This window comes from Pseudomonas monteilii NBRC 103158 = DSM 14164 (genome assembly GCF_000730605.1).
Lineage (GTDB): Bacteria > Pseudomonadota > Gammaproteobacteria > Pseudomonadales > Pseudomonadaceae > Aquipseudomonas > Aquipseudomonas monteilii.
Window position 1 is genome coordinate 53584 of sequence record NZ_BBIS01000023.1, and the last position, 47373, is coordinate 100956.

At 59.3% G+C, this 47373-nt stretch carries 45 protein-coding genes and 1 riboswitch (1 of these 46 only partly in view); of the genes, 16 read left to right on the forward strand and 29 right to left on the reverse strand.

The features are described from left to right. The 4 genes from PM2_RS13465 to PM2_RS13480 form a co-directional block, all read left to right on the forward strand. Window positions 1-660: the 3' portion of a substrate-binding periplasmic protein gene (locus PM2_RS13465; protein ID WP_028699122.1), read on the forward strand. The gene continues 84 nt to the left of window position 1, outside the view; the window shows 660 of its 744 coding nt (coding positions 85-744); the start codon falls outside the window, past its left edge; the stop codon is at window positions 658-660. 143 nt (window positions 661-803) lie between these two features. Then, the gene (gene ribA, locus PM2_RS13470; RefSeq protein ID WP_028699123.1) at window positions 804-1421 is read left to right on the forward strand and encodes a GTP cyclohydrolase II; all 618 of its coding nucleotides are present in this window, start codon (window positions 804-806) and stop codon (window positions 1419-1421) included. Next, on the forward strand, window positions 1418-1837 hold the full coding sequence (locus PM2_RS13475; protein WP_016715358.1) for a hypothetical protein: 420 nt from the start codon (window positions 1418-1420) through the stop codon (window positions 1835-1837). The genes ribA and PM2_RS13475 overlap by 4 nt, the downstream gene beginning before the upstream one ends. Beyond that, the gene (locus tag PM2_RS13480; protein ID WP_028699124.1) at window positions 1837-2649 is read left to right on the forward strand and encodes a cobalamin-binding protein; all 813 of its coding nucleotides are present in this window, start codon (window positions 1837-1839) and stop codon (window positions 2647-2649) included. The genes PM2_RS13475 and PM2_RS13480 overlap by 1 nt, the downstream gene beginning before the upstream one ends. Here the strand turns inward: PM2_RS13480 and PM2_RS13485 are convergent. From PM2_RS13485 to ribB, 5 genes are all read right to left on the reverse strand, one after another. Beyond that, window positions 2627-4498, reverse strand: a complete 1872-nt coding sequence (locus PM2_RS13485) for a TonB-dependent receptor domain-containing protein (RefSeq protein WP_028699125.1) — start codon at window positions 4496-4498, stop codon at window positions 2627-2629. The genes PM2_RS13480 and PM2_RS13485 overlap by 23 nt on opposite strands. A 104-nt stretch (window positions 4499-4602) precedes the next feature. After that, window positions 4603-6498, reverse strand: coding sequence for a 1-deoxy-D-xylulose-5-phosphate synthase (gene dxs / locus PM2_RS13490; RefSeq protein WP_016715361.1), 1896 nt, complete (start codon window positions 6496-6498; stop codon window positions 4603-4605). A 105-nt stretch (window positions 6499-6603) separates the two neighbouring features. Continuing rightward, on the reverse strand, window positions 6604-7491 hold the full coding sequence (gene ispA, locus PM2_RS13495; protein ID WP_016715362.1) for a (2E,6E)-farnesyl diphosphate synthase: 888 nt from the start codon (window positions 7489-7491) through the stop codon (window positions 6604-6606). After that, a complete protein-coding gene (locus PM2_RS13500) occupies window positions 7488-7730 on the reverse strand; it encodes an exodeoxyribonuclease VII small subunit (protein ID WP_003255380.1) in 243 nt (80 codons plus the stop codon). Before PM2_RS13500 ends, ispA begins: the two co-directional genes overlap by 4 nt. 135 nt (window positions 7731-7865) lie before the next feature. Further along, window positions 7866-8516 carry a 3,4-dihydroxy-2-butanone-4-phosphate synthase gene (gene ribB / locus PM2_RS13505; protein ID WP_016715363.1) on the reverse strand — a complete coding sequence of 217 codons (651 nt, stop codon included), beginning with the start codon at window positions 8514-8516 and terminating at the stop codon, window positions 7866-7868. Between the two features lie 80 nt (window positions 8517-8596). After that, window positions 8597-8738: riboswitch (FMN riboswitch) on the reverse strand. Between the two features lie 158 nt (window positions 8739-8896). On the opposite strand from ribB, the gene PM2_RS13510 reads away from it, so the two are divergent. Next, on the forward strand, window positions 8897-9883 hold the full coding sequence (locus PM2_RS13510) for a zeta toxin family protein (protein WP_016715364.1): 987 nt from the start codon (window positions 8897-8899) through the stop codon (window positions 9881-9883). 38 nt (window positions 9884-9921) lie between these two features. Here PM2_RS13510 and PM2_RS13515 read toward each other — a convergent pair whose 3' ends face one another. From PM2_RS13515 to PM2_RS13525, 3 genes are all read right to left on the reverse strand, one after another. After that, entirely contained in the window at window positions 9922-10812 is an 891-nt protein-coding gene (locus PM2_RS13515) for an alpha/beta hydrolase (RefSeq protein ID WP_028699126.1), read from the reverse strand. Between the two features lie 82 nt (window positions 10813-10894). Then, on the reverse strand, window positions 10895-12241 hold the full coding sequence (locus PM2_RS13520; RefSeq protein ID WP_016715366.1) for a HAMP domain-containing sensor histidine kinase: 1347 nt from the start codon (window positions 12239-12241) through the stop codon (window positions 10895-10897). Continuing rightward, window positions 12241-12933 carry a response regulator transcription factor gene (locus tag PM2_RS13525; RefSeq protein WP_016715367.1) on the reverse strand — a complete coding sequence of 231 codons (693 nt, stop codon included), beginning with the start codon at window positions 12931-12933 and terminating at the stop codon, window positions 12241-12243. The genes PM2_RS13520 and PM2_RS13525 overlap by 1 nt, the downstream gene beginning before the upstream one ends. Before the next feature lie 182 nt (window positions 12934-13115). On the opposite strand from PM2_RS13525, the gene PM2_RS13530 reads away from it, so the two are divergent. Continuing rightward, entirely contained in the window at window positions 13116-15293 is a 2178-nt protein-coding gene (locus PM2_RS13530; RefSeq protein ID WP_028699127.1) for a TonB-dependent siderophore receptor, read from the forward strand. A gap of 145 nt (window positions 15294-15438) precedes the next feature. Here the strand turns inward: PM2_RS13530 and PM2_RS13535 are convergent, their stop codons facing one another. Genes PM2_RS13535 through PM2_RS13550 form a run of 4 tightly spaced genes read right to left on the reverse strand, consistent with a single transcriptional unit; the run spans window position 15439 to window position 19083 of the window. Continuing rightward, window positions 15439-16089, reverse strand: coding sequence for a c-type cytochrome (locus tag PM2_RS13535; RefSeq protein ID WP_016715369.1), 651 nt, complete (start codon window positions 16087-16089; stop codon window positions 15439-15441). Window positions 16090-16098: 9 nt separating this feature from the next. Then, window positions 16099-17040 carry a copper resistance protein B gene (locus PM2_RS13540; protein WP_016715370.1) on the reverse strand — a complete coding sequence of 314 codons (942 nt, stop codon included), beginning with the start codon at window positions 17038-17040 and terminating at the stop codon, window positions 16099-16101. Further along, window positions 17030-17341: a hypothetical protein gene (locus PM2_RS13545; RefSeq protein WP_033693656.1), complete on the reverse strand. Its 312-nt coding sequence runs from the start codon at window positions 17339-17341 to the stop codon at window positions 17030-17032. Before PM2_RS13545 ends, PM2_RS13540 begins: the two co-directional genes overlap by 11 nt. Continuing rightward, a complete protein-coding gene (locus tag PM2_RS13550; RefSeq protein ID WP_016715372.1) occupies window positions 17338-19083 on the reverse strand; it encodes a copper resistance system multicopper oxidase in 1746 nt (581 codons plus the stop codon). Before PM2_RS13550 ends, PM2_RS13545 begins: the two co-directional genes overlap by 4 nt. Before the next feature lie 458 nt (window positions 19084-19541). On the opposite strand from PM2_RS13550, the gene PM2_RS30005 reads away from it, so the two are divergent. Continuing rightward, window positions 19542-19937 carry a very short patch repair endonuclease gene (locus PM2_RS30005; protein ID WP_230965606.1) on the forward strand — a complete coding sequence of 132 codons (396 nt, stop codon included), beginning with the start codon at window positions 19542-19544 and terminating at the stop codon, window positions 19935-19937. A gap of 60 nt (window positions 19938-19997) precedes the next feature. Continuing rightward, complete coding sequence (locus PM2_RS30010) at window positions 19998-21299, forward strand: DNA cytosine methyltransferase (RefSeq protein ID WP_023093309.1); 1302 nt, start codon at window positions 19998-20000, stop codon at window positions 21297-21299. Here the strand turns inward: PM2_RS30010 and PM2_RS13560 are convergent, their stop codons facing one another. After that, on the reverse strand, window positions 21300-22154 hold the full coding sequence (locus PM2_RS13560; protein ID WP_023093310.1) for a hypothetical protein: 855 nt from the start codon (window positions 22152-22154) through the stop codon (window positions 21300-21302). Between the two features lie 362 nt (window positions 22155-22516). Between PM2_RS13560 and PM2_RS13565 the strand changes: the two genes are divergently transcribed. Next, window positions 22517-24310 carry an ATP-dependent nuclease gene (locus PM2_RS13565; protein WP_023093311.1) on the forward strand — a complete coding sequence of 598 codons (1794 nt, stop codon included), beginning with the start codon at window positions 22517-22519 and terminating at the stop codon, window positions 24308-24310. Window positions 24311-24383: 73 nt separating this feature from the next. Here the strand turns inward: PM2_RS13565 and PM2_RS30740 are convergent, their stop codons facing one another. Next, window positions 24384-25217 (reverse strand): hypothetical protein, encoded by an 834-nt coding sequence (locus PM2_RS30740; protein WP_023093312.1) that lies wholly within the window; start codon window positions 25215-25217, stop codon window positions 24384-24386. 2 nt (window positions 25218-25219) lie between these two features. Here PM2_RS30740 and PM2_RS13570 point away from each other — a divergent pair, with 2 nt between their 5' ends. After that, window positions 25220-25465: a helix-turn-helix domain-containing protein gene (locus PM2_RS13570; protein ID WP_028699128.1), complete on the forward strand. Its 246-nt coding sequence runs from the start codon at window positions 25220-25222 to the stop codon at window positions 25463-25465. Between the two features lie 47 nt (window positions 25466-25512). Here the strand turns inward: PM2_RS13570 and PM2_RS13575 are convergent, their stop codons facing one another. After that, complete coding sequence (locus PM2_RS13575; RefSeq protein WP_023093313.1) at window positions 25513-26481, reverse strand: DUF932 domain-containing protein; 969 nt, start codon at window positions 26479-26481, stop codon at window positions 25513-25515. A 69-nt stretch (window positions 26482-26550) separates the two neighbouring features. Then, window positions 26551-26880: a hypothetical protein gene (locus PM2_RS30015; protein WP_079390412.1), complete on the reverse strand. Its 330-nt coding sequence runs from the start codon at window positions 26878-26880 to the stop codon at window positions 26551-26553. Between the two features lie 377 nt (window positions 26881-27257). Between PM2_RS30015 and PM2_RS30020 the strand changes: the two genes are divergently transcribed. After that, entirely contained in the window at window positions 27258-27467 is a 210-nt protein-coding gene (locus tag PM2_RS30020; protein ID WP_228379511.1) for a helix-turn-helix transcriptional regulator, read from the forward strand. Between the two features lie 329 nt (window positions 27468-27796). Next, window positions 27797-28900 (forward strand): YagK/YfjJ domain-containing protein, encoded by a 1104-nt coding sequence (locus PM2_RS30025; RefSeq protein WP_023093315.1) that lies wholly within the window; start codon window positions 27797-27799, stop codon window positions 28898-28900. Here PM2_RS30025 and PM2_RS13580 read toward each other — a convergent pair. The 11 genes from PM2_RS13580 to exaC all read right to left on the reverse strand — a co-directional run bounded on the left by PM2_RS13580 (window position 28890) and on the right by exaC (window position 40257). Further along, window positions 28890-29552, reverse strand: coding sequence for a hypothetical protein (locus tag PM2_RS13580; protein ID WP_023093316.1), 663 nt, complete (start codon window positions 29550-29552; stop codon window positions 28890-28892). The genes PM2_RS30025 and PM2_RS13580 overlap by 11 nt on opposite strands. After that, window positions 29542-30777, reverse strand: a complete 1236-nt coding sequence (locus PM2_RS13585; protein ID WP_042131985.1) for a tyrosine-type recombinase/integrase — start codon at window positions 30775-30777, stop codon at window positions 29542-29544. The genes PM2_RS13580 and PM2_RS13585 overlap by 11 nt, the downstream gene beginning before the upstream one ends. Before the next feature lie 393 nt (window positions 30778-31170). Next, window positions 31171-31872 (reverse strand): LexA family transcriptional regulator, encoded by a 702-nt coding sequence (locus tag PM2_RS13590; RefSeq protein ID WP_016715373.1) that lies wholly within the window; start codon window positions 31870-31872, stop codon window positions 31171-31173. Window positions 31873-32059: 187 nt separating this feature from the next. Further along, window positions 32060-32587, reverse strand: coding sequence for an inorganic diphosphatase (ppa, locus tag PM2_RS13595; protein WP_003255365.1), 528 nt, complete (start codon window positions 32585-32587; stop codon window positions 32060-32062). 93 nt (window positions 32588-32680) lie between these two features. Next, a complete protein-coding gene (locus tag PM2_RS13600) occupies window positions 32681-33496 on the reverse strand; it encodes a M90 family metallopeptidase (RefSeq protein WP_028699129.1) in 816 nt (271 codons plus the stop codon). Window positions 33497-33505: 9 nt separating this feature from the next. Continuing rightward, entirely contained in the window at window positions 33506-34153 is a 648-nt protein-coding gene (locus PM2_RS13605; protein ID WP_016715375.1) for a DedA family protein, read from the reverse strand. A gap of 185 nt (window positions 34154-34338) precedes the next feature. Next, the gene (locus tag PM2_RS13610) at window positions 34339-34797 is read right to left on the reverse strand and encodes a GNAT family N-acetyltransferase (protein ID WP_016715376.1); all 459 of its coding nucleotides are present in this window, start codon (window positions 34795-34797) and stop codon (window positions 34339-34341) included. Between the two features lie 108 nt (window positions 34798-34905). Further along, complete coding sequence (gene eutC / locus PM2_RS13615; RefSeq protein ID WP_020371285.1) at window positions 34906-35724, reverse strand: ethanolamine ammonia-lyase subunit EutC; 819 nt, start codon at window positions 35722-35724, stop codon at window positions 34906-34908. An 8-nt stretch (window positions 35725-35732) separates the two neighbouring features. Beyond that, window positions 35733-37127: an ethanolamine ammonia-lyase subunit EutB gene (locus PM2_RS13620; RefSeq protein ID WP_016715378.1), complete on the reverse strand. Its 1395-nt coding sequence runs from the start codon at window positions 37125-37127 to the stop codon at window positions 35733-35735. A gap of 46 nt (window positions 37128-37173) precedes the next feature. Continuing rightward, a complete protein-coding gene (gene eat, locus PM2_RS13625; RefSeq protein WP_016715379.1) occupies window positions 37174-38622 on the reverse strand; it encodes an ethanolamine permease in 1449 nt (482 codons plus the stop codon). Window positions 38623-38736: 114 nt separating this feature from the next. Next, window positions 38737-40257, reverse strand: coding sequence for an acetaldehyde dehydrogenase ExaC (gene exaC / locus PM2_RS13630; protein WP_016715380.1), 1521 nt, complete (start codon window positions 40255-40257; stop codon window positions 38737-38739). 256 nt (window positions 40258-40513) lie between these two features. Here exaC and PM2_RS13635 point away from each other — a divergent pair, with 256 nt between their 5' ends. The 4 genes from PM2_RS13635 (at window position 40514) to PM2_RS13650 (ending at window position 44813) form a co-directional block, all read left to right on the forward strand. Further along, window positions 40514-42487, forward strand: a complete 1974-nt coding sequence (locus tag PM2_RS13635) for a sigma-54-dependent Fis family transcriptional regulator (protein WP_028699130.1) — start codon at window positions 40514-40516, stop codon at window positions 42485-42487. A gap of 66 nt (window positions 42488-42553) precedes the next feature. Next, window positions 42554-43903, forward strand: a complete 1350-nt coding sequence (mpl, locus tag PM2_RS13640) for a UDP-N-acetylmuramate:L-alanyl-gamma-D-glutamyl-meso-diaminopimelate ligase (protein WP_019097905.1) — start codon at window positions 42554-42556, stop codon at window positions 43901-43903. Beyond that, window positions 43900-44529: a flavin prenyltransferase UbiX gene (gene ubiX, locus PM2_RS13645; protein ID WP_016715383.1), complete on the forward strand. Its 630-nt coding sequence runs from the start codon at window positions 43900-43902 to the stop codon at window positions 44527-44529. Before mpl ends, ubiX begins: the two co-directional genes overlap by 4 nt. Continuing rightward, entirely contained in the window at window positions 44526-44813 is a 288-nt protein-coding gene (locus tag PM2_RS13650; protein WP_016715384.1) for a YceK/YidQ family lipoprotein, read from the forward strand. The genes ubiX and PM2_RS13650 overlap by 4 nt, the downstream gene beginning before the upstream one ends. A 46-nt stretch (window positions 44814-44859) precedes the next feature. Here the strand turns inward: PM2_RS13650 and PM2_RS13655 are convergent, their stop codons facing one another. Both PM2_RS13655 and PM2_RS13660 read right to left on the reverse strand, forming a co-directional pair. Continuing rightward, the gene (locus PM2_RS13655; RefSeq protein WP_016715385.1) at window positions 44860-45504 is read right to left on the reverse strand and encodes an oxidoreductase; all 645 of its coding nucleotides are present in this window, start codon (window positions 45502-45504) and stop codon (window positions 44860-44862) included. A gap of 27 nt (window positions 45505-45531) precedes the next feature. Beyond that, complete coding sequence (locus tag PM2_RS13660) at window positions 45532-47265, reverse strand: C13 family peptidase (protein ID WP_028699131.1); 1734 nt, start codon at window positions 47263-47265, stop codon at window positions 45532-45534. Window positions 47266-47373: the final 108 nt, after the last annotated feature.

The window sequence follows — 47373 nt, forward strand, 5'->3', positions numbered from 1 at the left end:
CACCTGGTCAGCGAGGAGTGGCTTGATTACACCAACGCCGACGGTAGCGGGATCGCCTGGGACGTGCTGCGCAAGGTGTTCGAGCCGGCCGGGGTCAAGGTGGTGACCCAGAGCGCGCCCTACAGCCGGGCGGTCGGGCTGGTCAAACGCGGCGAAGCCGATGCCTGGGTCGGCTCGTACAAGGACGAGAACGACGACAACCTGTACCCGCGCTGGCACTTCGACATGGACCATATCTACGCCCTGGGGCTGGCCAGCAAGCCTGTTCCGACTCCAGAGAACGTTGGCAAATACCGCCTGGCCTGGGTACGAGGCTATGACTACGGCAGCTACCTGCCGGATGTGCATGAGTTTCGTGAGATTCAGCGCCGCGAAGGCATCTTGCCGATGCTCGAGCATGACCGTGTGGACTTCTACATCGATGCACAGACCGAAGTCGATTATGTGCTGAGCCAGTCTTCGCAGCCCGAGCGCTTCCGTCGTACCCATGTGGCCGAACTTCCGCTGTACCTGGCTTTTGCCCGAAGCGACCAGGCCAAGGCCCTGCGCAACCTGTTCGACAAGCGCATGGCCGAATTGGTGCGCAGTGGCGAGCTGAAGCCGATTTTCGAACATTGGAAGCAGCCCTATCCGTTCACTGCGGACAGTCGCCCCCATTGAGAGAGGGGCGCTTTTGGCCCCATCATCGCTGCTAAGCATCGAACTTTTCGATCTTAACCCACCGTATTCAGCCCGCCCACAGCCTGCAACTGGCTGATACAATCGGCCCACGAGAAATTTTCAACTTATTCCAGGAGCACAACGTGCCCGTCGTCTTTGTTGCCGCCTCTAAACTCCCGACTCCCTTCGCGACCTTCACCATGCATGGCTTTCTCGACGAAGCCACTGGCCGTGAGCACGTGGTGCTCAGCCTGGGTGACATCGCGGACGGCCAGCCGGTGCTGGGGCGCCTGCACTCCGAGTGCCTGACCGGCGATGCCCTGTTCAGCCAGCGTTGCGACTGTGGTTCGCAGCTGGAAGCCGCACTGCAGGCCATCGCCCGTGAAGGCCGTGGCGTGCTGCTGTACCTGCGCCAGGAAGGCCGTGGCATTGGCTTGCTGAACAAGATCCGCGCCTACGAGCTGCAAGATGGCGGCGCCGACACCGTCGAAGCCAACGAGCGCCTGGGCTTTGCCGCCGATCAGCGTGACTACGCCATGTGCCTGCCGATGCTGGAACACCTGGGCGTGAAGTCGCTGCGCCTGATGACCAATAACCCGCGCAAGGTCAAAGCCCTGACCGACATGAACATCGTGGTTGCCGAGCGTGTGCCGCTGCACACCGGCCACAACCCACACAACCGCTACTACCTGGCGACCAAGGCCGGCAAACTGGGCCACATGCTGGGCAACGAACACAAGGGCGAGGCGCCCCAGGCGTGACCCGCGCCGAGGTCAAGCAGCGCCTGGCGCTGGCCTGGTGGCAGTACCTGGCAGTGGGCCTGGTGCCGCTGCCGGTGATGGCCTGGGCCTTTGGTGGCGGTGACGCACTGATCCCGGTGCTGGCCATGCCACTGTTCATTGCCGGCGCGGCGACCATGTTCCTCAGCCTGCCGCGTTTCGGGGCTTACAAGCGTGCGCTGATCGCCACTTCCAAGGTACTTGGCACGGGCGAAGAGCCCGCCGCCTGGATCGAACTGGCGCGGGTTCGGCGCATGGCCATGCTGTACGCCTGCTTTCCGGCCTGGGTTGCCGCGCTGTCGGTGCTGGTCGGCCTCGAAGCGGTGCCGCAGATCCTGCTGGCGCTGTCCACCGTGGTGGTGCTGTACCTCTATCGCATTCCGCGTCAGCTCGGTTAATGCGTCTGCTGGCTGGCCTTCTGGTGCTGGTAGCCTGCACCGCACTGGCCGCTGAACCCATGCGGGTCGTCAGTCTGGCACCGTCGATGACCGAAATCATGCTCGAGCTGCAGGCCGACGACCTGCTGGTGGGTGTGCTCGACGGTGGCGAACGGCCGGCGGCGCTGCGCGACCTACCCTCGGTCGGGCGCCAAGGGCAACTGGACATGGAGCGCCTGCTCAGCCTGCGCCCCGACCTGTTGCTGCTGTGGCCTGGCAGCGTGCCGCCCGCCCAGCGCGACCAGCTCAAGCGCCTGGGCATTGCCACTTTCAGTGCCGAACCCCATGACATCGAGCAACTGATTGAACAGATCGAGGCCATTGCCGGGCGCATCGGGCGTGCCGAGCAAGGCCATGCGTACGCTCAAACCCTGCGCAATCGGCTGCAGCAGTTGCGCCAGCAGTACCGGCGAGACGAGCCCTTGCAGGTGTTCTATCAAGTGTGGGATCGGCCGTTGTACACCTTGGGTGGCCGGCAGGTGGTCAGCGACGCCTTGGCCGTGTGCGGGGCGCGCAATGTGTTCGCCGACCTCAGTCAGCCAGCGCCGCAGGTGAACGTGGAGTCTGTACTGCTGCGTAATCCGCAGGTCATCCTGGCGGGCGATCAAGTACAGCTGGAGAGCTGGAAGGCCTGGCCGCAACTGCGTGCGGTTGCCGATGGCCGCCTGCTGGTGGTGCCCGACAAGGGGCTAGAGCGGCCCAGCGGGCAGATGATCGAAGCCACCGCCCGCCTGTGCGCGTTGCTCGCGTCTAAAGCACCGGCGTCCAGGTAACGCTGAACAGCAGCGTGCGGCCTTCTTCGCGGTACGGGTGGGAGGTGCCTTCATAGCTGTAAAGGGCACGGTTGTAGGCGCGGTCCAGCAGGTTATCCAGCTTTGCTTCCAGTTTCACTTCATCCGTGGCTGCCCAGCTACCGCGCAAACCGAGCAGGCCATAGCCGCCGATGCGGTTTCGGTTGGCTTCATCGTCATAGCTGCTGCTGACCGCTTGCCAGCTTGCCCCCACGCTGAAACGGCCCAGTTCACGGTCCAGGTCCAGGCTCAGTGTGCGGCGGGCACGGCGGGCGAGGGTGTGGCCACTGTCGCGGTCACGTGGGTCGATCAGTGCCAGGCCCAGCTGGCTGCGCCACGCCCCCCATTGTTGCGCCAAGGCCATTTCGAAGCCGTTGATGCGCGCCGAGGCGACGTTGCGCGGTATCGAGTCCTGGCCGAACACGATCGCATCGCGCAAATCAGTGCGGTACAGCGAGGCTTCCAGGCGGCTGTCTGTTGTCAGCTGGCTGCGCCATTGCAGCTCGTAGCTTCTGGAATGTTCGGGGTCCAGGTCCGGGTTGCTGAACTGAGGGTAATACAGGTCATTGAAGGTTGGCGCCCGAAAGCCTTCGCTGTAGGACAGCAGCACGTCGTTCTGCGCATTCAACGGTACGGTCAGGCTGCCGCTCCAGGTGGTCTGGCCGCCGAACTGCTGGTTACGGTCATGGCGCACGCCCACTTCGGTGGAAAACTGCTCGCCCCGGTAACGGTGCTGTAGGAAGACGGCACGGTTCCAGCGGCTGTCCTCGGTGAAATCGGTGCTGGCGTGCACGCGGTCTTCGTACCAGTCGCCGCCGAGCAGCAGGCTGTGTTGCTCGCCCAGCGCAAGGTCGTTCTGCCAGGTGACCTGGTCCCGGTAGGTGTTGAACACAAAGCGTTCGGCGCTGAGCTTGTCGCGCTTGTCGTCACGGTTTTCGCTGTGGGCCAGTTCCAGCCGCGAATGCCAGGTTTCGGTAAGCTGGGCATCGAAGTAACTGCCCAGGCTGCTGACGCTGAAATCGGTGTAGGGCTTTTGCCCGAAGCTTTCAAAGGTGACCGGGTCGAAACCGCCGAACGGGTTGTCGTACTCGCTACGGCCGCGGCTATCGAGCAGGTTCAGGCCGGCCTCGAAACGCTCGTCAAAAGTGTGGCTCAGGCTCAGGTTCAGCGACTTGTTGCGGTAGGCATCGTGGTCACCATCGCTGGTGAAAGACGGCCCGGTCGAGTCGATGCCGGCAGTTTCATCCAGGCTGGCGCCCAGGTTGAAGCGGGTCGCATCGTTGCCGCCAGAAAGCCCCAGGCTGCGTTGGAATGTCTGGTTGCTGCCAGCGGCCAGGCGCAGGCGCGGCTGCAGGCCGGGGCCATTACTACGGCGGGTAAAGATCTGGATCACCCCGCCAATGGCATCGCTGCCATACACCGCCGAGCGCGAGCCGCGCAGCACTTCGATACGTTCGATCTGATCCACATCGAGAAATTGCAGGCCGCTGTCGCCGGAGGTGGCGTTGGCGATGCGCATACCATCGACCAGCACCAGGCTTTGGGCGGCCTTGGTGCCGCGGATGAAGATGCCCGGCAGGCTGCCGCGTCCACCGGTCGGGGCCACTTGTACGCCGGGCGCGCGGGCGAGCAGGTCGGTGACGCTGGTGGGTTGCAGGCGGTCGATGTCGGTGCGGGTGAAGACGGTGTTGGCGGCGCTGGTGGCTGTGCGTGATTCGACTTGGCGGCTGGCGCTAATGAGTACGTCGGGGAGCTTGAGGGCGTCGTCGCGTTCGGCGGCCAGCAGCGTGAGAGGGAGGCAAAGCAGGGTGGCAAAGGTTGGGTTTCTCATTTTCTGCACCATAGCATTCGCGGGCACGCCCGCTCCCACAGGTAATCCACTGCTCTTAAGGGCGGTGATATACCTGTGGGAGCGGGCGTGCCCGCGAATAGGCCCTAGAGGCCGAGCTTGGCCATGCGGGCTTTCACTGAAGCCTCGATCCCGGCTGCATCCAGCCCACACTCAGCCAGCATTTGCGCAGGCTTGGCATGCTCGACATAGATGTCCGGCAGCCCAAGGTGCAGTAACGGCTTGACCACCCCTTCGTTGGCAAGGAACTCACCCACCGCAGCGCCCGCGCCACCCATGATGGCGTTTTCTTCGATGGTCACCAGCAATTCATGGCTGCCAGCCAGTTCCAGCACCAAGGCTTCGTCCAGCGGCTTGACGAAACGCATGTCGACCACAGTCGCGTTGATCTGCCCGGCAACTTGCATGGCCTCGGCCAGCTGAACGCCGAACACCAGCAGAGCGACGTTCTCACCTTGGCGACGAACCACGCCCTTGCCGATCTCCAGCGGTTCGAGGTCGCCGCTGATCGGCGCATTCGGGCCGGTGCCACGCGGGTAGCGAACAGCCGCCGGGCCGTTGTACAGGTGGCCGGTGCTGAGCATCTTGCGCAGCTCGTTCTCGTCGCTCGGGGTCATCACCAGCATGCCCGGGATGCAGCGCAGGTACGACAAGTCGTAGCTGCCCGCGTGAGTCGGGCCGTCTTCGCCAACCAGGCCGGCGCGGTCGATGGCGAACAGTACGTCGAGGTTTTGCACCGCCACGTCGTGGATCAGCTGGTCGTAGGCGCGCTGCAAGAAGGTGGAGTAGATCGCCACCACCGGCTTGCTGCCCTCGCAGGCCATCCCGGCTGCCAAGGTGACGGCGTGCTGCTCGGCAATCGCTACGTCGAAGTAACGTTCCGGGTAGCGCTCGCTGAAGGCTACAAGATCCGAGCCTTCCTTCATCGCCGGGGTAATACCCACCAGGCGGTTGTCGGCGGCGGCCATGTCGCATAGCCACTGGCCGAACACGGCGGAATATTTCGGTCCGCTGGCTTTTTTCGGCGCGGCAGGCTTGTCGGCTGGCTCCAGCTTGGTGATGGCGTGGTAGCCGATCGGGTCGACCTCGGCCGGGGCGAAGCCTTTACCCTTCTTGGTCACCACATGCAGGAACTGCGGGCCTTTCAGGTCTCGCATGTTGCGCAGGGTGGCGATCATGGTCGGCAGGTCGTGGCCGTCGATCGGGCCGATGTAGTTCCAGCCCAGCTCTTCGAACAGGGTGCCGGGGGCCAGCATGCCCTTGGCATATTCCTCGGTGCGACGGGCGATTTCCCAAGCGCCGGGCAGGCGCGACAGCACTTTCTTGCTGCCTTCGCGCATGCTCGAGTAGGTGCGGCTGGAGAGAATCTTGGCCAGGTAGTTGGACAGGCCACCGACATTGCGCGAAATCGACATGTCGTTGTCGTTGAGGATCACCAGCATGTCGGCGTTGACTTCCTGGGCGTGGTTCAACGCCTCGAAGGCCATACCGGCGGTCAGCGCGCCATCACCGATCACCGCAATCGACTTGCGTGCGCTGTTTTGCAGGCGGGCGGCAATGGCCATGCCCAGTGCGGCGCTGATCGAGGTGCTGGAGTGGCCGACGCCAAAGGTGTCGTACTCGCTTTCGCTGCGGCGCGGGAAGGCGGCGATACCGTCTTTCTGGCGCAGGCTGAGCATGCGGTTACGGCGCCCGGTAAGGATCTTGTGCGGGTAGGCCTGGTGGCCCACGTCCCACACCAGTCGGTCGTCCGGGGTGTCGAATACGTAGTGCAGGGCGATGGTCAGCTCGATCACGCCCAGACCGGCACCAAAATGCCCACCGGTCTGACCCACGGTGTAGAGCAGTTCCTGGCGCAGTTCGTCGGCCAGGGTCTCCAGGTCGGCTTCGGCCAGCCGGCGCAGGCCGGCAGGCGTGTCAGCGCGGTCGAGCAACGGCGTGACCGGGCGTTCGCGGGGGATCTCTTGAAACGTCGTGGGCATCAGGCGAGTCGTTATAGGTGTGTGAAGACGCGGCAGTTTACCCCATTGTAGGAAAAGCTGCCCATTCAGACGGGTGTCGCATGGGCCGCACAGCGGCCCCGAAAATCAGTTGCGGCGTTCGACGATGTACCGCGCCAACGCCCGCAGTGGCTCGGCCTTTTCGCCGAACCCATCCAGTGCGACCAGCGCCTGGTCGCGCAGTTCGATCGCATAGGCCTTGGCCGCTTCCAGCCCCAGCAGTGCCGGGTAGGTCGGTTTGTCACGGGCTATGTCAGCGCCCTGGCGTTTGCCCAGGGTGGCGGTGTCGCTTTCCACGTCGAGGATGTCATCCTGTACCTGGAACGCCAGGCCGATGGCCTGTGCATAAGTCTGCAGGGCCTCTAGCTGAGCCTGTTCGGCACGGGCACTGGCCAATGCGCCAAGGCGCACGCTGGCTTCGATCAGTGCGCCGGTCTTGTGCCGGTGCATGAACTCCAGCGCTTGCTGGTCCAGCTTCAGGCCCACCGAACCGAGGTCGATGGCCTGGCCGCCGACCATGCCGGCTGGCCCGGCGGCCTTGGCCAGGGCCTGCACCATGGCCAGGCGAATGCTGTCGGCCTGCGGGCTCAGGCCTGGGTCGAGCAGGGCGCTGAACGCCAGGCTCTGCAAGCCGTCGCCAGCCAGGATGGCGCAGGCTTCATCGAAGGCTTTGTGAGTGGTTGGCTGGCCGCGACGCAGGTCGTCGTCGTCCATGGCCGGCAGGTCGTCATGCACCAGCGAATAAGCGTGAATCAGTTCGACCGCGCAGGCTGCGCCGTTGGCTTGCTCGGCCGGGGCGCCCAGGGCTTCGCAGGCTGCATAGGCCAGCAATGGGCGTACACGCTTGCCGCCGTTCATCACGCTGTAGCGCATGGCGGCATAAAGGCGTTCCAGCTCTTTGGTCGGGGCGACGAACAGGGGTTCGAGGGCTGCGTCGACGCGTGCCTGGCAATTGGCCTGGTAGGTGCCGATCATGCTTCTGGCTCCGCGTCGAAGGGCTGGGCAGCCAGCTCGCCATCGCGCTCCAGCAGAATTTGCACCTTCTGTTCGGCCTGGGCCAGGGCACCCTGGCAATCACGGGTCAGGGCGATGCCTTGCTCGAAGGCGGCCAGCGACTCTTCCAGCGACAACTCGCCGTTCTCCAGGCGCTCGACCAGTGCTTGCAGGTCTGCGAGGGATTGCTCGAAATCGAGGGAGGCTTTTTTGCGGGCCATGGCGACTGTCTCGGTGGCATATCAGAACGGCGCGACACTAGCAGAGCGGGGCGGGGGGAGCAAACTTCCGGGGCAATGAGGCAAGTTCAAGGGCCCTTTCGCGGGCGTGCCCGCGAATGGCCCCAAGGTGGCCTATCAGGCAGGCTCGGCTTCCCGCTCCAGCATCGCCTCCCGGTACCGCGCCAGCTCCTCGATGGTCAGCACCGGCAAGTTGTACTGCCGCGCGTACACCGCCACCTGCTCGCCGCGGGCCATGCTGCCATCTGGGTTCATCAGCTCGCACAGCACGGCTGCCGGGCGCAGGCCGGCCAGGCGTGCCAGGTCCACTGAGCCTTCGGTGTGCCCACGGCGGGTCAACACCCCGCCATTGCGGGCGCGCAGCGGGAACACATGCCCTGGGCTGACGATGTGGCGTTGTTCGGCGCTGGAACGCAACGCCGCGCCAATGGTGGTGATGCGGTCCTGGGCAGAAACCCCGGTGGTGATGCCTTCTGCCGCTTCGATGGTGACGGTGAAACCGGTGCCGTGGCGGGCCTGGTTGTTCTGCACCATCGGCGCCAGTTGCAGTTCGTCAACGGTGGCTTCGTCCAGGCACAGGCAGACGATGCCGCTGCAGTCGCGGATCATCATGGCCATGGTTTGCAGCGTGATGTTTTCGGCAGCCGCAATGATGTCCGCTTCGTCTTCGCGGTCGTCATCATCAAGCAGCAATACCGGGCGCCCGGCCTGGAAGGCTGCGATGGCGGCGGAGACATTGGGGAATTGCGGGTGGTGAAGGGTGGACATGAAACGCTCCTCGTGAATGATCGATGAACGTCTCGGGGCGAACAAAATGCGCGCGCAAGGGCGCCCGGATGGCCCCTGCCTGACGCCTTCTTTCATCCGGACTATGACCGTCGGCTCTGGAGTCGCACCAGATCTGCTGACCCCCGGCATGGCCGGGGCGCTCGCGGGCTCATCTTTCGATTTACCGCCGGTGGGGACTTTCACCCCGCCCTGAAGACTGGCCAAGCATAACGCACATGGCCACCCTACTGGCAACCCACGCGTCTACGACCTTCGGCGGGCTGGCCAGAGATGCCATAGCCATCTACCACACGGTACGCCATCGCAACTTCTAGAGTGCCGGGCAGCCCGCTTGGGGCAGATACTTGAGGATTGCAGATATGGCCACGCTTTACCCGTTCACTGCCAACGACGTGACTGATGCCTTTGCCCTGCTCGACAACACGCTGTTCGACAAGGCACGCGAGGCGGACGGGCCTGAAAGTGACCCCACCCCGAACATGCTAATCGTTGCGGGGGCGCAAGGGTCGGGCAAGACTTACTTGCTGGAGAAGCAGTTGCTGCCCAGCGAGCGCTACGAGAACCATGTGCGGCTTTATTTGCCTGAGTTCCGCAAACTGCACCCGCACTACGCACAGATGAGCGAGCACGGTGTGTTGCATGTTTACGAACACACCGAAGCCTTTGTCAGAGAGCTGAGCGGCAAGGTTTTCGAGTATGCCTTCGCCAACCGCTACAACATCATCATGGAATCGGCACTGGACGACGAAGCGTTCGCCGGTTTCCCGCCTGCTGCCGTAGAGGCAGGTTACCGCTTCGAGATTCACATGATTGCCTGCAAAGAGGAATTCAGCCACTGGGCAACCCTCGACCGGGGCGTAAAAAGCGTCGCCAAGGGCGAAATCGAGCGGTTCGTGGCGTTGTCGCAGATCCAGGCTTCCCAGGCGAATGCCCGGAAGATCCTGAACGCATTCGAAAGTGCCTGCCTACAGGCCCCCGGGTCGCAAGTGACGCTTCATGAACGAGGCTTCGAGACGGATCAGCAGAGCAAAGTGCTGTGTCACAGCCGGTGTGATGCCCAGGGTGTGCTGACCCCACAGCCGGACTACGAGGGTCAGCCGTTCTTCCGGGCGCCTTACCACGACACACCTGTTGAAATCCGGCGCAGCCCTGATGGCAGTGGTTCTGGCGTTTACCTTCAGTTCTTCCAGGTTGTGCATGCCAGCATGCTCGATGAGCCGGTGCGCCAGCAGATGGTCGCGGCATGCTGCAAGACACTTGGCCGGACACCAGACCTTGTAGCCCGGATTTCCGGGGATGCCTTCCGTGAACTGAGCCAGTACGTGCTCAAGTACACCTATCCTTGACGATGCGACGGAGCAGCAGGCCGGAACGGGATTACCTGTTATCTGGCCAGCTGCTCGATCACCGTGTTCAAGGAAGCCCCCAGCATTTGCCCATGATCCAGCCCATCGAACCGTTCAAAGCGCACCTGAAGGCCTTTTACCTTGGCCAGGTCCGCCGCCAGCTCGCGCGCGGGCTTCTCGACATCGCCCTTAAGCTGTGCCCGGGGGGTCGAGGGTTCTGCGCTGCCGCGCATCAGTAGCAGCCGCGCAGAATTGTTGCCCAAGCGCTGCTCAAGCCCCTGCGCCTCCTGCACGATCGCCCCGTCATGCCACCACAACGAAGGGCTGGCCGCCGCATAGTCACTGAACGCCCGGGGCCGGGTGAACAGCGTATGCAGCACGGCCAGGCCGCCATAGGAATGGCCCCACAACGTCTGCTGTTGCGCGTCGATCGGGGCCAGCCCGGCCACCATCGGCCGCATGCGTTCGGTCAGCAGATCAAGAAACGCATCCACACCGCCACTGGGCTCGCCGGTCAGCGGGTCACGCTGCTCAGCCTGGCCAGGCAGCGCCGGGGTGTAGTCATACGTACGCCCGGTCCGCTCGATACGTTGTTCGGTCTGGTAACCCACGGCCACCAGCAAAGGCGCCTGGCCGGCGGCGAGCTTGTCCAGTTGCTGGCTTTGCAGCGCCCCGATCGCGGCATTGCCATCGAGCATCCACAGCACCGGGTACCCCGAGGCGGGCGCCGGGCGGTTTGGTTTGCCGACCCACAAGCGGTAATGGCGTTGGCCATCGGCCGAGTCCAGGTCGAGCTGGGTAAAGCGATAGGCCAGGTCCTGGCGCTGCAGCAGCGAGGTGTCCATCTTCTGGTTACGCTCGGGCTGTGCCAGGGCAACAGGCGCCGCAAGGGCCAGTGCCAAAGCCAGTGTCAGGGTCATCTTGCTCATCAGGCGTCTCGTCAGGGCCTGGCGAGGAACGCGAGGCTGGAGCGCCCAGATGATAATCAGTCCTGATTGAGCGTAAAGCGCATTAACTTTCTAAACAGTCGCTGGCGGCCGGCAAGGTCAAATGCAGGCACAGGCCCGGGTGGCCATTGCTGGCCCACAATCGGCCGCCTTGCAGCTCGATGGCGCGTCGGGCAATGGCCAGGCCCAGGCCGAACCCGGCACCGCTGTCGGCAAGGCGTTGGTAAGGTTTGAAGATGCGTTCGAGCTCCGCGTGCGGCACGCCGGGGCCCTGATCGCTCAGGCGCAGGTGCCAAACCTCGCCTTCGCGCCAGCCATCCAGGCTGACCCGGCCTTCGGGTGGCGAATGGCGAATGGCATTGCGCAGCAGGTTTTCCAAGGCTTGTGCAAGGCTGTCCAGGTGGGCTTGTACCTGGCAGTCGATACCAAGCGAACATGGCAGGCGCGCAGGGGCCCAGCCGCTTTCGAAGCAGACGTCCTGGCACAGGGCTTCCCACACTGAAACCATCAATACCGGTTCGGTCGGCAAGCTGGGTTGCTCGGTGTCCATCCAGGCCAGGTCCAGGGTGTCTTCCAGCAACTTCTGCATGTCGGCGACTTCGCGGTCCAGACGCTCGCGCAACTGATGTGACGGCAAGCCGCTGTCATGGGCGATACGCAGTCGTGCCAGCGGCGTGCGCAGTTCGTGCGACAGCGTGCGCAACAGCAGGCGCTGCTGCTCCAGGCTCTGGCGCAAGCGCCCGGCCATGTGCTCGAAGGCCTGTGCCAGTTCACCCAACTCATCCCGACGCTCTTGCAGGGGGAGTGCGGGGCTGTCCAGGTCATCGGCACGCAGGGCGTCGGCGCGGTCGCGCAGGCGGTTCAGCGGCACTACCAAATGCCGGTACAACGCCAGGCCCAGCAGCAGGGCGAGCAGTGCGGGGGCTACGCCGTGGGTGACCACGTGGGTCCACGGCGTAAGGCCGGTGGGTAGCAGTCGCTCAGGCAGTTGCAGCACCAAGCGGCCGTGCTCGGGGTGTCGCGGAAATTCGATGCTGACGTAGGGCAGTTCATCTTGCAGGCGACGGCTCATCGGCCAATCGAGTTTGCGCATGAAGGTCAGGTGGCTGGCCTGCTCGGCACTTAGCGGGGTGGTACCGAGGCTTTGCAGGTGCGGGCCGATCACTGCCACCCAGGTGTTCTCGGCGTGTTCCAGTTGCCTGCGCCAGGTCTCGATGCCCACCGCACCGCCTTGGTTCCAGGCGTCTTCGGCTTGTTGCGCATAGCGCGCCAGGTAGTCCTGGTCGGCCGGGGACAGGAAATAGGTGCTGCGCTCCACCGACAGGCCCCAGGTCCAGATCAGCCAGACCAGCAACAGGCAGAAGCCGACTTGCAGCACGGCCAGTTTCCACAGCAACGGGTGGCGGCGCATCAGGGCTGTTCCGTGTCGACCAGGATGTAACCCTGGCCGCGCACGGCCTGGATCTGCAGGTGCTGGGCGTTGATGTCGGCCAGTTTGCGGCGCAGGTTACACACATGCACATCCAGGCCCCGGTCCAGGCGGGTATAGGCCCGGTGAAGCACGGTCTGGTACAGGAACGGCTTGCTCAAGGCTTCGCCGGGATGGGCACGCAGCGTCACCAGCAAGCGGAATTCGGAAGCCGTGAGGCCTGCGGCGTTACCGTTGTGGATAACGTCCTGGCGGTCGTGGTCCAGCATTACCTCGCCCACGTCGGCCCGCAGCGCCGTGCCGCGATCGAACGCCACGCGCCGCAACAGGGCATCGACCCGTGCGTCCAGCTCCGCCAGGCTGAAGGGCTTGGGCAGGTAGTCGTCCGCACCTCGGGTGAAGCCACTGATGCGGTCCTGTTCCGCCCCCAGCGCCGACATCAGCATGACCGGCACCGCCTGCTGGCGGCGCAATGCGTCGAGCAGGCTGAGGCCGTCGATGCCCGGCAGCATGATGTCCAGCAACACCAGTTCGAACTGCGCGCGTGCTATGGCATTCAGGGCCTGAGTGCCGCTGGCGCAGGCATGCACCTGGAAACCACGGTTGAGGAAATGGCGTTCCAGGTCCTGACGCAGGCGTGGATCGTCTTCGACGAGGAGAAGAGAGGTGGGCACGTTGAGCCTTGAATGAGAACTTCTATCAGTTACGAATCATCCCATTGCTGGCAGGGGGAGGGCAACGCCCGGTTGTGTTAAGAAGGTTAATCCTGCTGCAGCCCTGTTTTCGCTCCGGTATCGTTCGCAAAAAGCAACTTGTTTCGTTTGCGAATTAATGTCATTTGGGTGAAGGGTGTGTCATGAACGGTTTCAAACGTGTGGGGAACTCGCGACAGGTGCGGGGCTTGTTGGTGCTGGGCTTGCTGGCACCGTTTTCGTTGTCGGCACTGGCTGAGACCGTCGCGACCCAGGCGGCAGTAGAGGACAACGCGCTTGACCTGCCGGCACTGACCATCGAAGGTAACCGCCTGTACGACATGCTGCCCTCGGAAGCAACCGGCGGCTACAGCGTCGATGCCGCGACCGTGGGCACCAAGACCCCTGCCGCGCTCAAGGACATCCCGCAATCGATCACCGTTTACACCCAGGATTACGTCAAGGACCGCCAATTCGTACACCTGGATGACCTGGCCAAGTACACCGCCGGCCTGCGCACCCTGACCAACGACAGCGGCCGGTCTTCGATCTACGCCCGTGGTTACGAATACAGCGAGTTCAACATCGACGGCCTGCCGGCCCCCATGGCCAGCATCTTCGGCACCGTGCCGTCGCTGGCGGCGTTCGACCGTGTCGAAATCATGCGTGGCCCGGCCGGGCTGTTCAGCAGCACCAGCGAGCTGGGCGGCATCGTCAACATGGTGCGCAAGCGCCCGACCGCCGAATTCCAGGGCCATATTGAAGGCAGCTACGGCACCTGGGACACCAACCACGAAGAAATCGACCTGAGCGGGCCGCTGGATGATGCCGGCCGCGTGCGCGGGCGTTTCATTGCATCCCGTGACGATACCAATGGCGAAGTCGATTACAACGCCAACACCAGCAACAGTTACTACGGCGCGCTGGATGTCGACCTGGACGATGCCACCACGCTGTCGTTCGGCCTGATGCACGAAGTGAAGAACATCACCCCGCACAACGGCTACCCGGCAACCTTGTCTGGCGACGTGCCGGACTTCAGCCACTCCCGTTTCCTGGGTGCCGACTGGAACTACTTCGACGGCAAGACCACCGACCTGGTCGCCGAGCTGACCCACCGCTTCGACAACGGCGGCTATGGCCGTGTCGCCGCCCGTGGCTCGCACCGCGACACCAATTACCTGTACGCCTTCACCGCGACCAACGCCACCACCGGTGCCAACTCCGAGCGCGCCAGCGCCCGTGACTTCACTCAGGACACCTACTCGCTGGACGCCAGCTACAGCCAGCCGTTCGAAACCCTCGGCCAGGTCAGCGAATTCGTGGTCGGTACCGACTACAAGAACTACGACACCGAATACCTCAACGGCACCACCAACCTGGGCGCCATCAACGTCAACACCTACTCGCCGAAGCAGTTCGCCAAACCGTCGGCCAACTACAGCACTGAGACCGGCATGCAGGAAGAGGAATACGGCCTGTACTCCAAGGTCACCTTCCGCCCGATCGAGCGCCTGGCGTTGATCGCCGGTGGCCGCTTCAGCTGGTATCGCGGTGATTTCTACACCACCACCCTGAGCACCGGTGCCACCACCAACGACAGCAAGCGCGTGGATGCCCACTTCACCCCGTATGGCGGCCTGGTCTATGACCTGACCGAAAACCACGCCCTGTACGCCAGCTACTCGCAGGTGTTCAAGCCGCAGTCCGACACCGACAGCAACGGCCGGGTGCTGAAACCGCGTGAAGGCGAGCAATACGAATTCGGCCTCAAGAGCAGCTACTTCGGCGGCGACCTGAACACCCGCTTCTCAGTGTTCCGCCTGACCGACAAGAACCGCGCCACTACCGAATACGACGAAGATGGCGTAGACACCAACTTCTCGGTTGCCTCCGGCAAAACCCGCGTCAAAGGTGCCGAAGTGGAAGTAAGCGGCAAGCTGACGCCAAACTGGGAGCTGCTGGCCGGCTACACCTGGATGGAAACCGAAACCCTCAAGGGTGATGCAGAAACCACCTTCTTCATCATGCCGCGCAACCAGGCTTCGCTGTGGAGCAAGTACACCATCAGCCAAGGCCCGCTGAACGGCCTGGCCATTGGTGGCGGCATTTCGGCGATGAGCAACTTCTATTCCGAGAATGGCGGCGTGCGCATCGATGCACCGGGCTATGCCACGGTGGATGCGATGCTGTCGTACCCGCTGACCTCGAAGCTGACCGCCACCTTCAACGTCAACAACCTGTTCGACCGGGATTACCTGTCGCGGGTGGGGTCGACCTCCACGTTCAACTTCTACGGGCCGTCGCGCAGCATGATGGTTGGGGCGCGGTATGACTTCTGATTGGTGTTGTGGCGTGTAGGTCTACGTCGACGATTTTGCATCGTTTATGAAATCGAGCGCCGCCCGCGCGGCCCTCGATCTACCAGGCGCTGCAACCCTGTCGGCATGCACCTGTCTGCCCAGTGCAGCATTCAAGGTGAACATTTCAAGGGCCGATTTTTCCTGACCCATCACGATGAGCATGCGTCTTCGACGCCGGCTTCGAGTGGTGATCACTGCCGGCTTGGTCTTGCCCATGCTGGCCTTCATGGTTGTGCATGTCACTCTCACCGCCCCCATGCTGGTGGCCGCCACTGCTTGCGACCATCGCCTGGTACTGCTGAGCATTCATCTGCGGTAGTTGGTCGAGAAAAGCCACTATGCCCCAGATATACGAATCATCCATGCTCTTGCCCCAAGCTGGCATTCCCGTAGCCTTGATGCCGTGCTTGATGGTCCAGAACGCAACAGCGGGATCACCGCTGGCGCCGAGCTTGCTCAGATCAGGAGGCGACGGGTACAGCGCTTGGCTCAGCTCGGTCTTTTCGACGCCAGGGGCCAGATGGCAACCAATGCACATGGCGTTGTAGTTACCGGCGCCGATGCGAATCAGGTTTTCATTCTTGAGGTCCGGTACCTCGATATCCCTGGCCCGTACCTCGATAGACCGATCCCGGGCCATGGCCAGAAAGGCATGCACGGCCGGGAAATGGGGATCATCAGCCCCGACGTTCACCAGGCCAAAGTAAGCTGCGCCCAATACGCCCGCACCGGCGACGGCGCCTGCTGCAACAAGCGTTGTAATTGTTTTTTTCATGTCGGGCTCTCAAAACCACATGCGAATGCCGGCAACGAAACGCGCTTCATCCACATCACCACCCTCGTCGCGGACGAAATCTGCCGTTTTGCCGTAGGAGCGGCTCCAGGTGATGCCTATGTAAGGTGCGAACTGGCGAACGATTTCATACCGTAGCCGCAGCCCGACCTCGGTATTCGCCAGGCCAGAACCCACGCCTCGCTCAGGGTCGTTCTTACCATAGAAATTGGCTTCGGCGGTGGGCTGAAGGATCAGGCGATTGGTCAGCAGAATGTCGTAGTCGCCTTCCAGGCGCGCGGCGGTTTGACCGTTCTCCCCCATGAACGCGGTGGCTTCGGCCTCAAAGCCGTAAAGCGCCATGCCCTGGATACCGAACGCCGCCCAGGTTTGCGGTGATTGCGGTTTGAAATCCTGGCGCACCCCGGCAACTACATCCCACCAGGGGCTGATAGCGCGGCCATAGAGCAGCTGCAACTCGGCATCTTCGGTGACGCCGTTGGTGCGTTCGCCTTCGGAGCGAATCCACAACCGGTTGGTATCGCCGCCGACCCACCCGGTAGCATCCCAGGCCAGGGTGCTGCCTTCGTCTGCATCCTGATACTCAAGCTGGTCCAGCAAGAAGAAGCTATTGAGCGCGCTGTCGTGTACCTGATGCCCGCCCAATGGGGGGAATGCCGCCTGCCGGTCGGCATCCGTCAGTTCGGGAATCGGGGTTCGGCTGGTCGTCGCAGGGCTGGCAGCACCATGGTTCATCTTCGAGTGATCCATGCCCCCATGATCCATGCCCTGCATGCTGCCATGATCCATCTGGCTAGGGTCCATGCCCGACATGGAGCCGTGCCCCATCGCCGAATGGTCCATTTCGCCAGCGGCGAAGCTGGGTGCAGCACCCAGCATGCCGAGTGAAACGGCCAGGGCCAGCAGCGAGGGTCGCGCCGGGCTATTGGCCATCTTTCCCTGCCTTGGCGTTGTCGCTGCCCTGCGATTCCATCATCTTGCTGTGATCCATACCTTCCATCGAGCCATGGTCCATGCCCTTCATGGCGCTGTGATCCATGCCCTTCATGGAACCGTGGTCCATGCCTTGAGCGCCCTTGGCTTTTGCTGCATCTGCGGCCTTCTGGGTGTGTTGCTCATGGTTGTCACCGGCCCACGACGACGGGGCATAAACAGCCAGCAGGCCAGCCATCGCAGCAGAGAGGAAAAACGCGCTTCGTTTCATAGGTTTGTTCATCTCGGATCTCCAGTTCATTCGTCCACGCGGACTTCTCGGAACATGCCCATTTCCATGTGGAACAGCAGGTGGCAGTGATAGGCCCAGCGCCCCAAAGCATCCGCAGTCACGCGGTAACTTCGTTTCGAGCCAGGCGGCATGTCGATGGTGTGCTTGCGCACCATGAAGTTGCCGTTCTCATCCTCCAGGTCGCTCCACATGCCATGCAGGTGGATGGGGTGAGTCATCATGGTGTCGTTGACCAAGGTGATACGAAGGCGCTCCCCGTATTTGAGGCGCAGCGGCTCGGCATCGGAAAACTTGACCCCGTCGAACGACCAGGCGAACTTTTCCATGTGGCCTGTGAGGTGCAACTCGATGGTGCGGCCAGGTTCTCGGCCGTCGGGATCAATGAAGGTACTGCGCAGGTCGGCATAGGTCAGCACACGGCGGCCGTTGTTACGCAGCCCGATGCCTGGGTCGCTCAGTTTTGGCGTGGGGCTCATCGTCTGCATGTCGACCAAGGGGTTGTTGGTCTCTGAGTCAGGATGGCGCTGCATGGCTCCACTCATGCCGGCCATGCTGCCGTGATCCATGCCGGCCATCTGGCTGTGGTCCATGCCAGCCATGCTGCCATGGTCCATCCCCGACATGCCGCTGTGATCCATACCCATGTCACTCATGGAAATCAGCGGGCGTGGATCAACAGCTGGAACAGCCGCTTGCAGGCCTTCGCGGATGGCCAAGGTGCCCCTGGCATAACCGGTGCGGTCCATGGATTGAGCAAAGACGGTGTATGCCTGCTCATCTTCGGGCTCGACGATCACATCGTAGGTTTCCGCAACCGCGATACGGAACTCGTCTACTGAAACCGGCTTCACATACTGCCCATCCGCCGCAACCACCGTCATCTTCAGGCCGGGAATACGCACGTCGAAATACGTCATGGCGGAGCCGTTGATGAAGCGCAGGCGGATTTTTTCGCCAGGCTTGAATACCCCCGTCCAGTTGGCGCCCGGTGCCTGGCCATTCATGAGGTAGGTGTAGGTGTATCCGCTAACGTCCGCGAGATCGGTAGGGCTCATGTTCATTTCGGCCCACATCGTGCGATCCGCCACCGCAGCGGACCAGCCCATTTCGCCCACGTCGTTGACGAAATCACCCACCGTCCGTTTGTGGAAGTTGTAGTAGTCAGACTGTTTCTTGAGCTTGGACAGCACCCGGGCAGGGTCTTCATCCGTCCAGTCGCTGAGCATCACTACGTAATCCCGGTCATAGGTGAACGGCTCGGGTTCTTTCGCATCGATGACCAGCGCGCCGTACACCCCAACCTGTTCCTGGAAGCCTGAGTGGCTGTGGTACCAGTACGTGCCGTTCTGATGGACTTTGAACCTGTACTCATACAGGCCATCTGGGGCGATGCCATGGAAGCTCAGGCCAGGCACACCATCCATGTTGGCCGGCAGGATGATGCCGTGCCAGTGGATGGAGGTGTCCTGCTTCAAACGGTTGCGCACGCGAAGCGTAACGGTATCGCCTTCGCGCCAGCGAAGCGTTGGGCCAGGTATGGAGCCGTTGATGGCCATCGCTGTGCGCCTCGTGCCGGTGATATTGACCGGCAGTTCACCGATGTACAGGTCGAAGTCGCTGCCTGTCAGCACGTTTGGCTGGCCCGGGCTGGTCAAGGCCCACACCGGCGTGCGCCACATGCCCAACCCGCCGAGCAGTCCGGTAGCGGCCAGGCCTTTGACGAAGGTGCGTCTTGTGGTTTTGCTTTGCATGCCGTTGCGTCCAGTCGTGTGGGGTGCGGATATCCCGGCTGCTGGGTGTCGCAGCCCACGACCAAAATAGCGAGTTGCCGCTGTCAGAAAACTGAGTCCGACATTACTTTTTCGTCAGCTTCTTAAAGGAGGGAGGTAGGCCGCAGAGGGCTTGGGATGGCTTTCGGCGAGGCATTAAAAAGCCGGCTTGTGGCCGGCGTTGTTTTATGATTTTAGACTGATTTTACGGGGTATTTGAGTCTTTTCAAGACTCTGTCCCCACATTTATCCCCCCACATTCGAAGCGCGTGTGAGGTGGTGGGTCTGGGAGCACCCTTATCGGCTACTCTGTTCTAGCTACCCTATCCTGTGCCCAGATAGCGGTAAAGCTCCCGTAGTTAGACCTTGCCCGCGTATGCCGAGACCCAGAAGGCGGACTAATGGTAGATGTACGTTCTCCTGAGCAACGCCGTGCGATCATGCAGTCTGTCGGAACGGCTCATACAGGCCCGGAAATGACCGTACGTCGGATTCTTCATGGCTTGGGGTATCGGTACAGATTGCATCGTAAGGATTTGCCGGGGAGACCGGATGTTGTCTTTACCAAAAAGCGTAAGGTCATTTTCGTGCATGGGTGTTTCTGGCACGGTCATGGGTGCTCTAAAGGGAGGCTGCCCAAGAGTAGGCTTGACTACTGGGAGCCAAAAATTGCTCGTAACCACCAGCGTGATCAAGACGTCGAAAATGCCCTTCGCTCGCTCGGGTGGCAGGTCTTGACGATCTGGCAGTGTGAGCTCAAGGACCTTCAGGGCGTAGAGGCACGCCTGTCGGCGTTTCTAGGGCCTAGAGAAAAAACCGATCGACATAGGAGGTGAAATCGCGTAAATTCCCCCCTCGTTAAAGGCGATGATGTGCTCGCCGTGGGAGGAATACAGATGACACGACCGATTGGAATTGATCTTTTCGCTGGGGCTGGTGGGATGTCCCTAGGCTTTGAGCAGGCTGGTTTCGACGTGGTGGCGGCCGTAGAGATCGATCCAATCCATGCCGCTGTTCACTCTTACAATTTTCCCAATTGTACGGTAATCCCCCAGTCCGTATCTTCGCTAACAGCCGATGATATTCGTGAGGCTGCCAATATAGGCACTCGAAATGTTGATATTGTCTTTGGCGGCGCCCCTTGCCAAGGGTTTAGCCTAATTGGTCAACGTGCCCTCGATGACCCGCGTAACTCATTGGTAAAAGATTTTGTCCGGATTGTGGTAGGGTTGGACTCTTCGTACTTCGTTTTTGAGAACGTCAAAGGTATTACGGTTGGCAAGCATAAACAATTTCTAGCCGAGTTGATCGAGGAGTTTCAGGGTAAAGGGTATAATGTTTTACCCTGGAAGGTTCTTAATGCTGCGAATTATGGGGTGCCACAAGAGCGCGAAAGGCTTATATTGATTGGAGGAAAGCGTGGTCTAACGCTTCCGGAATATCCTGCTCCTGTTACCCGATCCCCTCGATCTAATCTGTTGATGGATTCGGAATTGCCGAATGGACCGACCTGCCAAGATGCTCTGGGCGACATCCCGGATGCAGAAGCTTATGAAGAGCTTATGGAGGCGGATTCTGCTGTGGTTCAATGGGGCAAGCCTAGCTCCTACGCGAAAGTTCTTCGAGATTTAGTCTCCGGATCAAATTTTTACGGATATAAAAGAAGTTGGGATAAAAATCTTTTAACGTGCAGCTTGCGCACAAATCACTCAGAGCTTTCTCGAACACGCTTCGCTTCAACTGAGATGGGGCAGATAGAACCGACCTCTCGATTCTTTAAGCTTCACGCTAATGGAGTATCCAATACCTTGCGCGCGGGTACCGATTCTGCGCGCGGTGCTTTCACAAGTCCACGACCTATCCATTACAAGTACCCACGTTGTATAACGGTTCGAGAAATGCTTCGATTACATGGGTTTCCTGATTGGTTTCGGACGCATGTAACGAAATGGCACGGGGCAAGGCAGGTAGGTAACGCTGTTCCACCACCGCTTGCCCGGGCTGTAGCGGCAAGCGTGATTGAGGCGATTGGTTGGGAACCTGCTAGTCCCGACGATACTCTTCTGTTAGGGGATGAAAAGCTGCTTTCTATGGATATGGGGCAAGCGTCTCGCTACTTTGAAATCAATGTGCCCATTAAGCAGCGAGACCGCAAAGGATCACCAAAGCCTAAACAGGCTATGCTTAATTTGGCATAATTAGATACCTTTGACTTTTGGTTGAAGTATAAACATAGCGTCTCGGTGGAATTGCGGGGCGCTAAATTTATCTAGTTCTTGTCTATGCACTGCGGTGAATTCAACAACGTAAATACCTTTGTTTTTTACAGCCGCAATAGCTACTGGAATTACAAGTTCGGTTTCAGTAGACTCGAAAGCTGCTATGACTTGGCGGCCAATTTGCTCGGTCAGAATTCGTTGATTTCCCTGTTTGGCCTCCACGGTGATTAAAGCATCTGAAGGGCCGCCATCGGGTGTGGTATGTAGTGCGCGAAACAGTGCATCAATCTGGACTTTTCTTAGTTTTATGTCCATCTGAAGATGTGTAAGCTCTAACGCTTCAATTTGGCTGTGCTTAGAGTTGGCGAAGTGGCTTTCTATTACTCGCAGGTTTACTGCTACCTGAAGAAGCCATGACTCATCCGTACGCCCTAATGCCTTAGATGCTAGCGGTAGGCTAAGGCTTTGCACAGGAAAGTTGGGGGTCGACTCAGAAGGGCGAAAATCTTCGTCAAGGCTGTCGAGAGCTCCCTCTATGCCATGAACGAATTCAAAAATGGCACCATCTCCTGTCCTTTGGACACCTCCAATCCCAAGATCTTTCAACCGTTGCGGCCAAATTCTAGATGCGCTTTTTCCTCTTACGATATCTTTCATGAAGTTGTAAGGATTACCGTCTAGCTTCATCTTGGTTCCATGATGCTCTGCGCAGTAGCGTTTTGCTTCTTGGACGTCCTCAGATGTCACCAGGGTGCGGGAAAACTCCTTAGTGGTCTCGTCATATAGCGTCTCGAAAATTCTCTCAATGATTATCGTTTTCTCGCTAGCAGCCATCCATCCAGTCTCCGGCCTGAGTTTTCCAAGGCCGAATGGTAACAAGAAAAGACAAGCACAGGTGGCTCGCTGGGTGCGAGGACGCTGAAAGGGCAGGACAGGGCGCACTGATGGGCGGATAGAGCCGAAGCGGGTAGGAAGGACACCCGTGCTAAGCGCTCACTCGAAAGAGATCTGCGACCCCTAGCTTTGTTTTTGAGAAGAACGAAAGCGGATTGAAATTTGATCGTTAATCTATTCTGTGGGTAGGAACCTTCCTGATTTAAAGTCGTTGGCAGATGGCTGGACGCCACTACGGTGTTCGGCTATGGTTGGGTATGCAGGTGCTAAAGACTTTTATTCTAGATTTTAGGAACTGGTAGATGCGACTTCACAGACTTTGTATTAGCGGTTTCAAACGCCTTCATGATGTTCAAGTAGAATTCGGAAACGCCACCTTTTTAATCGGTGCTAATAATGCGGGAAAAAGCTCTGTCCTAAAGGCTATAGAGTGGCTGCTTTCGAACAATAAAAGAATGGAACCCGGGTACTATTGTTCAGAGGTAGATGAAGACACGGGCGAAAACAAAATAGTTTGTAAAACAATTGTCTTGGAAGCGGAGTTTAGGAACGTACCTGAAAAAGCTTCTGAATGGCGCGGTTTTAAGGGTCGGATATTCAGTTACGATGCAGGCGACTCTGGAGAAAGTGGAAAGTCAATATTCTATCGGAAGACTTATCCGTTGGGTGAGGACGTAAAGATTGAGTTGAAGAGTCTCACTAGGTCAATGAAGGCAGAGTTTGTCGGTTTGCAAAAGCCCGAGGAGTTCATTGCCGCGGGGGCTGAGTCCGCTGTGATAGAAGAAATATTCTCGGTACTGGATAAAAAGATTTCTGCCGGTGAGAAAGAAAAACTAGAACTTGTTGATGATATTTGGGAGTTGTCTGATGAGCAGCAATGGATAACAAACCCAGGCGGTATCGGAACCGTTGTGTTGTCGAAGTTGCCATCGGTCCTTATCATTCCAGCTGAAGCAGCCGCTCATGAAATTGATCAAAAAAATGGAGTGTTGCACAAAATACTTAATGAATTGTTTAAGGAGGTTCGTGAAAGTTCGAAGAACTATAAAGATGCTCAGGTCTGTCTTGATTTGTTAGCAAAGGAGTTAGATCCAGGTGATGCTGGGTCTGAGTTTGGAAAAATGATGTCTGAACTTAATACGGTTCTAGGCGGAGTTTTTCCAGAGTCACGAATATACGCATCCGCAGACTTGTCCAGTCCTGAATCGCTAACTCCGACTTTCGCGATCGAGATGTCTAGTAATGTGAGAACGAGCATCGCCCATCAAGGAACGGGGATGGTCAGAGCGGCAGTTTTTGGCCTATTACGCTTCCGCCAACAATGGTTAAAAAAACGTGCCGGAAACGATGATCGCGGTCTGATAATTGGTTTTGAGGAGCCGGAAATCTATTTGCACCCTAGTGCGGCAAATCAGATGCGCGATTTAATCTACGAGCTTTCAGATAGTGCTTCGCAAATTGTAGCAACTACACATTCTCCATATTTGATCGACTTGTCAAGAAAGCCGAGGCAAGTGTTGAATCGTTTTCACTATGGTAATAATCATACTACGATCCTACCGTTTTCTGTTTCTGAAGAGTTTAAGAAGCTGCAAGGGGATGATAAAGATCAAGTTAAAATGCTTATTAAGCTAGATGATCATGTGTCGCGAATTTTCTTCACAAAAAAAGTTCTTGTGGTTGAAGGTGATACAGAAGAAATTCTTATTAAAGAAGCTATTAGGCGGATGCCGTCTGATATGCGGGTTAGGGTTTTATCTAATACTGAGTTGGTGAAGGCGAGAGGGAAGGCGTCAATTATTGGCTTGGTTAAGTATCTGTCGGCGCTGAAAGTTAATTTCTTTGTTGTGCATGATCGTGATAAAGGCGTGGCAGGCGCTGAAAAGTTTAATGATCCTATCCTTAAGGTTGTTGGAGATAAAGAAAAGGTAATAATGCTAGAGGAGTGTGTTGAGGACTTTCTCGGATATCCGCCGCCAACCTCAGAAAAGCCTTTCAATGCTTACAAGCATTCGATTGGTTGGGGTGAGGATTGGGGTGGAGTGCCAGATAAGTTAAAAGAATTGCTGAAAAAAGCTTATCATCCTTTGATGTGAGTCTGAGTTTTTCATACGTCATAATCCGCCGCCGCGTAACGGGTGGCGGATTATGAGTTGTAGATAGATACTATTATTTTTTCCAAAGGTGGTAGTCGGGATTTAGGCCTATCACATCCTGGCTTGAGTTGTAGCAGAACTCTAATGTGCAGTTATTGGTGTCTGAGGCCATTGGGACATATACGGGAAGCCGTTCGCGGCTGACCATGTCGTCACCTCCATCGATAGTTATTTCACATGAGTCGCCTTGTGGGTCGCACCATACGTCGTATGTGCCCGTTGCTGTCGGTGTTGCAGTCAAACGTGCCGCAGGCTGTGCTGCTACGCTTGCAGCCGCCGCACCGCCAAATAGAGGCCCTGTTCCGGTCTTATAGGCATAGTCTTTACCATCATTCCCTGGGTACACATAGAAATCTTTAAAGATTGCGTAGTATGTGTCTCTTGGAGCGGAAAACTTTCCCCTGTAATTGCCATCTCGGTCGGTACATTTGTCCTGCGCTTTAGAGCAGCGTATGTATTCAAATGTTTCCTCTTCTTTCATAGTGATTTCACCAGTCTCACGATTCTGGTAACGCACTACGTGTTTTCCAGGGCGACTTTCTTCTAAGCAAAGAGTAAGCGGGAACCCATACATCACCCGTCCGGTGCTTTCGCAGAGGATTACGTCGGACGTTTTGTATTGATCGAACTCTGGATGACCATTTGCGTAGGCATGTGTTGCAAGAAAAATTGTTGCAGCGAGTGCAGTCTTGACGAGGGTTTCCACAATTATTCCTTTATTGGTGGTTGATGGGCTGGATTGGATTAAAGGGGGGGCCGCAGATTTTAGATGCCAAAGGCAGGATTTTTTATAGAAATGGGTCGTAAATGCCGTGGTCGTAAACACATCATAGCGTGACGATTCCATGCATGGGAAGAGTCTCCGTTAGTCATGATAAAAATCGCGATTTGGTCCGTCTGGGGGCTGTAGTGCGCGCTCACCGCGTCGCTCTTGGCCTGTCGCAGGAGGCGTTGGCCGATGCAGCTGAAATCGATCGTTCCCACATGGGGAAAATCGAACGCGGCGAGCGAAACGTCACCTTTCTTAACATCCTTCGAATTGCGAACGCCCTTGATCGGAAGCCTTCAGTGCTTCTGGCCGAAGCCGGGCTCTGAGGTGATCGCTCGGGTAATTGACTGGCTGGATAGCCAGAGGCCTGATATCAAGCAGCGAGTCTTAGCGCCGCGTCCAACGCCCTTTGCTTAATCTGCGCACCATTTCCGAACCAGGCGGAATCCATGCGGTACTCAATGCTGCGCGCTCGACGTTCGTGATCGACATACTCTGTCACAGCGTTGAGCAAGCCCCATGCAGTCCCCTGGGCGGACTTTAGTAAAGCTCCCCGACCTCCGCCTTCGTACAGCCCCTGGACTCTGCGCAATGCCCGCTCGTTTGGAAGGGCTTCGGGCAGTTTGTCATCAGGAGCTACATCACACAGCACGTTCATGAAAAAGCCCATTGCTTCATGCCACTGCACCTTGCGTTCAGTCAGTGCTCGCATGCGGTACATGAACTCGTCCCATTGCGAGACGGCAATGCCTAACTGCTTTTTCACTGCCTGCGAATCGAAGCGGGTGTTATGTGGAACCTTGATCGCACGATTGCTCCCATCCAAGGCGATGGCCAGCGTGTTATTGCAGACTACACGTACGGTAGTTGGAGTGGCGGTAGTAGCTAAGGTGCCGTCGCAGGAAGTAGCTAGCAGAAGGTAGCTATCCACTTGATCGTTGTCCTTCAGCACCGTGCTTTGCCCGGTACGGGCCAAAGCCCAGAACTTGCGACCCCCCTTCAGCACCCCGGCTGTTTCCAGTTCATACCCCGAGACTTCAGTGAGGTCCCGGTAGAACTCCAGTACTTCACGGGGCTGCACCACCTGATACCGGCTGGAGACTACTGACAATGGAGTCTTGGTGTCGGATCGGTAAAGTACCTTCTGTTCAGGGAAGGTATAAATTGATCCCAGAGCACCGATGCTGTTGGACTTGAAATGTACCGGGCTGTCTTGGATCTTCCAGTCCATGCCAGCTTCACGCTGCCATACTTCGATTGGTTGTTTCGGGGAAAGGCGTCTTCCCAGGCCATGCCACGGGGTTACGCCAATGTAAGCCATTTGTTCAATGAAATGAGCCATGTGAGATGTCCCTGACGAATGAGCGGAAATAAGGCCGTTTCACCAAAAGCGACGGCTGCTCCCAAAAACTTAACTCTTGATGCTGAAGCTGTAACCACAATGCAGGCATTGATAGTTATTGAGAATCTTTTCATCAACCTGTTCGCCAATCGTGGCACCAGTTATGCCGCCAGCTACTCCGCCAAGCAGTCCACCGATAAGAGCGCCAGCAATACTGCCAATGGCTATCCCTACTGGGCCACCGACCACGCCTAGCACCGCACCGACTTCCGCGCCGGACATAGCGCCAGCGGCACCACTAGCAGCACCGCCCGCTGCACCAATTAATCCCCCTGTTTGTTTTCCGAGATTCTTTGTTGTTACACGACTGGAGTTGCAATTCGGGCATAGGTTGTACATGTGGTTTCCCTAATTTGTTTAAGTGTTTGTAGCAATTGAGAAGTGCGGTGGTTCGCTTTGAATGGTTAGTATTTGAATTATTTTTAAATATGGTTTTTAAGCGGGTCTGTCACTGATTTTAATTCATTAAGTGTGTTGGATGTTGAGGCTTGAATGTGGTCGGGTTGGTTCTTTAATCACTGTGCTGGTTGGTTCTTTTTTGAGGCTGGGTTGTAGTCGGGTTAGTTCTTATGTCAGGAATTGCTGAGGTAATTTGCTTAGCGTATTTTTTTACGTAAGCATCTTTCTGCACGCGGCTTGGGTGATCGCTTACAGTCTGCCCCATAGCTAATTCGGCTGGCTGGAGGTTGATGATGGATGCAAAAGCTCACGCACCTATGAGGGTGCTTAGGCTAAGACAAGTGCAGGAGCGTATTGGTTTATCGCGATCCACTATCTATGACCGGATGAATGTTGACTCTCCTCGTTACGACAGTACGTTTCCCAAGCCTATGAAAATTGGGTGTTCTGCTGTCGGTTGGTTGGAGGAGAGCGTAAATGACTGGATTCGATCAAAGATGGATGGGGCGCATCGCGGAAAGGACTGAGTGATTGGATTTGCACTAACTCGACAGAGAGTTATTGTTTTAATTGTCTATTAATTTAAGGGCTTTGCTTTGGCTTATGGATTGGATGGCTTGGTTTTGTCGTGGTGCGTTTAGCTCAGTGGTTCTGGATTATTTGTTATTAGAATTAGATAATTAGATATTAATTGGGTATTAGCTATTGGTTGCTGTGTCAATGCCTGTGAGTCAGGAGATGTTAGTCTCCTGTGGTGAGTGTCATGGTTGCTGTCGCTTTATTGGTCGATGGGGAATGGGCATAAGCCTGTGCGTATCGAGCACAGGCATTTAAGGGTTCGGATGAAGATTAAAACATGAAGAAGAAAGAGTTTCTGTCTGTTGAAGCGGCTTTGTTGGAAAGTACAATTACGTATTTCGATACCTACAATGCTAACGTTATGGCTGTTGGTGGTGAGAGAAACGCTGTACTGAAAATTAAAGATATAGAAATGTTGGTAAAGGAAATATCTGCTAGTGATGAAGTTCATTTCTATGAAAAAATCAGTCATGGTGTGGCTAGGGCTGATTTGACAAAGACTGGGAAGCGATTATTAATGAATGTGTGGGCATGGGAGGAAATAGAGCGTTACTATCCAATCCATGACTTCACTCCAGGCGTAAAGGTTTTTTTTGAGTGTACTAAGGAGTATGCCAGAGCTTTCTATTATCGCAGGAATCTTCGACTTTTTGATGGTAGTCCTTCGGCGGTTATAGAGTCTCTGAATAACGTGGTTGAGCGTATAAGATCCATCGTTAGAGGGTGTGCATTTAAGTCTGAGCAAAATGCACATCGTCGACTTTCAAATAAAAACTACAAAAGCTTGCTTGGTTATATTGATGCGATTTTTGAGAGGCGGTCACGAGTGCTAGTTCTAAGGGTGGACTTGGGCTACTCAAAGCTACTAGCTCAAAGGAGCTTTCGAGAGTCTCTAAATTTCGATGAGGTTAAAAGGCATCGAGAGAAATTGTTAAGACTGTTAAGGCGTAAACTGCCTGCTAAAACTTTCCTTGGGCATGCGTGGAAATTGGAGTTTGGGTTGTCTAAATCTTATCATTATCACTGTGTGTTTTTTCTAGATGGATCAAGGCTGCGTGAGGACGTCGCATGGGCGAGGACTATTGGTGAGCTTTGGGTTGGCAGAGCTACAGAGGGGAGAGGGGTGTATTATAACTGCAACCGTGCAAAGGGTAATTACCGTGCCTGTGGGATTGGCATGGTTGAGCACTCTGATAGGTCTATGCGTAAAAATCTACAAAAGGCGGCAGTTTACCTTACTAAGGTGGAGTACTACATACGCATTGCAACTGAGGGCCGAGCTCGAACTTTTGGTCGTGGCGAAATGCCTAAAAGAAATATTAAAAAGATGGGGCGACCTAGGCAATCGCCCGAACTGGAGGATGGTAAACCTACAGCTTGAACGTGGGGATTATTTCAGTGACGGCGCTCCGAAAGTGCTCATCTTTCTTTAACCATCTCTGAAGGGTTTTTACAATAAGATCTTGGCTTAGGCTGACTTTCTCCAAGATAATAAAATTTACTAGTTCACTTTTAATCGATTCCGCTGCGTGCATGAAGTCGTTCCAGCCGTGTTTGGGGCGCTTCTCTGTCATGAGTGTTAAAGCGTAGTCTTTCACCATTTGGAACTTTTCATTTCGAGCATTGGCACCTGCCATTGCTCTGTTATGATTTAAAGCTTCTGTAGTGTTAATCACAGTGTTATAGAACGTATGGGTGGCTGCTCCTTCTGCACTCGCGCTGGCATGGGCGATTAAAGGCCAGCTCTGATTGTGGTTTCCAGCGTCAAGAGCCTGCTGCGCCAACTCATTCAGAACACAGGCGTAAAGGAAAGGGTAGCTTGGGGATATTTGATCTACAGCTATGTGCTCTAGCCATTTGTTATTAAGCACAGTCTCGGTGATCTTACCTTTTTTTATGTCGTCCCTGACCGCGAGGATGAATTCATCAAATTGAGTATTTCCAAAAAGGCTTTCATATGTATCTCGAAGAGACTCCCGCGTTCTTAAAATGAGGTCTCTTGGTGACATATTAGACAGCTCTTCAAAAAGCATTATTCACCTCCCGCTGCTGGAGCGTGTCTTTATTTGAAAGTAAGAATTTAGCCCAGTCGTTCATCAGTGCTCGTCGTTTGTCGAGAAAGTCAGAGCGAGAGTACGCCCCTTCAGTTTGGTCGCGTTCGTCATGAGCAAGCGCCATTTCGCAGACTTCGCGAGGATAATTTGTGCTCTCGCCTGCCCAGTCCCGAAATGAAGACCGAAAGCCGTGTCGGGTAATGTGTTTGTATTCCATTTCATGCAGAAGGGTGCGTATGGCATTTGCGTGCATGACTCCTGTCTTGCCTTGGCCAGGGAAAAGGAAGGGGGATCCTGATTCTCTCGGAATGCGTTGAACTAGCTCCACGACTTGATCGGGTAGTGGGATTACAAAGGCCACCCGCATTTTCATGCGCTCTTCAGGAAGAGACCAGGTGGCAGCATTAAGGTCGAACTCGTCCCAACGTGCGAATCTCACCATGTGAGCGCGTGCGCCTGTCATTATCAGGAGCTGAGCGGCCAACGACGCTGGCGCGGTGTTTGCTCTGAGTTTGACCATTAGGGCAGGGACATCCTGCCAGCGCAGAGCTTCAAAATGCTCTCGTTTTCGGGCTTTTTTCTTTTCAGCACGACTGAGCAGATTGTCCAAGTGTCCCCGCCAGCGAGCGGGATTTTCTCCCTGGCGTAGGCCGCGTGCTTTTGCTGCGTCTAGAATCTGCTCAATCTGCCCGCGCACTTCGTCGGCTGTGCGGGTTTTGGTCTGCCAGATAGGTTGAAGGACCTTAAGTACTTGAGGTGTGTCAATTTCATCAGCAGGAAGCCTACCAATGTGCTCAAACGCATACAGCTCAAGCTTGCGTAACCAGCCTTTGCGCCACTTATCCGACCAAGAGGCGCTGTGTGCATCGCAGTAGTCTTTCGCGATGGCCTCAAATTTTAGCTGTTTCGCCTCACTTGCTTTCTGAGCTTCGCGCTGTGCTGCTCGTTCGATGTCACGGGCAGCTAGCGGATCTATTCCGTTGCTTAGTAGGCTGCGCTTGGCACTGGCTTCAAGCCTAGCTTTCTTGAGACTTACCTCAGGAAATGAGCCCAATCCCATCTCCCTTCGCCGACCTGCCAGTTGGTAGCGAAGCAACCAAGATTTACGCCCGGTAGGTTTGACGACCAAGCGAAGCCCATCACCATCTTCATAGGTGCCGGGTTCGGTCAGGTTTTCGACTTGTTTCGGATTCAGCTTACCCATTGGATTTCCCCTGTCGTCCCTCGTCCCCCCATCGGGCCCCCCACTTCATCGTCGGATGAGGTCAAATGGCGTTGAACACCATCGGACACGGTAGCGTCTGAAACGCGCATGATAGCTAGGCTATCGGCAGGATGTTCGGATGGGATAGGATTATTTCGGACAATTAAAAAGCCGGCTTGTGGCCGGCTTCTCGGGGACGCTTCCGACTAATTTATGGTAAGCCGCAATCGCCTTAACTGAGTGGCCATCAAGGGCCTGAAAGAAATGGCAGATGCCCGTGTGGGATATCGCCAGAGCCCTCTGGACCGCGGCTTGCGCCGGTCGGGGCTGAATGTGCCGCGTAGCATACAAGGGCACGCGCAGGATGCCCAGAAAAAAATGGCACAGGGTGTTTCAGCCAGGCCGCTGTTGGCGGAAATGCGACCAGTGAAACACCCAGCCAAGAATTTCCAGGCCCTGCGCCTGGCACTGTGCGGGGGTGTAGCGTTCGACTGCGTAGTTGCGCCGGTCATGGCTGTGCAGGTACAGCGTACCGTGCTGGCCAAGGCTGAGGTTGTTCACCCTGAGCATGCCGTTGTGCAGCAGGGCATAGGTTTCACCCTCGACCACTCGGGTCATGCCCAGGTCGATGGCCAGGCTGGCATTCAGCGGAATCAGGGGCAGCATGTTGCTGGCCGGCATTGCCAGGCAGATCGCATTGGCAGCATGCACACCCAGCCCCCTCAAGGCTTTTGCCGGCAAGCGCAGGTGTTTGCTGGCCACCGGCGACAGCTGGCCTTGTTGCAACTGGTAGTAAGGCACCTTCACTGCCCGGCCATGTTCCACCGACAGCGGAGAGGGCGGGTTGACGGGCGTCGGCCGGGGCGCGCCGCTGCGCAGGATCGGGTTGGGATGTTTGGGCCCTTCTCCGGTGCGTAGCCAACGGCGGTGCACACAGAACAAGTCGGCCAGTTCGTCCAGCCGGGCCAAAGGCACACCACGTTTGAACCAGTTGTTGACGTGCTGCGGTGTGACGCTGCGTTGGGCGGCAAAATCGGAAGGGGTCAGGCCACATTCGTGGAGCAGGGCTTTGAGGCGGTCGCCGGAAGTGTTCATGGTAGCGAGTGTAGCGGCGGAGGTGTCAGCAAGGATATGAACCGGGTGTTGACAGGGGTTGTACGAAAAGAGGTGGTTTGTAGGGAGTTGATGTAGGACTGCGTAGGATTTATTACCAGCACCCTGAGCATCGCCCATTCAGGCATAAAAAAACCCCGCCATGGCGGGGTTCTTCCTGCAACCGGTATCAGCCCTTGTAGGCAGCAACCGATTTGGTGATCGCGGCACGGGCGGCGTCGGCGCCTTCCCAACCTTCGATCTTGACCCACTTGCCCTTCTCGAGATCTTTGTAGTTGGCAAAGAAGTGCTCGATCTGCTGGATCAGCAGGGCTGGCAGGTCGGTGTATTCCTTCACGTCAACGTACAGCTGCGACAGCTTGTCGTGAGGAACAGCGATGACCTTGGCGTCGCCGCCGCCGTCGTCGGTCATGTTCAGCACGCCAACCGGACGGGCGCGGATAACCGAGCCTGGCGCTACCGGGTAAGGGGTAACAACCAGCACGTCCAGCGGATCACCGTCGTCAGCCAGGGTGTTCGGAATGAAGCCGTAGTTGGCTGGGTAGAACATTGGGGTAGCCATGAAACGGTCGACGAACAGGGTGTCGCTGTCCTTGTCGATTTCGTATTTGATCGGCGCGTGGTTGGCCGGGATCTCGATGGCGACGTAGATGTCGTTCGGCAGGTCTTTGCCCGCCGGAATCTTGCTGTAGCTCATTGGGCAGTGCCCCCATGTTTGACCGAAAAAGTGGCGGCGATTATAGGCACATTCTGCCGGGGCATGCCACGCCTGGCCTGATGTGCGGCCCCGTCAGGCCTGGCTTTCGCGGTATTCGGGGTGTTCGGCCTGTAGCTGGCGCAGGCGCGCCAGCGGGTCTTGCCGGTAGAACAGCGACAACTGGCGGTAGACCAATGGATAAGCCTGCTGCAGCAGGTCGGGGGCACTAAAGAAGTATTCGCTGGTGACCGCAAAGAACTCCGCCGGGTTTTCCGCGGCATAGGGGTCGATGGCGGTTTCTGCGTCGGGGTTGGCGTCCAGCTGGCGGTTGAGGTCGTCGTAGGCTTGTTGCATGGCCGTTGCCCACTCATCCACCGGCATGCCGCTGTGCAGCGGGGGCAGGCCGTTGGCATCGCCATTGAGCATGTCGAGCTTGTGCGCCAGCTCATGGATGACGAGGTTGTAGGCCTCCCAGCCGCCACTGGCCAGCACGCCGTTCCAGGCCAGGATGATCGGCCCCTGCTGCCAGGCTTCGCCGCTGTGCTCGCCGTCCCAGACGTGCTCCACGCCACTGGCATCGCGGTGGCGCTGGGGGCTTTTGAAGTCGTCGGGGTACAGGATGATTTCGTGGAAACCCTGGTACCAGTTCAGCTCGCCCAGGTGCAGCAGTGGCAGTTGCGCCTGGGCGGCCAGCAGCAGGCGCTGCTCGTCGTCCAGTTCGACGCCGGGCAGGCAGGTGAGGTGCTTGTCGAGCAGGAACAGGATGCAGGCTTCGCGCAGCCAGTGGTCTTCGGCGTCACTGATGCCGTCCAGCATCGGCAGGCGCTCGCGTACGGCCTGCCATTGCTGGGGGGAAATAGGGTAGCGCGCCAGGGTGCGCTTGCGCCGCCAGGCGCTGAACGACCACATGAGTGGCGGTCAGTGAGCCTTGGCGGCCCGGCCCAGGCGGCCGCGCAGCAGGCCGAGGATCATCGGCACCAGCGACAGGATGATGATGCCCACCACCATCAGCGACAGGTGTTGCTTGATGAACGGCACGTTACCGAAGAAGTAACCCAGGGTAACCAGGCCTCCCACCCACAGCAGCGAACCGGCGATGCTGAAGCCGAGGAAGCGTGGGTAATGCATGTGCGCGATGCCGGCGACGAACGGTGCAAAGGTACGCAGGATGGGCAGGAAGCGCGCCATGGTCACGGTCTTGCCGCCGTGGCGTTCGTAGAAGTCGTGGGTACGCTGCAGGTAATCGCGGCGGAAGATCTTCGAGTTGGGGTTGTTGAACAACCGCTCGCCGGCCGTTCGCCCTATCACGTAGTTGGTACTGTCCCCCAGGATGGCTGCAGCCATCAGCAGGCCGGCCAGCAGCACCGGGTCCATGCCACCACCAGCGGCCACGGCGCCAGCGATGAACAGCAGCGAATCGCCTGGCAGGAAAGGCATTACCACCAGCCCTGTTTCACAGAAAATGACGGTGAACAGGATGGCGTAGATCCAGGGACCGTAATTGGTGACCAGCAGATCGAGGTAGGCATCGAGATGCAGGATAAGGTCCAGCGGGTTGAAATCCATGTACAGCACCTGTGTTCTGGGGCGTAGGCTCGGTTACCTGGGGATGGGTAAATTTTCACACATGACAGGTGGGGCATTATACGGCTAAGTCAGGATCATGCCCGGGGAGTTTGTAGCGGGGGGTTACGGCAGGTGCTTCCTGTGCTGGCCTTTTCGCGGGCACGCCCGCGAAAGGGTCGGGACTGTCAATCCTGGCTGATTGGCAGGATGTAGCTCTTGAACTCGGTGTCTTCACGAAAACCGATGGATTCGTAGGTCTTGTGCGCAACTTCGTTGTCCGCGCTGGTCGAAACCCGCATGCGCACGGCGTTGGTCTCTTTCGCCATTTTCTTCGCCTCACGCATCAGGTGGTCAGCCACCAGCATGCGCCGCGAGTCTTCGGCCACGTAGATGTCGTTGAGTATCCATACCCGCTTCAGCGATAGCGACGAATAGCTGGGGTACAACTGGCAGAAGCCCATCAGCTTGCTGTCGTCATCATCCGGTAGCGCCAGGTAGATCACCGATTCATCCCGTTTCAGGCGCTTTTCCAGAAAGCTGCGCGAGCTGTCGGGATAGGGCAGCTGCCCATAGAACTCACGGTATCTGACGAACAGTGGCGTGAGCAGGTCGAGGTGTTCCAGGGTTGCCTTGATGATGCGCATGTGCGGCCCTCAGAGTCCATTTAGGGAAACAGCGGAATGCCTGCAGCGTTCAAGGGCATGCTGCCCAATGCGCGTCACAAGTGCAATCCGCCTTCCGTGACATGTTTTTTACCCTTTGCCGAGCAGGAAGTTGCCTTTCTGGATGGCGCTGTCTTCACTTTCCAGGCTATGGACCTCGGCTTCGTCCTTCAGATTCACCCCGGAAAGCTGGCGTTTGCAGGCTTCGCGCATCAAGTACAGCAAGCGGTGCGCCGCCATGCCATAGCTCAGGCCCTCCAGGCGGATGTTGGAAATACAGTTGCGGTAGGCATCGGTCAGGCCGACCTTCGGCGCGTAGGTGAAATACAGGCCCAGGCTGTCGGGCGAGCTGAGCCCTGGGCGTTCGCCGATCAGCATCACGGTCATCCGTGCGCCCAGCAATTCGCCGACCTCGTCTGCCACTGCCACGCGGCCCTGCTGCACCAGCACCACAGGGGCGCTGGTCCAGCCATCAGCGGCCGCTTGCTCCTCGAAACGGCTCAGGAACGGTAGGGTGTGGCGATGAACAGCCAGCGCCGACAGGCCATCGGCAACCACGATGGCCAGGTCGACGCCGCCGGGGTTGGCCTGTGCGTGCTGGCGCAGGGTGGCAATCGAGTCTTCGTTGAGCCGCCGGCCCAGGTCCGGGCGCTGCAGGTACTGGTGGCGGTCGCTAGCGGCACTGTGCAGCACCAGGCTGTCACGGCCACGGTCACTCAGTTGGGTCGCCAGGCCGGCGTGGTCGAAGGCCAGGTGCACGGCATCTCGGGCCTGGGCATGGGCGAACTGGAAGTCCAGCTGCGCCCCGGTTGGCAGGCTGGTGCCGGTGCGGCCCAGGGCGATGCGTGCCGGGGTCAGGTTGCGCAGGGCCAGCCAAGGGTTGTCGGGGGTAGGTGTGCGAGGGTCCATGGTCATCCCTATGCAAGCTGTGCCAAGGCCTGGCGGAAGGCCGGCGGCAGGTTGTCACCAAAGCGCACCCGGCCATCGGCCTGGGTGAAGATGCCGGTGCGGGCCAGCCACGCTTCGAATTCCGGCCCGGGCTTCAGGCCCAGGGTCTGGCGCGCGTACAGCGCGTCGTGGAACGAGGTGGTCTGGTAGTTGAGCATGATGTCGTCGGAACCGGGGATACCCATGATGAAGTTGATCCCGGCCACCCCCAGCAGGGTCAGCAGGGTGTCCATGTCGTCCTGGTCGGCTTCGGCGTGGTTGGTGTAGCAGATATCGCAGCCCATCGGCACGCCCAGCAGCTTGCCGCAGAAGTGGTCTTCCAGGCCGGCGCGGATGATCTGCTTGCCGTTGTACAGGTACTCCGGGCCGATGAAACCGACCACGGTGTTGACCAGAAACGGCTTGAAGTGGCGGGCCACGGCATAGGCGCGGGTTTCGCAGGTTTGCTGGTCGACGCCGTGGTGGGCGTTGGCCGACAGCGCGCTGCCCTGGCCGGTTTCGAAGTACATCAGGTTTTGCCCGAGGGTGCCGCGCTTCAGCGACAGGCCCGCTTCGTAGCCTTCCTGCAGTACGTTCAGGTTGATGCCAAACCCGGCGTTGGCCGCTTCGGTACCGGCGATGGACTGGAACACCAGGTCCAGCGGCACGCCACGGTTGATCGCCTCGATCGAGGTGGTGACGTGGGTCAGCACACAGGCCTGGGTAGGGATGTCGTAGCGCTGGATGATGGCGTCGAGCATTTCCAGCAGGGCGCAGATCGAGGCGATGCTGTCGGTGGCCGGGTTGATGCCAATCATGGCATCGCCGTTGCCGTACAGCAGGCCATCGAGAATGCTGGCGGCGATACCGGCCGGCTCGTCGGTCGGGTGGTTGGGCTGCAGCCGGGTCGACAGGCGCCCGCGCAGGCCCATGGTGCCGCGAAAACGGGTAACCACGCGGATCTTCTGCGCCACCAGCACCAGGTCCTGCACACGCATGATCTTCGAGACTGCTGCTGCCATTTCCGGTGTCAGCCCGGGCGCCAGGGCGCGCAGGCTGTCTTCATCAGCCTCTTCGCTCAGCAGCCAGTCACGCAGGCCGCCCACAGTCAGGTGGCTGACCGGTGCGAACGCCTGGGCATCGTGGGTATCGACGATAAGGCGGGTAACCTCGTCATCTTCGTAAGGGATCAGCGCTTCATTGAGAAAATGCGTCAGCGGGATATTGGCCAGCGCCATCTGCGCAGCGACGCGTTCGCCGTCGTTGCTGGCCGCAACGCCTGCCAGGTAGTCCCCGGAGCGTGCCGGGCTGGCCTTGGCCATCACTTCCTTGAGGCTGTCGAAGCGGTAGACCAGGTGGCCGACCGTGTGTACGAAACTTGCCATACAGAATCTCCAGAGCCGCAGGTTGCCCTGCGGCGGGTGGCGGCAATCAGTGCAGGGCCTCTTCGGCCTTCTGGATCGCGGCGAATTCCTCTTCCGGTGTGCCCGCAACCAGGTGGTGGCGGCTGTAGAAAGCAAAGTAGGCAATTAATACCGCATAGATCACTGCGGCGCCAATCACCACCCGTGGGTCGACCAGGAAGCCGGCAACCACAGCGATGCAGGCCAGCACCAGCGCGACGCCCGAGGTAAAGATGCCACCGGGGGTGCGGTATGGGCGCTCCATCTTCGGCCGGCGGATGCGCAGGGTGATGTGTGCGGCCATCATCAGCACGTAAGAAAGGGTAGCGCCGAATACGGCTACCAGAATCAGCAGGTCACCCTGGCCGGTCAGCGACAGGGCAAAGCCGATGATGCCGGGGATGATCAAGGCCAGTACCGGTGCCTTGCTTTTGTTGGTTTCCGACAGCTTGCGCGGCAGGTAGCCGGCGCGGGACAGGGCGAAGATCTGCCGGGAATAGGCGTAGATGATCGAGAAGAAGCTGGCGATCAGCCCGGCCAGGCCGACCAGGTTGACGAAACCGCCCATCCAGGTACTGCCGCCATAGGCTTTGGACAGTGCCTCGACCAGCGGGTTACCGGACGCTTTCAGTGCTTCGGAGCCTGCACCGCCGGGGCCGACTACCAGAATCAGCAGGGCGAAGGCCAACAGTACCAGCATGGCACCGATCAGGCCGCGTGGCAGGTCACGCTTGGGGTTCTTGGTTTCTTCGGCGGCCAGCGGCACACCTTCGACAGCCAGGAAGAACCAGATGGCATAAGGAATGGCCGCCCACACGCCCACATAACCGAACGGCAGGAAGCTGCTGGCGCCCACCGCGTCCGTTTTGGCGATGTCGAACAGGTTGGCTGCATCAAAATGGGGCACCATGCTCACCAGGAACACCGCCAGGGCGATGGCGGCGATGGCGGTGATGATGAACATCAGCTTCAACGCTTCCCCCACACCGAAGATGTGGATGCCGATGAACACGATGTAGAACGCCAGGTAGATCATCCAGCCGCCGATGCCGAACAGTGACTGGCAATAAGCGCCGATGAACACGGCAATGGCGGCAGGGGCGATGGCGTATTCGATCAGGATCGCCGTACCGGTCAGAAAGCCGCCCCACGGGCCGAAGGCGCTGCGGGCAAAGCCGTAGCCGCCGCCTGCGGTAGGGATCATCGACGACAGCTCGGCCAGCGAAAAGCACATGCACAGGTACATGGTGGCCATCAGCAAGGTGGCGAGGAACATGCCGCCCCAGCCGCCTTGGGCCAAGCCGAAGTTCCAGCCGGCATAGTCGCCGGAAATGACGTAAGCCACGCCCAGGCCGACCAGCAGTACCCAGCCGGCGGCGCCTTTTTTCAGTTCACGTTGCTGGAAATAGTCCGAGCCGACTTTTTCGAAGTCGACAGAAGAGCCTGCCGGCGAGCCGGCGGAATGATCGCTTGGCATAGTTTCACCTGTTCTTTTTCTTGGTGGCCGGAAGGGTTCCGGGCCGATGGTGATGGGTACTGCAGGAAGCGAGCCAGAGCGGTTCGTGAACGCGAACCGCTCTGGCTGACGGGCTTAGAAGAAGCCCAGCGGGTTAATGTCGTAGCTCACCAGCAAGTTCTTGGTTTGCTGATAGTGGTCCAGCATCATCTTGTGGGTCTCACGGCCAACACCGGACTTCTTGTAGCCGCCGAACGCCGCATGCGCCGGGTACAGGTGGTAGCAGTTGGTCCATACGCGGCCAGCCTTGATCCCACGGCCCATGCGGTAGGCACGGTTGATATCGCGGGTCCACACGCCGGCACCCAGGCCGAACTCGGTGTCGTTGGCAATCGCCAGGGCTTCGGCTTCGTCCTTGAAGGTGGTGACGCTGACCACCGGGCCGAAGATTTCTTCCTGGAACACGCGCATCTTGTTGTTGCCCTTGAGCAGGGTCGGCTGGATGTAGTAACCGGTGGCCAGCGAGCCTTCCAGTTTTTCCACCTTGCCGCCGGTCAGCAGCTCGGCACCTTCGTCCTGGGCGATCTGCAGGTACGAGAGGATCTTCTCGAACTGCTGTTGCGAAGCCTGGGCGCCGACCATGGTGTCGGTGTCCAGCGGGTCGCCGCGTTTGATCTGCAGCACCTTCTTCATCACCACTTCCATGAACTGCGGGTAGATCGACTCCTGTACCAGTGCCCGGGATGGGCAGGTACACACTTCGCCCTGGTTGAAGAACGCCAGCACCATGCCTTCGGCCGCCTTCTCGATGAAACTCGGCTCGGCTTGCATGATGTCTTCGAAGTACACGTTCGGCGACTTGCCGCCCAGTTCCACGGTGGATGGAATGATGTTTTCGGCTGCGCATTTCATGATGTGCGAGCCCACCGGGGTGGAGCCGGTGAAGGCGATCTTGGCGATGCGCTTGCTGGTGGCCAGGGCTTCACCGGCTTCGCGGCCAAAGCCTTGCACCACGTTGAGCACGCCTTTTGGCAGCAGGTCGCCAATCAGTTCGACCAGCACGGTGATGCCCAGCGGGGTCTGTTCGGCAGGCTTGAGCACCACGCAGTTGCCCGCGGCCAGTGCCGGGGCAAGTTTCCAGGCGGCCATCAGGATCGGGAAGTTCCACGGGATGATCTGCCCGACCACGCCCAGCGGTTCGTGAATGTGGTAGGCCACGGTGCCTTCGTTGATTTCGGCAGCACCGCCTTCCTGGGCGCGGATGCAGCCGGCGAAGTAGCGGAAGTGGTCGACCGCCAGCGGGATGTCGGCGTTGAGGGTTTCGCGGACCGGCTTGCCGTTGTCCCAGGTTTCGGTAATCGCCAGCAGTTCGAGGTTTTGCTCGATGCGGTCGGCGATCTTCAACAGCACGTTGGAGCGGTCCTGCACTGAAGTGCGGCCCCAGGCGTCGGCAGCGGCGTGGGCGGCGTCGAGCGCCTTATCGATGTCTTCGGCAGTGGAACGGGGGAATTCGGCGATCAGTTTGCCATTCACCGGGGACGTGTTTTCAAAGTACTGCCCCTTGACCGGAGCTACGAACTCGCCACCGATGTAGTTGCCGTAGCGGCTCTTGAAGGAAACCTTCGCGCCCTCGGTACCGGGATGTGCGTAACGCATGGTGTGTCTCCTGGCTGTTATGTTTGTTGAGGAGTTGCAAAGCGTAGAGCAAAGGTTGGGCCAGCGTTTCGCACGCCAGTCAAATCAATGACTTGGGTCAGCTACCAAGGCCCTGTGATTGGCCGCTGTACCAGCCCCGGTACGCGCGGGGGTGACACTTTGTGCCATTTGCGACACGTCACAGGCGGGTGCATTGCAAAGGCTTCCCGGGTGGAGGATGCTGGCGGAACTCTCTATCTGCGGAGAACTACAACAAATGCAGAGCAATCCTTTCATTCGCCATGCCCAGCAAGTGCATACCGTTGCCCATGGTGGGGCCGGGGAGGGGGGCAGTGACCCGTCCATTGCCCGCTCCTGGCTGCGCTGCCTGGAGGACTACCACCTCGACCCTTCGGTGATCGAGGCGCCCGTGGTGCTTGAGCATGGGCGTTTGCTGGAAAGCCGCGAGCGCCTGCGCCAGGTGCTGCAAATTGCCGATCATGAAATGAACAGCCTGCACCAGCAGCTTTCCGGCGCCGGCCATGCGGTACTGCTGACCGACGCCCGCGGGGTGATCCTCAACTGCGTCAGCGCGGCCACCGAGCGGCGCAGCTTCGAGCGTGCCGGGCTGTGGTTGGGCGCCGACTGGAGCGAGGCGCGCGAGGGCACCAACGGCATCGGCACCTGCCTGGTCGAGCGCCAGGCATTGACCATTCACCAGAACGAGCACTTCCGTGGCCGCCACACTGGCCTGACCTGCTCGGCCAGCCCAGTGTTCGACCCGCATGGCGAACTGCTGGCGGTGCTGGATGTGTCATCGGCACGGCCTGACGTTTCGCGCCAGAGCCAGTTCCACACCATGGCGCTGGTGAACCTGTCGGCGAAGATGATTGAAAGCTGCTATTTCCTGCGCCACTTCGAGCAGCAGTGGCTGTTGCGTTTTCACCTGCAGGCCGAGTCGGTCGGCCTGTTCAGCGAAGGCCTGCTGGCGTTCGACGGCGATGGGCGGATTTGTGCTGCCAACCAGAGCGCGTTGAACCTGCTGGGCAGCGTGCGCGGTGGCGTGCTGGGCAAACACGTGGAGCGTTTTTTTGCCTGTAGCCACGACGAACTGTTCAGCCGCGCCACCCCCGCTGGCAGCACGGTCTGGCCGCTGCATACGCTGGACGGTCGCCAAGTGTTTGCCAGCCTGCGCGGCAAGGCCCGTGCGCCCGTGTGGTCGGTGCCTGTTGCGCAACCCTTGCCCATGCACCCGATGGAACCGGCCATCTGCCTGCTCGACCCGGCTCTGCAGAACGAATTCCGCCGCAGCGTACGGGTGTTCGAGCGTGACGTGCCGCTGTTGCTACGTGGTGAAACCGGTTGTGGCAAAGAAGCGTTTGCCCAGGCCGTGCACCAGGCCAGCGGGCGACGCGGCAAGCCGTTCATCGCCATCAACTGTGCCTCGATCCCGGAAAGCCTGATCGAGAGCGAGTTGTTCGGTTACCGAGGCGGCAGTTTTACCGGAGCACGCAAAGAAGGCATGCGCGGCAAGCTGCTGCAGGCCGATGGCGGCACCTTGCTGCTGGACGAGATCGGCGACATGCCGCTGGCCTTGCAAACCCGCCTGCTGCGGGTACTGGAAGAGCGCCAGGTGGTGCCCATCGGTGGCGAGCCGCAAGCGGTGGATGTCCGTATTGTCAGCGCCACCCACCGCGACTTGCTGGAGCGGGTGGAGCAGGGCAGTTTCCGTGAGGACCTGTATTACCGCCTGAATGGCCTGGAGGTGGCGTTGCCGGCGGTGCGTGAGCGCAGTGACAAAACACAGCTGCTGGACTTTTTGTTGCATCAGGAGGCGCAGGGGCAACGTGTCGAACTGGAGCCCAGGGCGCGTCAGGCGCTGCTGGACTTTGCCTGGCCGGGTAATGTGCGGCAGATGCGCAACGTGCTGCGTACCTTGGTGGCGCTTTGCGAGAACGCCCGAATCGAGTTCTCGGATCTCCCCGCTATTGTTCGCGAGGGCTTCGCCCTCGATCGCCGGCAAGCCAGCTCCCACAGGTACTGCACCAAGCCTGAGGGGCGTGCAAACCCTGTGGGATCTGGCTTGCCGGTGATAGGGCCAGTTGTGTTGGAGGATGCCGAGCGCCAAGCGCTGATGGCGACCCTGGAGGCAAAACACTGGCACTTGACCCGTGTCGCCGAGCATCTGGGCATCAGCCGCAATACCTTGTATCGAAAACTGCGCAAACACGGCATTGCGAGGGCCGACTGAGCGAAACAGCGGGTGCGATTTGTCGCGCCCTGGGCTACCCTGCCTCGATGTTTTGCGAGGTCGACCATGCATATTCACATTCTCGGTATTTGCGGCACTTTCATGGGCTCGCTGGCGGTGCTGGCCAAGGAACTTGGCCATCGCGTCACCGGCTCGGACGCCAACGTCTATCCCCCGATGAGCACTCAGCTCGAAGCCCAGGGCATCGAACTGACCCAAGGCTATGACCCGGCCCAGCTGGACCCGGCACCCGACCTGGTGGTCATCGGCAACGCCATGTCACGCGGCAACCCGGCAGTGGAATACGTGCTGAACAAGGGCCTGCCCTATGTTTCCGGCCCGCAGTGGCTGGCTGACCATGTGCTGCAAGGCCGCTGGGTGCTGGCTGTTGCCGGTACCCACGGCAAGACCACCACCAGCAGCATGCTGGCCTGGGTGCTGGAGCACGCCGGCATGAGCCCGGGCTTCCTGATTGGCGGTGTGCCGCAGAATTTCTCGGTATCGGCCCGCCTGGGCGACACGCCGTTCTTCGTCGTCGAAGCCGACGAGTACGACAGCGCCTTCTTCGACAAGCGCTCGAAGTTCGTGCATTACCACCCGCGTACCGCGATCCTCAACAACCTTGAGTTCGACCACGCGGACATCTTCCCGGACCTGGCCTCGATCGAGCGGCAGTTCCACCACCTGGTACGCACCATTCCGAGCGAAGGCCTGGTGATTCACCCTACCACCGAGCAAGCGCTGGAGCGGGTGATCGGCATGGGCTGCTGGACCCCGGTGCAGACCACAGGCGTTGGTGGCCAGTGGCAGGCGCGCCTGCTCAGCCCAGACGGCTCGCGTTTCGAAGTGTTGTTCGAAGGCGAAGCGCAAGGCGTGGTGGACTGGGCACTGACGGGCCAGCACAACGTTGCCAACGCGCTGGCCACCCTGGCCGCCGCCCGCCATGTCGGCGTGGCCCCGGCCATGGGCATCGAAGGCCTCAGCGCGTTCAAGAGCGTAAAACGGCGCATGGAAAAGGTGGCCGAAGTGCAGGGCGTGACCATCTACGATGATTTCGCCCACCACCCGACTGCCATCGCCACCACCCTCGATGGCCTGCGCAAGCGTGTTGGCGAGGCCCCGGTGATTGCCGTGATCGAACCACGCTCCAACTCGATGAAGCTGGGCGCCCACCGTGACGGTTTGCCAGAGAGCGTCAACGACGCCGACCAGGTGATCTGGTACGCCCCGGCCAACCTCGGCTGGGACCTGGCGGCCACCGCCGCGCAGTGCAAGGTCCCGAGTGTGGTAGCCGACAGCCTTGACGCGATCATCGAGCGGGTCAAGGGCCAGGCCCGCCCGGGCACTCATGTGGTGATCATGAGCAACGGCGGCTTTGGCGGCCTGCACGGCAAACTGGCCGAGGCGCTGAAGTGAGCGGGCCGGAACGCATCACCCTGGCCATGACGGGCGCCTCGGGCGCCCAGTATGGCCTGCGCCTGCTCGATTGCCTGGTGCGCGAAGACCGCGAAGTGCACTTCCTGATCTCCAAGGCCGCGCAACTGGTAATGGCCACCGAGACCGACGTGCTGTTGCCGGCCAAGCCCCAGGCGATGCAGGCCTTCCTAACCGAATACACCGGCGCCGCCGACGGGCAGATCCGCGTGTATGGCAAGGAAGACTGGATGTCGCCGGTGGCCTCCGGCTCCGGTGCCCCGGCGGCGATGGTGGTAGTGCCTTGTTCCACTGGCACCTTGTCGGCCATTGCCACCGGTGCCTGCAACAACCTGATCGAACGCGCTGCCGACGTTACCCTCAAGGAGCGTCGGCAACTGATCCTGGTGCCACGCGAAGCCCCGTTTTCCACCATCCACCTGGAAAACATGCTCAAGCTGTCGCAGATGGGCGCGGTGATCCTGCCGGCGGCACCGGGCTTCTACCACCAGCCGCAGACCATCGACGACCTGGTCGACTTTGTCGTGGCGCGTATTCTCAACCTGCTGAACATTCCCCAGGACATGTTGCCACGCTGGGGTGAGCACCACTTTGGGGTGGATGATTGAAGCGAGCGTTGGTGGGGGTGCTGGCGCTGGTTATGCTGGGGGGCTGCGCCACGGTACGCACGCTGGATGCCGCCAAGCCCGGGGCGCCGGTGGTGTATGCCGGCACCCGGCTGGATTTGTACGTAATCAATGGTGGGTGTTGCCCGCGAGATCACTACGGGGCTGATGCACCAGCCTATCCTGGGCTGGACCTGCCGGGGAGCATGTTGCTCGATACCCTGTTGTTGCCGTTGTCGTTACTGACAGCAGCCGGTGTAGGCTTCCAGGCCACCGGTGGCCTGTAACGGCCCTTTCGCGGGCTGCCCGCGAAGAGGCCGTCATAGGTAACGCCTATTTCTTGCCCAACCTGCGCAACTCATCCGACTCCACAACCCGTATCCCGTCCTCTTCCTCTAACGCCAGCCGCCAAAGCGCTCGCGCCAGGGTGCAAGCCTCGATCCCCCGGTATTTACCCGGTATCAGCTTGGAAAACGGCGAAACCAACTGCTCACTGAGGCGTGGCTGAATGCGTTCGCCCAGCAGCAACGACGGCCGCACGATGGTCAACTGCGGCCAGTCCTGAGCCTTCAGCGCCTCTTCCATCTCACCTTTGACCCGGTTGTAGAAAATCGACGATTTCGGGTCGGCACCCAGCGCGCTGACCACCAACAGATGCCGCGCGCCCATTTCCCGGGCACGTTTGCTGAACGCCACCACCATGTCCAGGTCCACCGCACGGAACGCCGATTCGGAGCCGGCCTGCTTCAGCGTGGTGCCCAGGCAGCAATAGGCGATATCGACCCGCCCGGCCAACTGAGGAAGGAATACCGCCGGGTCGCCCACCGGGTTTTCCAGGTGCGGATGCTCGGCCAGCGGCCGGCGAGTGGGCGCCAGTACGCGGGTGATGGTGGGCTCGTTGAGCAGGCGGTCGAGCAGGTGTTCACCCGTCAGACCTGTGGCACCGGCAAGCAGGACATGCTGAGGCGTCAAATACATGATGTCTCTCCCTTGTTACACACAATTCTAGCGGTTGCCGGGCGTTTCCGCTCGTCGCCCCGCGCTGGCTTGTGTGGCGTTACGCAACGCTTCTTCGGCCTGTTGCCGGCGCAGCTGCTGCCAGTGCTCAAGCACGGCGGGCGGCGCCCACAGCTGCGGCTCGGAGGCCTCGAAGCCTTCCCTTTGTTCTCTTTCGGCAACGCTGGTACGTGCCAGTTCAAATGCCTGTTTGAGGTCGTCGGTCTGGTTCAGCGCTTCGGCGAACAGGGCATCGCCAAAGTAGGTGAAGTCGGCCTCTTCCGAGCAACCGAAAGACACGCGGTCGGCCCGGGCCGCCGTCATGATCAGCGTGCGCTCATCCTTGAGCGGGGCGATGTAGCCCCCTGAATAGCAGGCCGAGATGACGATTACCTTGTCTCGATTCTTGAGCGGCGCCAGGGCAGTGGCCAGTTCGTCGGCGGAAAGGTCAGCCAACTGCAGGCGCGGCTGGTCGAGCACCAGTTGATGGTCCTGGCTGCCATGGCTGGTAAGGTAGATGAACACCAAGTCTTCAGGGCCGCTGCGCTCGGCCAGGGTGCGGGCGGCACGGGTAAGGTTTTCGCGAGTGGCCATGGGGCGGGTGGCCATGTGGTCGCGGTGGTTGACCAAGGTCACCTGGCCACGGGCGCCAAAGCGCACCTTGAGCATGTTGCTGACGTAGTCGGCTTCGCGCAGGAACACGCTCTGCTGGCCATCCCCGGCCACCACCAGGCTGTACAGCTGGATCGATGGGGCTGAGCGTGGGACACGGGCCAGCGCCTCGTCCAGCAGGCGGCCCTGATTGAGCAGGGCCAGGTCCAGCGGATCGGGTAGCAACTGGCCGTTCTGGTCGCGTACCCGCACGCCATTGACCCAGACGCCGCTTTCGACCTTGCCGCTGGCCAGGATCAATCGCCCATGCCCGTGGTAGGCATCGTTCAGGAAGCCGCCGATGTACTTGCTGCCATCGGCCAGCTGCAGGCTGCCCTGGCCCGACAGGCGCCAGTCGGCGAACTCGCCTTTGTAATGGCTGCCATCGCTGCCCAGCAGTTCGCCTTCGCCGATCAATGAGCCATCCTTGAATTCGCCAATCCACACATCGCCATCGGCGTTTTCGTAACGGCCGCGACCTTCCAGGCGGTTGTCCTTGAACTCGCCGATGTACTGTTCACCGTCAACGCTGTCGTAGGTGCCGCTGCCTTGCAGCTCGCCGTTGACGAAGCGGCCACTGAACTGGTTGCCGCTGGCATCGCTGCGTACGCCGGCGCCGTTGGGTTTGCCCTTGGCGAACAGGCCCTGGTAGCGGCTGCCGTCGGCCAGTTCCAGTTCGCCAGCGCCGTCGTAGAGGTCGTCCTTGAACTGGCCACGGTAGGTCTGGTCGGCTTGCTTGAGCGTGCCTTCGCCATCGCGGCGGCCATGCTTGAAGGTGCCGGCATAGTGGCTGCCCGGCGTGGTCAGGTCGCCCAGTCCCTGGAACAGCCCCCCGGCGAACTGGCCACGGTACACCTCGCCGTTCTGGCCGTGCCATTCTCCCTGGCCGTGCCACTGGCCGTCCTTGAAGCCGCCGGCGTACCAGCTGCCGTTGGGGTAGTCGATACGGCCCTCGCCCTGCAGCAAGCCATCGACCACCTGCCCCCGGTAACGCCCGCCGTCAGGCAAGCGTGCGTCCGGCGGAAGCAGCGATTCGCCATCGCCACAGGCGGCGAGCAGCAAGACCAAGGTAATGGGGAGCAGTGGACGCATGGCGAGGACCGGGCAATAGGTCTGCCGAGTATGACGCAGAATGGGATCCTGAGACAGCGAGGGCATGGCCGCTGATAAGCGCATGCCTTGAGTTGTTCTGCGCCTATG

Bases quoted from the DNA above. Each gene is read 5' to 3' on its own strand.
- PM2_RS13635 (WP_028699130.1), top strand. From the start codon at position 40,514: ATGCAGAGCAATCCTTTCATTCGCCATGCCCAGCAAGTGCATACCGTT.
- PM2_RS13655 (WP_016715385.1), bottom strand. From the start codon at position 45,504: ATGTATTTGACGCCTCAGCATGTCCTGCTTGCCGGTGCCACAGGTCTG.
- PM2_RS13560 (WP_023093310.1), bottom strand. From the start codon at position 22,154: ATGGCTGCTAGCGAGAAAACGATAATCATTGAGAGAATTTTCGAGACG.
- PM2_RS13535 (WP_016715369.1), bottom strand. From the start codon at position 16,089: ATGAAAAAAACAATTACAACGCTTGTTGCAGCAGGCGCCGTCGCCGGT.
- PM2_RS30015 (WP_079390412.1), bottom strand. From the start codon at position 26,880: ATGTACAACCTATGCCCGAATTGCAACTCCAGTCGTGTAACAACAAAG.
- PM2_RS13660 (WP_028699131.1), bottom strand. From the start codon at position 47,265: ATGCGTCCACTGCTCCCCATTACCTTGGTCTTGCTGCTCGCCGCCTGT.
- PM2_RS13565 (WP_023093311.1), top strand. From the start codon at position 22,517: ATGCGACTTCACAGACTTTGTATTAGCGGTTTCAAACGCCTTCATGAT.
- eat (WP_016715379.1), bottom strand. From the start codon at position 38,622: ATGCCAAGCGATCATTCCGCCGGCTCGCCGGCAGGCTCTTCTGTCGAC.
- PM2_RS13485 (WP_028699125.1), bottom strand. From the start codon at position 4,498: ATGAGAAACCCAACCTTTGCCACCCTGCTTTGCCTCCCTCTCACGCTG.
- PM2_RS13545 (WP_033693656.1), bottom strand. From the start codon at position 17,341: ATGAACTGGAGATCCGAGATGAACAAACCTATGAAACGAAGCGCGTTT.
- PM2_RS13605 (WP_016715375.1), bottom strand. From the start codon at position 34,153: ATGGATTTCAACCCGCTGGACCTTATCCTGCATCTCGATGCCTACCTC.
- PM2_RS13620 (WP_016715378.1), bottom strand. From the start codon at position 37,127: ATGGCAAGTTTCGTACACACGGTCGGCCACCTGGTCTACCGCTTCGAC.
- PM2_RS13610 (WP_016715376.1), bottom strand. From the start codon at position 34,797: ATGCGCATCATCAAGGCAACCCTGGAACACCTCGACCTGCTCACGCCA.
- eutC (WP_020371285.1), bottom strand. From the start codon at position 35,724: ATGGACCCTCGCACACCTACCCCCGACAACCCTTGGCTGGCCCTGCGC.
- PM2_RS13585 (WP_042131985.1), bottom strand. From the start codon at position 30,777: ATGGGTAAGCTGAATCCGAAACAAGTCGAAAACCTGACCGAACCCGGC.
- exaC (WP_016715380.1), bottom strand. From the start codon at position 40,257: ATGCGTTACGCACATCCCGGTACCGAGGGCGCGAAGGTTTCCTTCAAG.
- PM2_RS30020 (WP_228379511.1), top strand. From the start codon at position 27,258: ATGAGGGTGCTTAGGCTAAGACAAGTGCAGGAGCGTATTGGTTTATCG.
- PM2_RS13520 (WP_016715366.1), bottom strand. From the start codon at position 12,241: ATGCGCCGCCACCCGTTGCTGTGGAAACTGGCCGTGCTGCAAGTCGGC.
- ribB (WP_016715363.1), bottom strand. From the start codon at position 8,516: ATGTCCACCCTTCACCACCCGCAATTCCCCAATGTCTCCGCCGCCATC.
- PM2_RS13550 (WP_016715372.1), bottom strand. From the start codon at position 19,083: ATGCAAAGCAAAACCACAAGACGCACCTTCGTCAAAGGCCTGGCCGCT.
- PM2_RS30025 (WP_023093315.1), top strand. From the start codon at position 27,797: ATGAAGAAGAAAGAGTTTCTGTCTGTTGAAGCGGCTTTGTTGGAAAGT.
- PM2_RS13590 (WP_016715373.1), bottom strand. From the start codon at position 31,872: ATGAACACTTCCGGCGACCGCCTCAAAGCCCTGCTCCACGAATGTGGC.
- PM2_RS13580 (WP_023093316.1), bottom strand. From the start codon at position 29,552: ATGCTTTTTGAAGAGCTGTCTAATATGTCACCAAGAGACCTCATTTTA.
- PM2_RS13540 (WP_016715370.1), bottom strand. From the start codon at position 17,040: ATGGCCAATAGCCCGGCGCGACCCTCGCTGCTGGCCCTGGCCGTTTCA.
- PM2_RS30010 (WP_023093309.1), top strand. From the start codon at position 19,998: ATGACACGACCGATTGGAATTGATCTTTTCGCTGGGGCTGGTGGGATG.
- PM2_RS13570 (WP_028699128.1), top strand. From the start codon at position 25,220: ATGGGAAGAGTCTCCGTTAGTCATGATAAAAATCGCGATTTGGTCCGT.
- PM2_RS30740 (WP_023093312.1), bottom strand. From the start codon at position 25,217: ATGGAATCGTCACGCTATGATGTGTTTACGACCACGGCATTTACGACC.
- PM2_RS13480 (WP_028699124.1), top strand. From the start codon at position 1,837: ATGCGTCTGCTGGCTGGCCTTCTGGTGCTGGTAGCCTGCACCGCACTG.
- PM2_RS13510 (WP_016715364.1), top strand. From the start codon at position 8,897: ATGGCCACGCTTTACCCGTTCACTGCCAACGACGTGACTGATGCCTTT.
- PM2_RS13500 (WP_003255380.1), bottom strand. From the start codon at position 7,730: ATGGCCCGCAAAAAAGCCTCCCTCGATTTCGAGCAATCCCTCGCAGAC.
- PM2_RS30005 (WP_230965606.1), top strand. From the start codon at position 19,542: ATGCAGTCTGTCGGAACGGCTCATACAGGCCCGGAAATGACCGTACGT.
- PM2_RS13515 (WP_028699126.1), bottom strand. From the start codon at position 10,812: ATGAGCAAGATGACCCTGACACTGGCTTTGGCACTGGCCCTTGCGGCG.
- dxs (WP_016715361.1), bottom strand. From the start codon at position 6,498: ATGCCCACGACGTTTCAAGAGATCCCCCGCGAACGCCCGGTCACGCCG.
- PM2_RS13600 (WP_028699129.1), bottom strand. From the start codon at position 33,496: ATGTGGTCGTTCAGCGCCTGGCGGCGCAAGCGCACCCTGGCGCGCTAC.
- ispA (WP_016715362.1), bottom strand. From the start codon at position 7,491: ATGATCGGCACCTACCAGGCCAATTGCCAGGCACGCGTCGACGCAGCC.
- ppa (WP_003255365.1), bottom strand. From the start codon at position 32,587: ATGAGCTACAGCAAGATTCCGGCGGGCAAAGACCTGCCGAACGACATC.
- PM2_RS13530 (WP_028699127.1), top strand. From the start codon at position 13,116: ATGAACGGTTTCAAACGTGTGGGGAACTCGCGACAGGTGCGGGGCTTG.
- mpl (WP_019097905.1), top strand. From the start codon at position 42,554: ATGCATATTCACATTCTCGGTATTTGCGGCACTTTCATGGGCTCGCTG.
- PM2_RS13575 (WP_023093313.1), bottom strand. From the start codon at position 26,481: ATGGCTCATTTCATTGAACAAATGGCTTACATTGGCGTAACCCCGTGG.